The sequence below is a fragment of the Sphingomonas suaedae genome (assembly GCF_007833215.1).
Taxonomy (GTDB): domain Bacteria; phylum Pseudomonadota; class Alphaproteobacteria; order Sphingomonadales; family Sphingomonadaceae; genus Sphingomonas; species Sphingomonas suaedae.
In genome coordinates this window covers 2,473,045-2,530,715 of sequence record NZ_CP042239.1, presented here as the reverse complement: position 1 = coordinate 2,530,715, position 57,671 = coordinate 2,473,045, and the positions used below count along the sequence as shown (strand labels likewise).

General features: G+C 65.4%; 40 protein-coding genes, 1 tRNA gene and 2 pseudogenes (1 of these 43 running past the window's edge). 25 read left to right on the top strand and 18 right to left on the bottom strand.

Annotated features, from left to right (window positions below; translation table 11 throughout):
• Window positions 1-188: 188 nt before the first annotated feature.
• The 10 genes and pseudogenes from FPZ54_RS11990 to mtnP all read left to right on the top strand — a co-directional run bounded on the left by FPZ54_RS11990 (window position 189) and on the right by mtnP (window position 15,670).
• Window positions 189-2,900, top strand: coding sequence for a TonB-dependent receptor (locus tag FPZ54_RS11990; RefSeq protein WP_145847513.1), 2,712 nt, complete (start codon window positions 189-191; stop codon window positions 2,898-2,900).
• Window positions 2,901-2,947: 47 nt separating this feature from the next.
• Window positions 2,948-4,471 carry a tryptophan halogenase family protein gene (locus FPZ54_RS11985; RefSeq protein WP_145847512.1) on the top strand — a complete coding sequence of 508 codons (1,524 nt, stop codon included), beginning with the start codon at window positions 2,948-2,950 and terminating at the stop codon, window positions 4,469-4,471.
• The gene (locus FPZ54_RS11980) at window positions 4,468-6,276 is read left to right on the top strand and encodes an alpha-amylase family glycosyl hydrolase (RefSeq protein WP_145847510.1); all 1,809 of its coding nucleotides are present in this window, start codon (window positions 4,468-4,470) and stop codon (window positions 6,274-6,276) included. Before FPZ54_RS11985 ends, FPZ54_RS11980 begins: the two co-directional genes overlap by 4 nt.
• A 14-nt stretch (window positions 6,277-6,290) precedes the next feature.
• On the top strand, window positions 6,291-7,898 hold the full coding sequence (locus FPZ54_RS11975) for an alpha-amylase family glycosyl hydrolase (RefSeq protein WP_145849780.1): 1,608 nt from the start codon (window positions 6,291-6,293) through the stop codon (window positions 7,896-7,898).
• Between the two features lie 32 nt (window positions 7,899-7,930).
• Window positions 7,931-9,988, top strand: coding sequence for a glycoside hydrolase family 97 protein (locus tag FPZ54_RS11970; protein WP_186456748.1), 2,058 nt, complete (start codon window positions 7,931-7,933; stop codon window positions 9,986-9,988).
• Between the two features lie 89 nt (window positions 9,989-10,077).
• Window positions 10,078-10,545 (top strand): (2Fe-2S)-binding protein, encoded by a 468-nt coding sequence (locus tag FPZ54_RS11965; RefSeq protein ID WP_145847508.1) that lies wholly within the window; start codon window positions 10,078-10,080, stop codon window positions 10,543-10,545.
• Entirely contained in the window at window positions 10,542-12,683 is a 2,142-nt protein-coding gene (locus FPZ54_RS11960) for a xanthine dehydrogenase family protein molybdopterin-binding subunit (RefSeq protein WP_145847506.1), read from the top strand. The genes FPZ54_RS11965 and FPZ54_RS11960 overlap by 4 nt, the downstream gene beginning before the upstream one ends.
• Entirely contained in the window at window positions 12,680-13,306 is a 627-nt protein-coding gene (locus FPZ54_RS11955) for an Isoquinoline 1-oxidoreductase subunit (protein WP_145847503.1), read from the top strand. Before FPZ54_RS11960 ends, FPZ54_RS11955 begins: the two co-directional genes overlap by 4 nt.
• 84 nt (window positions 13,307-13,390) lie before the next feature.
• Window positions 13,391-14,804 (top strand): annotated as a pseudogene (locus FPZ54_RS11950) (amino acid permease).
• The gene (mtnP, locus tag FPZ54_RS11945) at window positions 14,801-15,670 is read left to right on the top strand and encodes an S-methyl-5'-thioadenosine phosphorylase (protein WP_145847501.1); all 870 of its coding nucleotides are present in this window, start codon (window positions 14,801-14,803) and stop codon (window positions 15,668-15,670) included. The pseudogene FPZ54_RS11950 and the gene mtnP overlap by 4 nt, the downstream one beginning before the upstream one ends.
• Before the next feature lie 121 nt (window positions 15,671-15,791).
• On the opposite strand, the gene FPZ54_RS11940 is transcribed toward mtnP, so the two are convergent.
• The 6 genes from FPZ54_RS11940 to FPZ54_RS11915 form a co-directional block, all read right to left on the bottom strand.
• A complete protein-coding gene (locus tag FPZ54_RS11940; protein WP_145847500.1) occupies window positions 15,792-18,347 on the bottom strand; it encodes an HWE histidine kinase domain-containing protein in 2,556 nt (851 codons plus the stop codon).
• Window positions 18,340-18,897 carry a biliverdin-producing heme oxygenase gene (locus tag FPZ54_RS11935; RefSeq protein WP_145847498.1) on the bottom strand — a complete coding sequence of 186 codons (558 nt, stop codon included), beginning with the start codon at window positions 18,895-18,897 and terminating at the stop codon, window positions 18,340-18,342. The genes FPZ54_RS11940 and FPZ54_RS11935 overlap by 8 nt, the downstream gene beginning before the upstream one ends.
• Before the next feature lie 84 nt (window positions 18,898-18,981).
• The gene (locus tag FPZ54_RS11930) at window positions 18,982-20,784 is read right to left on the bottom strand and encodes a diguanylate cyclase (RefSeq protein WP_145847496.1); all 1,803 of its coding nucleotides are present in this window, start codon (window positions 20,782-20,784) and stop codon (window positions 18,982-18,984) included.
• A gap of 33 nt (window positions 20,785-20,817) precedes the next feature.
• On the bottom strand, window positions 20,818-21,012 hold the full coding sequence (locus tag FPZ54_RS11925; protein WP_145847494.1) for a DUF1289 domain-containing protein: 195 nt from the start codon (window positions 21,010-21,012) through the stop codon (window positions 20,818-20,820).
• Between the two features lie 2 nt (window positions 21,013-21,014).
• Window positions 21,015-22,454, bottom strand: a complete 1,440-nt coding sequence (locus FPZ54_RS11920; RefSeq protein ID WP_145847492.1) for a DEAD/DEAH box helicase — start codon at window positions 22,452-22,454, stop codon at window positions 21,015-21,017.
• Between the two features lie 89 nt (window positions 22,455-22,543).
• Window positions 22,544-23,023 carry a hypothetical protein gene (locus tag FPZ54_RS11915; protein ID WP_145847490.1) on the bottom strand — a complete coding sequence of 160 codons (480 nt, stop codon included), beginning with the start codon at window positions 23,021-23,023 and terminating at the stop codon, window positions 22,544-22,546.
• A gap of 78 nt (window positions 23,024-23,101) precedes the next feature.
• On the opposite strand from FPZ54_RS11915, the gene FPZ54_RS11910 reads away from it, so the two are divergent.
• The 3 genes from FPZ54_RS11910 to FPZ54_RS11900 all read left to right on the top strand — a co-directional run bounded on the left by FPZ54_RS11910 (window position 23,102) and on the right by FPZ54_RS11900 (window position 26,713).
• A complete protein-coding gene (locus FPZ54_RS11910) occupies window positions 23,102-24,562 on the top strand; it encodes an FAD-binding oxidoreductase (protein ID WP_145847488.1) in 1,461 nt (486 codons plus the stop codon).
• 31 nt (window positions 24,563-24,593) lie between these two features.
• Complete coding sequence (locus tag FPZ54_RS11905) at window positions 24,594-25,376, top strand: SapC family protein (protein WP_145847487.1); 783 nt, start codon at window positions 24,594-24,596, stop codon at window positions 25,374-25,376.
• Between the two features lie 359 nt (window positions 25,377-25,735).
• On the top strand, window positions 25,736-26,713 hold the full coding sequence (locus FPZ54_RS11900) for a phosphatase PAP2 family protein (protein ID WP_145847485.1): 978 nt from the start codon (window positions 25,736-25,738) through the stop codon (window positions 26,711-26,713).
• A gap of 2 nt (window positions 26,714-26,715) precedes the next feature.
• On the opposite strand, the gene FPZ54_RS11895 is transcribed toward FPZ54_RS11900, so the two are convergent.
• A complete protein-coding gene (locus FPZ54_RS11895) occupies window positions 26,716-27,555 on the bottom strand; it encodes an N-formylglutamate amidohydrolase (protein WP_239019557.1) in 840 nt (279 codons plus the stop codon).
• 149 nt (window positions 27,556-27,704) lie between these two features.
• On the opposite strand from FPZ54_RS11895, the gene cpdR reads away from it, so the two are divergent.
• The 4 genes from cpdR (at window position 27,705) to FPZ54_RS11875 (ending at window position 29,919) form a co-directional block, all read left to right on the top strand.
• Entirely contained in the window at window positions 27,705-28,082 is a 378-nt protein-coding gene (gene cpdR / locus FPZ54_RS11890; RefSeq protein WP_145847484.1) for a cell cycle two-component system response regulator CpdR, read from the top strand.
• Between the two features lie 70 nt (window positions 28,083-28,152).
• Window positions 28,153-28,227: transfer RNA gene (locus FPZ54_RS11885), tRNA-Val, on the top strand.
• 124 nt (window positions 28,228-28,351) lie between these two features.
• Window positions 28,352-29,185 carry a diacylglycerol/lipid kinase family protein gene (locus tag FPZ54_RS11880; RefSeq protein ID WP_145849775.1) on the top strand — a complete coding sequence of 278 codons (834 nt, stop codon included), beginning with the start codon at window positions 28,352-28,354 and terminating at the stop codon, window positions 29,183-29,185.
• Window positions 29,182-29,919, top strand: coding sequence for a metallophosphoesterase family protein (locus FPZ54_RS11875; protein WP_145847482.1), 738 nt, complete (start codon window positions 29,182-29,184; stop codon window positions 29,917-29,919). Before FPZ54_RS11880 ends, FPZ54_RS11875 begins: the two co-directional genes overlap by 4 nt.
• A 2-nt stretch (window positions 29,920-29,921) precedes the next feature.
• On the opposite strand, the gene FPZ54_RS11870 is transcribed toward FPZ54_RS11875, so the two are convergent.
• The 8 genes and pseudogenes from FPZ54_RS11870 to FPZ54_RS11835 all read right to left on the bottom strand — a co-directional run bounded on the left by FPZ54_RS11870 (window position 29,922) and on the right by FPZ54_RS11835 (window position 39,992).
• Window positions 29,922-31,913 (bottom strand): hypothetical protein, encoded by a 1,992-nt coding sequence (locus tag FPZ54_RS11870; protein WP_145847480.1) that lies wholly within the window; start codon window positions 31,911-31,913, stop codon window positions 29,922-29,924.
• Between the two features lie 85 nt (window positions 31,914-31,998).
• Complete coding sequence (locus FPZ54_RS11865; RefSeq protein WP_145847478.1) at window positions 31,999-35,487, bottom strand: autotransporter domain-containing protein; 3,489 nt, start codon at window positions 35,485-35,487, stop codon at window positions 31,999-32,001.
• 204 nt (window positions 35,488-35,691) lie between these two features.
• Complete coding sequence (rpsI, locus tag FPZ54_RS11860) at window positions 35,692-36,225, bottom strand: 30S ribosomal protein S9 (RefSeq protein WP_145847476.1); 534 nt, start codon at window positions 36,223-36,225, stop codon at window positions 35,692-35,694.
• The gene (gene rplM / locus FPZ54_RS11855) at window positions 36,225-36,704 is read right to left on the bottom strand and encodes a 50S ribosomal protein L13 (RefSeq protein ID WP_145847474.1); all 480 of its coding nucleotides are present in this window, start codon (window positions 36,702-36,704) and stop codon (window positions 36,225-36,227) included. The genes rpsI and rplM overlap by 1 nt, the downstream gene beginning before the upstream one ends.
• A gap of 140 nt (window positions 36,705-36,844) precedes the next feature.
• Window positions 36,845-37,792 carry a hypothetical protein gene (locus FPZ54_RS11850; protein ID WP_145847472.1) on the bottom strand — a complete coding sequence of 316 codons (948 nt, stop codon included), beginning with the start codon at window positions 37,790-37,792 and terminating at the stop codon, window positions 36,845-36,847.
• A 1-nt stretch (window position 37,793) separates the two neighbouring features.
• A complete protein-coding gene (locus tag FPZ54_RS11845) occupies window positions 37,794-38,645 on the bottom strand; it encodes a hypothetical protein (RefSeq protein WP_145847470.1) in 852 nt (283 codons plus the stop codon).
• A complete protein-coding gene (gene cutA / locus FPZ54_RS11840) occupies window positions 38,642-38,956 on the bottom strand; it encodes a divalent-cation tolerance protein CutA (RefSeq protein WP_145847469.1) in 315 nt (104 codons plus the stop codon). Before cutA ends, FPZ54_RS11845 begins: the two co-directional genes overlap by 4 nt.
• Window positions 38,953-39,992 (bottom strand): annotated as a pseudogene (locus FPZ54_RS11835) (COX15/CtaA family protein). The gene cutA and the pseudogene FPZ54_RS11835 overlap by 4 nt, the downstream one beginning before the upstream one ends.
• A 131-nt stretch (window positions 39,993-40,123) precedes the next feature.
• Here FPZ54_RS11835 and FPZ54_RS11830 point away from each other — a divergent pair.
• The 7 genes from FPZ54_RS11830 (at window position 40,124) to FPZ54_RS11800 (ending at window position 50,491) form a co-directional block, all read left to right on the top strand.
• Window positions 40,124-40,537, top strand: a complete 414-nt coding sequence (locus tag FPZ54_RS11830) for a MerC domain-containing protein (RefSeq protein WP_145847467.1) — start codon at window positions 40,124-40,126, stop codon at window positions 40,535-40,537.
• 44 nt (window positions 40,538-40,581) lie between these two features.
• On the top strand, window positions 40,582-41,040 hold the full coding sequence (locus FPZ54_RS11825; protein ID WP_145847465.1) for a Fur family transcriptional regulator: 459 nt from the start codon (window positions 40,582-40,584) through the stop codon (window positions 41,038-41,040).
• 128 nt (window positions 41,041-41,168) lie between these two features.
• Window positions 41,169-43,088 (top strand): 1-deoxy-D-xylulose-5-phosphate synthase, encoded by a 1,920-nt coding sequence (gene dxs / locus FPZ54_RS11820; protein WP_145847464.1) that lies wholly within the window; start codon window positions 41,169-41,171, stop codon window positions 43,086-43,088.
• A 326-nt stretch (window positions 43,089-43,414) separates the two neighbouring features.
• Window positions 43,415-45,919, top strand: a complete 2,505-nt coding sequence (locus FPZ54_RS11815) for a TonB-dependent receptor domain-containing protein (protein WP_145847462.1) — start codon at window positions 43,415-43,417, stop codon at window positions 45,917-45,919.
• A gap of 146 nt (window positions 45,920-46,065) precedes the next feature.
• Window positions 46,066-47,808, top strand: coding sequence for a methyl-accepting chemotaxis protein (locus tag FPZ54_RS11810; RefSeq protein ID WP_222428299.1), 1,743 nt, complete (start codon window positions 46,066-46,068; stop codon window positions 47,806-47,808).
• 85 nt (window positions 47,809-47,893) lie between these two features.
• Window positions 47,894-48,934, top strand: a complete 1,041-nt coding sequence (locus tag FPZ54_RS11805; RefSeq protein ID WP_145847460.1) for a DUF2332 domain-containing protein — start codon at window positions 47,894-47,896, stop codon at window positions 48,932-48,934.
• A gap of 147 nt (window positions 48,935-49,081) precedes the next feature.
• Complete coding sequence (locus FPZ54_RS11800; protein ID WP_145847458.1) at window positions 49,082-50,491, top strand: sugar porter family MFS transporter; 1,410 nt, start codon at window positions 49,082-49,084, stop codon at window positions 50,489-50,491.
• 54 nt (window positions 50,492-50,545) lie between these two features.
• Here FPZ54_RS11800 and FPZ54_RS11795 read toward each other — a convergent pair whose 3' ends face one another.
• Window positions 50,546-52,063: a tryptophan halogenase family protein gene (locus FPZ54_RS11795; protein WP_239019556.1), complete on the bottom strand. Its 1,518-nt coding sequence runs from the start codon at window positions 52,061-52,063 to the stop codon at window positions 50,546-50,548.
• A gap of 268 nt (window positions 52,064-52,331) precedes the next feature.
• Here FPZ54_RS11795 and FPZ54_RS11790 point away from each other — a divergent pair, with 268 nt between their 5' ends.
• The gene (locus FPZ54_RS11790) at window positions 52,332-55,607 is read left to right on the top strand and encodes a TonB-dependent receptor (RefSeq protein WP_186456747.1); all 3,276 of its coding nucleotides are present in this window, start codon (window positions 52,332-52,334) and stop codon (window positions 55,605-55,607) included.
• Window positions 55,608-55,785: 178 nt separating this feature from the next.
• Here FPZ54_RS11790 and FPZ54_RS11785 read toward each other — a convergent pair whose 3' ends face one another.
• Window positions 55,786-56,934 carry an endo-1,4-beta-xylanase gene (locus tag FPZ54_RS11785; RefSeq protein WP_145847451.1) on the bottom strand — a complete coding sequence of 383 codons (1,149 nt, stop codon included), beginning with the start codon at window positions 56,932-56,934 and terminating at the stop codon, window positions 55,786-55,788.
• A 16-nt stretch (window positions 56,935-56,950) separates the two neighbouring features.
• A protein-coding gene (gene manD / locus FPZ54_RS11780) for a D-mannonate dehydratase ManD (protein ID WP_145847450.1) crosses the window boundary here: on the bottom strand, window positions 56,951-57,671 show its 3' portion. Its footprint extends 491 nt past the window's final position; the window shows 721 of its 1,212 coding nt (coding positions 492-1,212); its start codon lies off the right edge, out of view — the gene reads right to left on this strand; its stop codon occupies window positions 56,951-56,953.

Here is a 57,671-nt window from a genome sequence, read left to right as displayed (position 1 = left end):
TTGACGCCCGTGACGTTGAGCGCCTTTCCGCACGGCGTCAATGTTGCGCAGCGGCCACGCAGCATGGTTCGCACGGCTGAATACGTATGCCACGTACTGGCGCCCGGCGGCAGTTGCGCGGACAAGGCTTTCCAACGCGCTCAACGGCGCGGCCCGGCCTGTCGGAGGCCGGTTTAGGGGAGGAATTCATGCGTCAGCTAGCTGGCGGCCGCGCGGCCGCTCGACTTTCCATCGGTACCAGCGGGGGCGCCATCGCCGCCGCGCTGATCGTCGCGGGGCTTTCCGCACCCGCTTATGCGCAGGATGCGGCACCGGCCGAGCCTGCGGGCGAGGAAATCGTCGTCACCGGTTTCCGCGCGGCGCTCGAAAGCGCGGTCTCTACCAAGAAGGATTCGGAGCAGATCGTCGAGTCGGTCTCCGCCGAGGATATCGGCAAGCTGCCCGACGCATCGATCGCCGAATCGATCGCGCGCCTGCCTGGCCTGACGTCGCAGCGCATTTCGGGCCGCAGCTCGTTCATCTCGATTCGTGGCTTCGGCCCCGATTTCTCGTCGACCCTGCTCAACGGGCGCCCGCAGACCTCGACCAACGACAATCGCGGGATCGAGTTCGATCAATATCCTTCCGAAGTCGTCAGCGCGGTCAACGTCTACAAGACGCCGAACGCCTCGCTGACCAGCCAGGGTCTGGTCGGCACGGTCGATATCCGCACGATCCGGCCGCTGGAATATGGCAAGGAAGTCTTCGCGGTCGGCGCGCGCGGCATCTATACCGATATGGGCAAGCTCAACAGCGGGTCAAAGGAATGGGGCTATCGCCTCAACGCGACCTATGTCGGGCGGTTCATGGACGACCGGCTGGGTGTCGCGCTCGCCGCTGCCTATGTCGACGAGCCCTATCAGATCGAGGAGTTCGAGGCCTGGGGCTATGCGACCGACCCCAGCGGCGACAATGTCGTCGGCGGCGTGAAGCCGTTCGTCACGACCTCACAGCTCAAGCGGCTGGGTATTTCGGGGACGATCCAGGCCGATTTCGGCAGCAACTGGATGCTGACGCTCGACGGTTTCTACTCGAATTTCGACGATACCCAGATCAAGCGGGGCATCGAACTGCCGCTGGCTTGGAGCGGCGCGGTGCTGTCGCCGACCGGCCGGGAAGTGCAGGACGGGGTGATCACCGCCGGCACCTTCTCGAACGTCGAAGGCGTCGTGAACAACCACAACTACCTGCGCCAGGCCGATCTCTATTCGGGTGGTATCAACCTCAACCACAAGGGCGATGACGGCTGGAACGTCAATTTCGACTTTGGCTGGTCGCGCACCGACCGGCGCGAACTGATCCTCGAATCGAACGCGGGCACCGGCCCCGGCGGCGGCGTCGGCGCGACCGATACGCTGAGCTTCCGTACCACGCCGCAGGGCACCTATTTCACCTCGCACGTGCTCGATTACAGCGACCCGAACCTGATCGTGCTGACCGATCCGCTCGGCTGGGGCGGCGGTGCGCCGGGCGGACGCCAGCATGGCTATTATAACGACCGCATCGTCGACGATGAGCTGTTCAGCTACCTCGCGGAGATCGAGAAGGAGTTCGACGGCGGCTTCATCAAGAGCGTGAAGCTGGGCGCCAACTATGTGGATCGCGAGAAGTCGCTGGTTCCCGACGAATATTATCTCCAGCTCGCGGGCGGCGCGCTTCAGGCGCAGGTCCCCGCCGAATATCGGCTTGAGCCGACCAATCTCGACTATCTCGGCCTCGGCCCGATGCTGAGCTACAACCCGCTCGATCTGCTCAATGGCGGCGTTTACACCCGCGTGGCCAACACGGGCCAGGACGTGCTGTTCAAGAGCTTCAGCGTCGAGGAAGAGGTACTGAGCGCCTACGCCATGGCCAACATCTCCGCCGAGTTCGGCGGGGCGCGGCTGACCGGCAATTTCGGCGTGCTGGCGCAGAGCACCAACCAGAATTCGACCGGCTATATCATGACCCCGACGGGACCGCAGCTGCGCACGCTGGGCGACGATTATTGGGACGTGCTTCCCAGCCTCAGCCTGTCGCTGCGCTTCGACAGCGATTTCGTGATCCGCTTCGGTGCGGCGCGCGAGATCCAGCGGCCCCGGCTCGACGACATGCGCGTCAACATCTCCTATGGTCCGAACCTGGCCGAGGGGATCGTGACCGGCAGCGGCGGCAACCCGTCGTTGCGCCCCTATCGGGCGACCGCGTTCGACCTGACGTTCGAGAAATATTTCGGACGCAGCGGCTATGTCGCGCTGCAGCTGTTCCACAAGACGCTCGACAACTACATTTACACCGCCGAACGGCCGTTCGACTATTCGAGCTATCCGGTCATCCAGCCGACCCCGCCGGTCGATACGATGGGGCGCATCTCGCAGCCGTTCAACGGCGAGGGCGGCAAGATCTACGGTGCGGAATTCGCCGGGACCGTGCCGTTCGAGACCTTCACCTCGGCACTGTCCGGCTTCGGCGTCACCGGCGGCGTTTCGTACACCAAGTCCGAGATCAGCCCCGAGCCGGGCCAGCCGCCGGAGAACATCCCGGGCTATTCGGACTGGGTCGCCAACGGCACCGCCTATTTCGAGAAATGGGGCTTCAACGTTCGCGGCAGTGTGCGGTATCGCTCGACCTTCCTGGGTGAATTCTCTGGCCTCGGCGCGGTGCGTCAGCGCCGCCGTGCGCTGGACGAGACGATCATCGACGCGCAGATCGGCTATGACTTCCAGCCGGGCAGCGCGCTCGAGGGCCTGTCGCTGTTCCTCCAGGGCTCGAACCTGACCGACGAGCCGTTCGTCGCGATCAATCCGGGTCGTCCGCTTGAGGTGATGAACCATCAGCGCTTCGGTCGCCGGTTCCAGGCGGGCTTCACCTTCAAATTCTGATCCGTGTATCCCCCGGCGGTGCAGCCGCCGGGGGGAAAGGCGAACCGATGTCTGAACGATTGCGCAGCATCGTCGTCGCGGGCGGCGGGACCGCCGGCTGGATGACCGCAGCGGCGCTGGCGCGCTTCTGTGGAAAAGGTTGGCGGATCACCTTGGTCGAATCCGAGGAGATCGGGACCGTCGGGGTGGGCGAAGCCACCATCCCGATGATCCGCAATTTCAACCAGGCGCTCGGCATCGACGAGGCCGAGTTCCTGCGCGCGACGCAGGGGACCTACAAGCTTGGCATCGAATTCGCCGGATGGGGCGGTTTCGACGATTGCTATATGCACGCCTTCGGACTGGTCGGGCGCGGGCTGGGACTGTTGCCGTTCCACCATTATTGGTTGCGCGCACGCGCCGCGGGCCGCGCCGCGCCGCTTGGGCAGTATGTGCTCAACCATGTCGCAGCCTATGGCAACCGCTTCGCGCATGTTCAGCGCGCGGCGGACAGCGTGATGCCGCCGATGCCCTATGCCTTTCATTTCGATGCGGGCCTCTATGCCGCTTATCTGCGAAGCTATGCGCAGGCGCGTGGCGCGGGGCGGGTCGAGGGCCGCATCGTCGATGTCGAGCGGGATGGCGAGAGTGGCGACGTTGCCGCGCTGACGCTGGCGGGGGGCGAGCGGATCGCGGGCGATCTGTTCGTCGATTGCTCGGGCTTTCGCGGGCTGCTGATCGAGGGCGCGCTGGCGACGGGGTACGAGGACTGGAGCCACTGGCTGCCGTGCGACCGGGCGGTCGCGGTGCCCTGTGCCGGGACCAGTCCCTGGACGCCCTACACCCGCGCCACCGCGCTCAAGACCGGATGGCAATGGCGCATTCCGCTCCAGCACCGCACCGGTAACGGCCATGTCTTTTCCTCCGCGCATATCAGCGAGGATGAGGCGACCGCGACCCTGCTCGCCAATCTCGATGGCGCGGCGCTTGCCGAACCGCGGATGCTGCGCTTCACCACAGGCAAGCGGAAGCGGGTTTGGAACCGTAATGTCGTCGCGATCGGCCTGTCGGCCGGGTTCATCGAACCGCTGGAGTCGACCAGCATTCACCTCATCCAGACCGGCATCAACCGGCTGCTCGATTTCCTCCCCAACGGACCGGTGGCGGATGCCGATCGCGACGCGTTCAACCGGATGGCGGATTTCGAGATCGATCGCATTCGCGACTTCGTGATTCTTCACTATGCCGCGAACGGGCGCAGCGGAGAGCCCTTCTGGGATATGCTGCGCAACATGCCGCTGCCCGAGCTGCTGGCAAACCGCATCGCGATGTTCCGCGCCAATGGCCGGATCGTGCGCGAGCATGACGAGCTGTTCGATGTTGCGGGTTGGGTACAGGTGATGGTGGGTCAGAATATCCTGCCGCAACGCTGGCACCCGCTCGCCGATCAGCTCGACGACGCGCAGCTCGACCAGTTTCTCACCACCGTGGCCACCGCCTTTTCCCGCGATGCGGAGCGGATGCCCGACCATCAATCCTATCTCGCGCGCTTTGCCGCGACCCCTCAACCCCAGGAAGTGACCCGCGTATGAAGCTGCTCCCGCTGATCCTCGCCATCGCGATCGCCAGCCCCGCGCTGTCCCAGACCGCGCCCGCGCTGCGCGAACGGACGGCCGAGCAGGAAATACTCTATTTCATGCTCCCCGACCGGTTCGAAAATGGCGATCCGACGAACGATCGTGGCGGGATCGCGGGCGACCGGCTGACTCACGGATTCGACCCGACGCACAAGGGATTCTTCCATGGCGGCGACCTGAAGGGGCTGATCGCGCGGCTCGACTATATCCAGGGGCTGGGCGCGACCGCGATCTGGCTGGGGCCGATCTACAAGAACAAGCCGGTGCAGGGCGGTCCGGGGCAGGAGAGCGCGGGCTATCACGGCTATTGGATCACCGACTTCACCCGGGTGGATCCGCATTTCGGCACCAATGCCGAGATGAAGGCGTTCGTCGACGCGGCGCACGCGCGCGGGATCAAGGTCTATCTCGACATCATCACCAACCACACCGCCGATGTGATCCAGTATCGCGAATGCCCAAAGAGCGCCTGCGAATACCGCAGCCGCGCCGATTATCCGTATCAGCGTCGCGGCGGGGTCAAGGGCGCGGCGATCAATCCCGGCTTTATGGGCGATTCTGTCCAGACGGCGGAGAATTTCGCGAAACTGACCGACCCCGATTACGCTTACACCCCGTTCGTCCCCGAGGCGGAAAAAGCGGTGAAGGTGCCCGCCTGGCTCAACGATCCGATCTTCTACCATAATCGCGGCAACACGACCTTCCGCAACGAAAGCTCGACGATGGGCGATTTCGTCGGACTCGACGATCTGATGACCGAGAATCCGCGCGTGGTTCAGGGATTCATCGATATCTACGGCGGCTGGATCGACCAGTTCGGCATCGACGGGTTCCGCATCGATACCGCACGGCATGTGAACCCCGAATTCTGGCAGGTGTTCGCCAAGGCGATGCAGGAGCGCGCCGCGGCGAAGGGTATCCCGAACTTCCATATCTTCGGCGAGGTCGCGAATGAGGGCGATGCAGGCGACCTCGCGCTGCACACCCGCGTCCACCAGTTGCCCAGCGTGCTCGATTTCGGCTTCCGCGCTGCGGTGCAGGCGACGGTTGCTGGAACCAAGGGCACCGACACGCTTGCGGCGCTGTTTGATCGCGATGCGCTGTACGAGGGCGGGGCAGCGACCGCGCTCAAGCTGCCGACCTTCATCTCCAACCACGATCATGGTCGCTTCTCGACCGATGTGCGCAAGGCGTTTCCCGATGCGGACGATGCCGAGCTGCTGGCGCGTGTGAAGCTCGGTCATGCGATGCTGATGCTGCTGCGCGGCGTGCCGACCGTCTATTCGGGTGACGAACAGGGGTTCATCGGCGACGGCAACGACCAGGACGCGCGCGAGGACATGTTCGCGAGCAAGGTCGCAGTGTATAACGACAACAGGCTGATCGGCACGGCGAAGACGACCGCCGAGGCCAATTTCGACCGCGATCACCCGCTTTATGCCGAGATCGCGAAGCTGTCGGCGGCGCGCCGTGCGAGTCCTGCGCTGAGCCACGGGCGACAACTGACGCGCAATTATGACGAGGTCCCGGGGCTATTCGCGGTGTCGCGCTTCGATCCGCAGACCGGGGCGGAAGTCGTGGTCGCGTTCAACACCAGTGCCAAGCCGATCACCCGGCAGGTCGAGGTTGGCGTCGGATCGACCCGCTTCACATCCATCATCGGCAGTTGCGCCGCCACCCCCGCCGCGCCCGGAAGCCTGACCGTGACCTTGCCCGCCTTTGGCTATATCGCCTGCGCCGCGTCGGGAGAAGGCAATTGAGTCAGCTTGCCGCGATGACAGTGACCGATGCCGACAATGACTGGTGGCGCGGCGCGGTGATCTACCAGATCTATCCGCGCAGCTTCGCCGATTCGAATGGCGACGGGATCGGCGACCTTCCCGGCGTGACCGCGCATCTCGATCATGTCGCGGCGCTTGGCGCCGATGCGATCTGGCTGTCGCCCTTCTTCACCTCGCCGATGCGCGACTTTGGCTATGACATTGCCGACTATTGCGGAGTCGATCCGATCTTCGGCACACTGGCCGATTTCGACGCGCTGATCGCCCGCGCCCATGCGCTGGGACTTAAGGTCATTATCGACCAGGTCTATTCGCATACCTCCGACCAGCATGTCTGGTTCCAGGAAAGCCGTTCCAGCCGCGACAATGCCAGGGCCGACTGGTATGTCTGGGCCGATGCCAGGGCAGACGGAACGCCGCCCAATAACTGGCAATCGGTGTTCGGCGGGCCGGCCTGGACCTGGGACGCGCGGCGCGGCCAATATTATATGCACAATTTCCTGAGCGCGCAGCCGGACCTCAATCTGCACAACCGTGCGGTACAGGACGCGGCGCTGGCAGCGGCGCAATTTTGGCTGGAGCGCGGCGTCGATGGCTTTCGCGTCGATGCGATCAACTTCGCGATGCATGATCCGCAATTGCGCGACAATCCGCCTGCGCCCGATGACGGTCGCCCCCGGACCCGGCCGTTCGATTTCCAGCAGCATCTCTACAATCAGAGCCATCCCGATATCGTCCGCTTCCTGGAACGCCACCGCGCGCTGACCGACGCGCATGGCGGCGCGTTCACCGTCGCCGAGGTGGGCGGCCCGACCCCTCAGGCTGAGATGCACGCCTTCACCGCAGGGAGTACGCGGCTCAACAGCGCCTATGGCTTCGACTTCCTCTACGCCCCCGCGCTGACCCCGGCGCTGGTCAAACAGGCGGTCGAGACCTGGCCAGACGCGCCGGGCACGGGCTGGCCAAGCTGGGCATTCGAGAATCACGACGCGCCGCGGGCGGTGTCGCGTTGGGTGGATCCTGACCATCGCGACGCCTTTGCGGCGATGAAGATGCTGCTGCTGCTGTGCCTGCGCGGCAATGCGATCCTGTTTCAGGGCGAGGAACTGGGGCTGACTCAGGTCGATATCCCGTTCGACCAATTGCAGGACCCCGAGGCGATCGCCAACTGGCCGCTGACGCTGAGCCGCGACGGCGTGCGCACGCCGATGCCGTGGCAGGCGGATGCGCCCAATCTGGGATTCGGCGAGGGGAAGCCGTGGCTCCCGGTCGGCGCGGACCATGAGGCGATGGCGGTGGATCGCCAGACGCGCGACAATGGCTCGCTGCTCAACCTGACGCGCGGGCTGATCGCGATGCGCGCGGCAAGTCCCGCCTTGCGGCAGGGCGCGATGCAGGTGATCGAGGCGGGCGACGCGTTGCTGGTCTTCACCCGCAGCCATCGCGGCCAGCGGCTGATGTGCGCGTTCAATCTGGGCAAGGAGACGCTGGCATGGCATCCAGCGGGTCCGGATCGCATCCGGGTGCTGGCGGCCGTCAACGGTGCGCAGCCGGGCACCCTGCCCCCCTATTCGGGGATGGTCCTCGAAACGATTGGATGACGCGCATGAGGCGCCAACGACAGGAGAGTAAGATGCGTGGATTATTGGCTCTGACAGCGTTGACGCTCGCAGGCGCGGCCCCGGCATTCGCGCAGGACGTGGCGCAGGGAACGGCACAGCGCGACGGCGGCATCTCCGCCGTCTCGCCCGACGGGGCGTTACGGGTCACCGTGACGGTGGATGGCGACGGGCGGCCGCATTATGCGGTGACGCGAAAGGGCCAGCCGCTGGTGCAGCCTTCGCGGCTCGGCTTCCTGCTGACCGACGCGCCGAAGCTGGAACGCAATTTCGCGATCGACAGTCACACGGTTTCGAGCGCCGACACGACATGGGAACAGCCCTGGGGCGAGTGGCAGAGCGTGCGCGACCGGCACACCGAACTGCGCGTGCGGCTCAAGGAGACTACCGCGCTGGCGCGGGTGATGGACGTCGTCTTCCGCGTCTTCGATGACGGGTTCGGCTTCCGCTATGAATTTCCGGGACAGGACAATCTCAAGACGCTCAACATCGCGGACGAACTGACCGAGTTCGCGCTGGCGAGCGACGGCACAGCCTGGTGGACCCCGGCGGGCGAATGGAACCGCTACGAATATCTCTACAACAAGACGCCGGTGAGTGCGGTGACTCAGGCGCATACGCCGGTGACGATGAAGCTGGCCGATGGCACCCATCTGGCGTTCCACGAAGCGGCTCTGGTCGATTTCGCCGGCATGTGGCTGCGCCGGGTCGAGGGGACACGGTTCCGTGCAACACTCTCGCCCGCATCGGGGTCGGCCCGGGTCACCCGCGACGCACCCTTTACCACGCCTTGGCGCACTGTCCGCGTCGCCGACACGGCGCCGCAGCTCTACATGTCGCAGCTTGAGCTGAACCTCAACGAACCCAACAGACTGGGCGATGTCAGCTGGTTCACGCCAAGCAAATATGTCGGCGTGTGGTGGGAGATGCATCTCGACAAGGCGACCTGGGCGAGCGGCGACAAGCTCGGTGCCAAGACCGCGAATGTGAAGCGCTATATCGATTTCGCGGCGAAGAACGGCTTCCGGGGTGTGCTGGTCGAGGGTTGGAATGTCGGCTGGGACGGTGGCTGGTTCGACAATGGCGACGCCTTTGATTTCGACAAGCCGGTCGCCCAGTTCGATATGGCGGCGCTGTCCGCCTATGCAAAGAAAAAGGGCGTTCACCTCATCGGCCATCACGAGACCGCCGGCGGCGCGAGTCAGTATGAGGCGCAGCTCGACGATGCCTATCGCTTTGCCGCGGCGAACGGGATCGAGGTGGTAAAGACCGGCTATGTCACCGATGCCGGACAGGTCGACCGCGACTGGCCGGACGGCAAGCGCACCCAGGAATGGCACGACGGCCAGTTCATGGCGCGCCATCATCTCAAGGTCGTAGAGACCGCAGCGAAGTACAGGATCGCAGTCAATCCGCACGAACCGATCAAGGATACGGGGCTGCGCCGCACCTATCCCAACTGGGTCAGCCGCGAGGGCGCGCGCGGCCAGGAGTATAACGCTTGGGGCGTTCCGAAGAACGGCCCGGACCATGAGGCCAACCTGTTCTTCACCCGGATGCTGGCCGGGCCGTTCGACTTCACGCCGGGGGTGCTGAGCCTTGAGGGCAAGAATGGCGAGCCGATCGAGTCGACGCTGGCAAAGCAGCTCGCGCAGTACATCGTCCTTTATTCGCCGATCCAGATGGCGGCCGACCTGCCCGAAAATTACGCGAAATATCCCGGTGCCTTTCAGTTCATCAAGGATGTCGCGGTCGACTGGACCGACACGCGCGTGCTGAACGGCGAGGTCGGCGAGTATGTCACCGTGGTACGCAAGGCGAAGGGGACGGGCGAGTGGTTCCTTGGCGCGGTGACCGACGGGACCGCGCGAACGACGCAGGTGAAACTCGACTTCCTTGAGCCGGGCAAGCGTTATGAGGCGCAAATTTATCGCGATGGCGAGGGGGCGGACTATCGCACCGACAAGCGCCACGCGATCGTGATCGAGAGGAAGGCGGTGACGGCCGACGACACATTGTCGATCTGGATGGGTCCGGGCGGCGGCGCCGCGGTGCGCTTCGTCGCGCGGTGATGCGAACGTTTCGCAGGTGAGCGATTTGCACTAGAGGAACCTTTGGGGGCGGTCTAGCCTCTGTCGAGGACAGAAGGAGGCCGCCCCTCATGGCCACGACATTCGACCTCAACGGAAAATCCGCGACCTTCGATGGCGACCCTGAAACGCCCCTGCTGTGGGTTTTGCGCGACCATCTTGGGCTGACAGGCACCAAATATGGCTGCGGCGTTGCGCAATGCGGGGCGTGCACCGTACACCTCGATGGCAAGAACCGGCGGTCGTGCGTCACCCCGGTCGGCATGGTCGCGGGCAAGCACGTGACGACGATCGAGGGCGCGAGCGGAAAGGTCGCCGATGCGGTGAAGGCCGCCTGGGTCCAGATCGACGTGCCGCAATGCGGTTTCTGTCAGTCGGGGCAGGTGATGTCGGCGATCGGCCTGCTCACCGCCAAGCCCAAGCCGACCGACGCCGATATCGATGCGGCAATGGCGGGGAACATCTGCCGCTGCGCCACCTATGTCCGCATCCGGCAGGCGATCAAGGATGCTGCGGGTGTGAAGGGAGAGCGGGCATGAACGCCGTCGCAAACCGCCGCGCGTTCCTGACGGGGGGTGCCGCGCTCACCATCGGGTTCACGCTGTCGGTCAAGGGTGCCCGCGCGACAACCACACCCTTGCTCATGCCCAACGCCTTTGTCCGGATTCATGGCGATGATGGTTCGGTCGTGGTCATCGCAAAACATGTCGAGTTCGGGCAAGGGCCGGCGACGGGCGTCGCGACGATCATCGCGGATGAACTGGACGCGGCCTGGGACCAGGTGCGCGTGGTGTTCGCCCCGGCCAATGACACGCTCTACAAGAACCTCGCCTTCGGCACGATGGGCGTCGGCGGATCGACCGCGATGCGCGAAAGCTGGGACCAGATGCGCATGGCCGGCGCGGCGGCGCGTGCGATGCTGGTCGAGGCGGCGGCAAAGCGCTGGGGCGTCGAGCCGGGCGCGATCACCATCGCGCAAGGCATGGTCAGCGCCGGTAGCCGCAAGGCGAGCTTTGGCGAACTGGTGGAGGATGCGGCGAAGCTGCCGGTGCCGCAAAAGCCGGTGCCCAAGACCCCGGACCGCTATGTCTATATCGGCAAGCATGTGTCGAAGGTCGACAGCAAGGCCAAGACCGACGGGTCGGCGCTGTTCACGCAGGACGTTCGCCTGCCCGGCATGGTTCATGCCGCCGTGCGCCGCCCGCCGGCATTCGGCGCGACGGTCAAGAAGGTCGAGGACGGCGCGGCACGCGCGATCCCCGGCGTGCTCGACGTCAAGCCGATCCCGAGCGGGGTGGCGGTCTATGCCCGCGACACCTGGACCGCGCAGCGCGGCGCTGCCGCCCTTGAGGTCGACTGGGATATGGCGAAGGCGGAAACGCGATCGTCGGACCAGATGCTCGCCGAATATAGCGCGGCGGCACGCACGCCGGGCAAACAGGTCGAAGCGACGGGCGATGCCGCTGCTGCGCTCGCCCGCGCCGCCAAGGCGATCGATGCGACCTATTATTTCCCGTTCCTCGCGCACGCCCCGATGGAAACGATGGACTATGTCATCGAAAAGAAGGGCGAGGGGATCGCGGTTCATGCCGGTAGCCAGTTCCAGGTCGGCGAGATGCGCGCCATCTGTGGCGTTGCCGGGGTTCCGTTCGATAAGAGCGCGCTGGTCCAGCATTATGCCGGGGGCAGCTTCGGTCGCCGTGCAACCCCGGTGATGTTCGACGGCACCGAAGCCGCAGCCTGCGCCCGCGCCTATGGCTTTGCCGCGCCGGTCAAGGTGGTGGCGAGCCGTGAGAATGATCTGACCGGCGGATTCTATCGCCCGATGACGGTGCATCGCGTGCGCGCAGGGATCGACGCCAGCGGCGCGATCAGCGGATGGGATCAGGTCTGCGCCGCCAAGTCGATCATGAAGGACACGCCGTTCGAGGCGATGGGCATTCGCGACGGCATCGACGGAAACATGATCGAGGGTGCGAACGACAGCAACCAGTACAGGATCGGCGATTTCCGGCTGGGCCAGCATCTGATGCAGGGCGGCGTGCCGGTGCTGTGGTGGCGGTCGGTGGGCCACACCCACACCGCCTTCGTCAAGGAAACGATGATCGACGAACTGCTCGAACTGGGCGGCAAGGATCTGGTCGCGGGGCGGATGGAACTGCTCAAGCACGACCGCGCCAAGGCGGTGCTGGCCAAGGTTGCGGCGATGGCGGCGTTCGGCAAGCCGGCGAAGAAGGGCCGGGCCAAAGGCATTGCGGTACATGAGAGCTTCGACAGCTTCGTCGCGCAGGTCGCCGAAGTGTCCAAGGGGGCGGACGGCCTGCCCAAGGTGCACAAGGTCTGGTGCGCGGTCGATTGCGGGATCGCGATCAACCCCGATATCATCCGCGCGCAGATGGAGGGCGGCATCGGCTATGGCCTGGGCCATGCGCTCTATGCCGAACTGACCCTGGGCGCGGGCGGCGTGGTGCAGCAGAGTAATTTCGACAGCTATCGATCGTTGCGCATCGGCGAGATGCCCGATGTCGAGGTGGCGATCTTGCCCTCGACCGAAAAGCCGAGCGGGGTGGGCGAACCGGGCGTGCCCCCGATCGCGCCTGCCGTCGCCAATGCCTGGCGCAAGCTGACCGGCAAGGCGGTCCGCCGCCTCCCCTTCGCGCATGGAGACAATGCATGAGCGTGCAACGCTATGGCCTGATCGCGCTCGGCCTGGCCGCCGTCGCGCTGCCCGTCGCCGTAGTAGCATCGGGCCAGTCGGCGGCGCCGGTCGGGCTGAAGCCGGTCGCGGCGTTCGCGACCATTTCGGACCCGGCGGCGCGGTCCGCAGCGATCTTTACCGAGATGGGCAAGGTGCTGACCCATCCGCGCTGCATCAACTGCCATCCGCGCACCGACAGCCCGTTGCAGGGGGACGACATGCGCTTCCACATGCCACCGGTCGAACGCGGACCGAAGGGCGAGGGCGTGGCGGGGATGGAATGCTCCACCTGTCACGGGCCGCGCAACGTGACCTTTGCCGATGGCAAGGGCAGCATTCCAGGCCATCCGCTGTGGCATCTCGCGCCTGCGTCGATGGCGTGGGAGGGCAAGACGCTGCGCGAGATTTGCGAACAGCTCAAGGACCGCAAGCGCAACGGCGGCAAGACGCTGGCGCAGATCCACGAGCATAATGCGAGCGATACGCTGGTCGGCTGGGGCTGGAACCCGGGGCCGGGCCGCACGCCTGCGCCGGGGACCCAGGCACAGTTCGGGGCGCTGACCAAGGCGTGGATCGACAGCGGAGCGAAATGCCCGGCCTGACCGGTTCGGGCAGGCGCGAAGCATGACCCGTTGACGCGCCGCGCGTCTCGTCGCACCCCTTGGTGAACAGGCAAGGGGGACTTTATGGCCAACGGATTGTTTCGGACGCGCGCGGTCAAGGATGCGGCGGATCATGCGCCCGAGCATCGGCTGGCGGCGACGCTCAGCTGGCCTCACCTGATCGCGCTCGGCGTCGGGGCGATCGTCGGCACCGGCATCCTGACGCTGATCGGCGTGGGTGCGGGCAAGGCGGGGCCGGCGGTGATCCTGTCGTTCGTGATCGCGGGTGGCATCTGCGCCTGTGCCGCGCTGGCCTATGCCGAGATGTCGACGATGATGCCCGCATCGGGCAGCGCCTATACCTATAGCTATGCGGTGCTGGGGGGAGATTATCGCCTGGGCAGTCGGATGGTCGCTGATCCTCGAATATTCGCTTGTCGTCAGCGCGGTGGCGGTCGGCTGGTCGGGCTATGCCGCGCCGCTGCTTCAGGCATGGGCGGCAATGCCGATGGAGCTGATGCAGGGGCCACACGCCGGCGGGATCGTCAACATCCCCGCCATCGCGATCATCGCGCTGGTGGCGGCGCTGCTGTCGTTCGGCACGCGCGAGAGCGCCACGCTCAATGCGGGGCTGGTGATCGTCAAGATCGTCGCGCTGGCAGTGTTCGTCGCGGTGGCTCTGCCCTATCTCGACACCGCCAATTTCGAGCCCTTCGCACCCTTTGGCTTCGCCAAGACGGTGTCTCCCGATGGCGTGGAACGCGGCGTGATGGCGGCGGCCGCCATCATCTTCTTCGCCTTTTACGGATTCGACGCGATCTCGACCGCGGCGGAGGAGACCAAGAATCCGGGCCGCGATCTCGCCATCGGCATCGTCGGGTCGATGATTGCCTGCGTCGCTATCTACATGCTCGTTGCGGTCGCGGCGGTGGGAGCCGTGTCCTATACGACCTTCGCCAACAGCCCCGAACCGCTGGCGCTGATCCTGCGCGAACTGGGCCAGCCGGGGTTCGCCACCTTCCTCGCGGTATCGGCGGTGATCGCGCTGCCCACCGTGCTGCTCGGCTTTCTGTTCGGGCAGAGCCGCATCTTCTTCACCATGGCGCGCGACGGGATGCTTCCCATCGCGCTCGCCAAGGTTTCGAAGCGGGGCGCGCCGGTTCGGATCACCATCTTCACCGCGACCATCGTCGCGATCATCGCCGGGCTGCTGCCGATCGACGAGATCGCGGCGCTCGCCAATGCCGGGACGCTGGTGGCGTTCGCGGCGGTCGCGATCTGCATGATGGTGTTGCGTCGCCGCGCGCCCGACGCGCCGCGCATGTTCCGCACGCCGCTTTGGTGGCTGGTCGGCGCGATCGCGGTGGTCGGTTGCCTCTATCTGTTCATCAGCCTGCCCGCCAAGACCCAGCTCTATTTCCTGATCTGGAACATTCTCGGTCTCGTCATCTACTTTGCCTATGCCCGGCCGAAGGTGAGCAGACAGGGCGTGGCATGAGCGGTTGGCATATCGGGATCATCGGCGGGTCGGGGCTCTACGATGTCGCGGGGATCGAGGACGGCGCCTGGGTCGAGGTGGATTCGCCCTGGGGCGAGCCGTCGGACGCGATCTTCACCGGGCGGCTGGGCGATGTGGGGGTGTCGTTTCTGCCGCGCCACGGACGGGGCCACCGGATCAGCCCATCCGGACTGAACAGTCGCGCCAATGTGGATTGCCTAAAACGGCTGGGCGTTACCGATATCCTGTCGGTTTCGTCGGTCGGCGGGCTGACCGAGGAGCGCGCGCCCGGCACCTTCACGATCGTCGACCAGTTTATCGACCGTACCAAAGGCCGCCCGTCGAGCTTCTTCGGCAGCGGCATGGTCGCGCATGTCTCGATGGCCGATCCGGTCTGTCCCCGGCTATCGGCCTATGTCGGCGAGGCGGCGGAAGCTGCGGGCGCGCGGGTGCATCGCGCGGGGACCTGCCTGGTGATGGAAGGTCCGCAATTCTCGACGCGCGCGGAAAGCCATCTCTACCGCAGCTGGGGCTGTCACGTCATCGGCATGACCGCGATGCCGGAGGCCAAGCTGGCGCGGGAAGCCGAGCTGCCCTTTGCGATGGTCGGCATGGTCACCGACTATGATTGCTGGCGCGAAGAGGAAGCTGCCGTCGATGTCGCGCAGGTGATCGCGCAACTGTCGAGCAACGCGGCAACGGCGCGGGCGATGGTGCTGAACCTGCTTCGCGCGCTGCCCGCCGAGCGCGCGGCGTCGCCGATCGACACCTGCCTCGATACCGCGCTCATCACCGCGCCGCATGTCCGCGATCCGGAAGTGCTCGCAAGGCTCGATGCCGTCGCCGGGCGGGTGCTGCGGGGTTAGCGAGTAGCTTTCAGTTAGGCGGCATCGGCCCGCTCCCCCAACCGGCCACCCATAGAATACCCTGTCGTTGGGTGGCCGGGTGGGGAGCGGGCCGGTGCCGCTTCAGCGAAGCTGAAACCAACTAATCGAGCATCTCCGCCAGCGCGCGCGCGATATTTTCGATCGTATAGGGTTTCTGCACCACGTTTCGCCCGCGATGCTGATCCGGGAACTGCGCCTGCTCGCCATAGCCGGTCGCGAACATGAAGGGGATGTCGCGCTCCTGCAACGCATCGGCGATCGCGAAGCTGGTCGTGCTCCCCAGGTTGATGTCGAGGATCGCGACGGTCGGCGGACCGGCGGCGATCAGGTCCAGCGCGGAATCCACCGATGCTGCGGTGATGACCTCCGATGCGCCGAGCCGCGTCGCGATATCCTCCGCATCCAGCGCGATGATGAGACTGTCCTCGACCAGCAATACCCGCTGCCCGGCGAGCAGATCGGCCGGGGGCTCCTCGCGATGGCCGTGCGCGGTGCGGGGAAAGCGGATTGCGGGTGCGCCGCCCGCGCGCGGCTTCGACACATGCCGCGCCGGGATGCAGAAATCCGCCTCGAACCCAGCCTCGGCGTAGCGCATCTCGGCGCTGCCCCCCAGGTCGTAGGGGACGGAGCGTTCAATGATCGTCGTCCCGAACCCCTTGCGCGACGGCATCGTTACCGGCGGGCCGCCCTGTTCGCGCCACCGCAGCAGCAGATCGCCCTTTTCGATGCATTCCCAGCTCAGCGTGACCGTTCCGCCCTCTGCGGATAGCGCGCCATATTTGTTCGAATTGGTGACCAGTTCATGCACCACCAGCGCCAGCGTGGAAAACGCCTGCGGATTGAGCATCACCGGCTCGCCCTCGCTCAGGATCCGGTCTTCCGCTTCGACAAAGGCTGCGGCTTCGGCATCGATCAGCGCCTGAAGCGGAGCGGGTCCCCAATGATCTTCGGTGATCTGGTTGTGCGCGCGGGCGAGTGCATGGATACGCCCGTCGATCACCTTGACGAATCCGCGCACCGCATCGTCATCGGGCTGCGCCTGGCGGATCAGGCCGCGGATCAGGCCCAGGATGTTGCGCACGCGATGGTTGAGTTCGGCGATCAGCAGTTCCTGGCGCGCGCCTGCGCGCTGGCGCTCGGCTGAGGCTTCGTCGGCGAGCCGCAGCACTACCTCGATCAGCGTCGCGCGCAGCGTTTCGGCAACGCGCAGCTCGGACGCGGTGAAGGGGCGGGACCGGCCGCGCACCAGTTCCTTCCATTCGTCGAAGCTGGCGCGCGGGGTAAGGCGGGGACCGTTGGGGCCATATTCGACCGGCTTGTGCGGATCGCCCGCCCAGCGGATCGATCGTACCAGCTCGCTGCGGAACAGCACGACATAATCGCGCGGGGAGCGCGAGATGGGGATTGCGAGCAGCCCCGCCGCCGAGCCGGCGAATGCCTCTGCGCCAGTGACCAGCGAACCGATATGGTCGGTGGCGAACACCTTGCCCGCAGCGGTCGCGTTGAGCGCGCGGACGATCCGGCGAAAGTCATCGGTCGGGGGCGTGACACCGGAAAAGGCGTAGCTGCCACCGAGCCATACCCCCACGCCGTCGGCGGGGATCGCGTTGGTCAGGATATCCGCCAGCCAGTCCGGATCGCGCAGCAGCGTATCGTCCGAAGCAACGGCGCCCAGCAGCTGATCGGAAATATCCCGCGCGCGGCGTTCGAACTCGACGGTCTGCTGCCGCTCGCGGCTTTCGAGCCGCATCGAGAACATCTGCGCGAACAGCTCGGAGATCGAGCGGCGCTCGAAACTGGGATGGCGGGGGGAATAATGGTGGCAGGCGAACAGGCCCCATAATTTGCCATCGACCAGGATCGAAATCGACATGGACGCCTCGACCCCCATATTCTTGAGATATTCGATATGGATCGGCGATACCGACCGCAGCAGCGAGAGCGACAGGTCGAGCGGCTCGCCCAGCTCGTCCAGTTCGGGAAGCACGGGCACCGGCTTCGCGTTCACATCGGCGATCACGCGCAGCAGGTTGCGGGTGTAGAGGACGCGCGCCTGCACCGGGATGTCGCTGGCGGGATAGTGAAGGCCCTGAAACCGGCCGATGCCCGGCTTGCACGCTTCGGCGACCACTTCGCCCGACCCGTCGGCGGCAAAGCGATAGACCATCACCCGGTCATAACCGGTCAGCGCCTTGACCTGCCGTGCGCCCTCGCGAAAGAAGGACGTGGTATCGCCGCATTGGTCGAGCCGCGCCACCATCGATCGGACCATGCTGGTGACATCGCCGACTTCGCCGGTCGAACGTTCGCCTTCGATCACGATCTGCCCGCCCGACATATGGATGGCGAGATCGAACCGGTCGGTGCCTGGAACAAGGTCCACGCCGAACAACCGCTCGACCGCGTCAGATCCGCGCAGCATCGCGCTACGGTTGCGCAGTTCGTGCATCGCATCGGAGGGCAACAGGTCCGCCAGCGGCTGGCCGATCAGCCGCCCCGGTTCCATATGCAGATAGTCCTGAAGATTGGCGGAGGTCCGCGCGACGATCCAGTCGGCGGTCAGCGCGATCAGGAAGCCGATCGGCTGGATCGCGCCGAGGATATGGATGGGTTCACGATCGCAATTGGTGAGATCGACCGGATTGGGATCATTCAACGTCGTTCGTCCTTTTCTGTCGCTCTGCGCTGTTCGCGAACAGGGCGAAAACCTCTTTGGCGGCGTCTACCGCAGCGTCGCGCTGCATCGGCGTCACCAGATGCTCGTCGAGCAACCCGATCAGCGTGCGCCAGCGCTGCGGTGCGGGGGTTGAACGGATGAACCGGCCGGGCAGGTCCGGCGGCACCGATCGCGCCAGCATCGCCCCGCCCAGCCGCGACCCTTCGAGGACATAGATCGCGCCGAGCGCGCGCTCCGCCGCCCCGATCTCCAGCAACGCGGGATCGGGCTCGGGTTCGCCCAGATCGCTCAAATCCTCCCGCAACAGGTCCGCTCGCCGCCGTGTCGGCCAGTCGGGCAGGATGGCGGCGGGATCGAACCGGTCGATCGCGGCCTCGACCGCCAGGAACGGGTCGGCCTGGGCGCGCAAAAAGGCCCGATAGCCAGCGCGGCTTCGAAGGTCGAAGGTCGAATAAGCCTGGTCGACGCGGTCATGGTCGGATGCAGTCTGGCGGCGCAATGCCTGCCGGGCCGAAGAGGGGGCGATCATCGCGCAAGACCTTGGCCGACCGCGACCTTGTGGACAAGTGATTGTTTCTCATCCGAAATATATTTCCGGCTCCGCCAGCGATCGTCAGCCTTCGGCTTCGCGACCCAGGGCGACCTCGATTCGGTCCCGCCCCTGTTCCTTGGCGCGCAGCAACGCCGCGTCCGCGGTCACGATGAGCCGGCCGGGCGGGCAATGATCGGGGGTCGCGGCGATCCCGATCGACGCGGTGATGGATCCGAGAGCTACCCCGCCATGGCTCAGCCGGAGCGCGGCGATCCGCCTGCGGATCTCTGCCGCCCGTTCCATCGCCCGCGCGACCGGCATCGGAAGCAGGACGGTGAACTCCTCGCCGCCATAGCGATAGGCATCGCCCGCGCCGCGGGTGCAGTCGGCGAGGGTTTCGCCCACCGCGCGCAGCACCGCATCGCCCGCGTCATGGCCATGGCAGTCGTTGAACCGCTTGAAATGATCGACATCGATCATCAGGCAGCTCATCGGCTGCTTCGCCGCGTCCGGATCGCTCCGTAACTGTTCCAGTCGCTCCTCAAGCTGGCGCCGGTTCGCAAGACCGGTGAGCGCGTCCACCATCGCCAGCGCGCGAAGCCTCTCGCGCAGACGCAGATTGGCGAGCGCGAGACCGATATTCTCGGCAAGCATGTAGAGATAGGATTCGGGGGCGGGCGCCCCTTCCCCGCCGCCGTCCGTGCGCGGCTCGAAATAGAGCAGACCCAATATCTCGCTATGGGCGGTAAGCGGCAGGCACAATGTGTCGGGCGTTGCGTCGGGTGCGGCGTCAAGGTGCGCGCAGGGGACGTCGATCGCATGGCCCGCAGGGCGGTGCGGCTGGCCGCGGCGCAGCGCCCAGCAGGCGGAAGGCGGAAACCGGTCCCGCGACCCGGCGGGCGCGAGCCAGTCGCAGCCCGTGCGAAGCTCCCCCGAATCGCTTTCCAGCAGATAGAGGCGGCCCGCAAGACGCGGTGCGATCTCCGGCGCGAACCGCCGAGTGATGTCCAGCAGGCAGGCGAGCGTGTCGCATCCCTGCATCCGCCGGGTCATGCGGGCGAGCAAATCGCGCGCCGCAAGGTCGCGGTCGCGCTCGGCCTCCAGCCGCTGCCGCTCCAGGCCGTTCTCCCGGAAGATGTTGATCGCTTGGGCCATGTCGCCGATCTCGTCGATCTGGTCGATTTGCGGCGGGACGGCGGAGAAATCCTGGGCGGCGAGGCGGCCGACGACATCGCTGAGGCGCACGACAGGGCGCAACACGCGCCGCTTGAAGATGAAGTAGAGCACGGCGAGGAACAGCAGTGCAGTGATGCCGATCATGACTTCCGATACGGCGCGCCATAGCCGCGCGACCCGGGTCGCAGCCTCGATCTCATAGGCGGTGCGCGTATCGAGCTGGGCCTGGAACCGCTCGACCAGCGACTGGGCGCGGTCGAGCTCGCGTTCATGCTCGGCACCGAACAGGATCGCGCGGGCGGCGGGGATGTCGCCACGATCATGGGCCGCGAATGCGGCGCGCTGCGCGTCGCGCAGCGCATCGGCCCAACGGATCGCTTCGCGCACCGTCCCCAGTTCCGCCGGCGTCGCACCGGCCTCCGCCAAGGGCCGAGCTCGCGTTTCGAGCGAGGCGAGCGCCTTCTCCCCATGTTTATAGAGAATGCGATAGGTCGGGTCGCCGGTCATCACGAACTGCCGCGCATGATCGGTGAGGTAGAAAAGCTCGCGCCTCAGCTCGGTTGCGGCAAGCTGGAGCACATGACGCTGGGCGACCGCGGCGCGCTCCTGTTCGTGTGCGCTCGATGCCAGCAACATCGTGCTGCCCGACACCAGGGTCAGCAGGACGGTGGCGCCATAGGCCCAGTTGGTGATCGTCGCGAGCCGCATGGGCGCATTATAGCGCGGTGGGATGACCGGAGGTTAACCGCCCGCGATTCGTGCCAGAATCGCACGGCGCCGGTCGTCGCTCGCGATCGACCAGTCCGCGATCTCCTCCAGCGTGCGACGGCACCCTTGGCACACATCGTCCTGGCCGATGCGACAGACACCGATACAGGGACTCGCCACCGCCGGAATCGGGGTGAAGTCGAGGAAATCGTCCTCGTCTTCGGCCATGGTCAGGCGGGAATGGTGAAGTTCAGGAAGTCGGGGATGGGGCCGTTCCAGCCGCCATCATCCTTGCCGTCGGGGCCATCGTCCTGTCCCTCGAACCGGCGGTCGCGCCGGGCGGGGCGTTCGTCGCGGCGATCGGCCCGCTTTTCATTTGTCCGGTCTTCGCGGAGGCGCCGGTCTTCGCGGGAGCGATCATCGCGCGACGATGCGGGACGCGGCTTTTCTTCGCGCGGAGCCTCGGCGGCCGGGGCAGGCTTTTCGGCGCGCGGCTTGCGGGCGCCCCCCTTTTTCTCGGCGGGGGCGGAGTCGCCCGGCTCCTCGACCGGCACTTCGCCGACGCGCTCGATCTTCTGACCCTGCAGCTTCTCGATATTCTCGATCGCCTCGGCATCGGCCGATGTCACCAGCGTATAGGCGGTGCCGGTCGCCCCTGCGCGGCCGGTGCGGCCGATGCGGTGGACATAATCGTCGGGATGCCAGGGCGCATCGAAGTTGAAGACGTGGCTCACGCCCTTGATGTCCAGCCCGCGCGCGGCGACGTCCGACGCGACCAGAATGTTGACGTCGCCCGCCTTGAACCGGTCGAGTTCGGCGATGCGCGACGACTGGTCCATGTCGCCATGGATCTCCGCCGAGCGGAAGCCGTGCTTCTTGAGGCTCTTGTTGAGCTCGCGCACGGTCGTCTTGCGGTTGCAGAAGATGATCGCGGTGCGGACATCCTCGGCATGGAGCAGGCGGCGCAACAGGTCGCGCTTGGCGAACGCGCTCGACGGCGCCGTGACGAGCCGCTGGGTGATGTTGCTGTTGGTCGATGCCGGGCGCGCCACCTCGATCGTCTTCGGGTTCGACAGGAATTTGTCGGCCAGCTTCTTGATCGGCGGCGGCATCGTCGCGGAGAAGAGCAGGGTCTGTCGGTTGGCGGGCAGCTTGGTGCAGATATGTTCGATATCGGGGATGAACCCCATGTCGAGCATCCGGTCCGCCTCGTCGATCACCAGCAGATTGCAGCCGGTGAGCAGGATTTTGCCGCGCTCGAACAGGTCCATCAGCCGACCGGGCGTCGCGATCAGGACGTCGACGCCCTTTTCGAGCGCCTTGACCTGGTCGCCCATCTGCACGCCGCCGATCAGCAGCGCCATGCTGAGCTTGTGATTCTTGCCGTATTTCTCGAAATTCTCGGCAACCTGCGCCGCCAGCTCGCGCGTCGGCTCGAGGATCAGGCTGCGCGGCATCCGCGCGCGGCTCCGCCCCTCGGAGAGGATGTCGATCATCGGCAGCACGAAGCTGGCGGTCTTGCCGGTGCCGGTCTGGGCGATGCCGATCAGATCGCGCATCATCAGGACCGAGGGGATGGCCTGCTTCTGGATCGGAGTCGGATCGGTATAGCCCGCCGCCTCGACGGTCTTCAGCAATTCGTCAGAGAGGCCGAGTTCGGCAAAGCTCATTCAGATGTCCGGAAAAGCGGGGCGCACCCCTGTAAGTAAACTCACCGGCGCTTTGGGGAAATGGCGCGAAAAGTCAAGGTAAACGCGGATCAGCGCCCCGGAATCAGTGCGCGGAACGCCTTGATCCGGCATTCGCCCCCGGCACGCGAGCGGAACGAGTCGCGCTTGGCGCAGACTTTCCCGTCCTTGTTCGGCTTGACGTAAAAGCCGGAATAAAAATCGAGCGCGGGGCATTCATTGCCCAGTTTGGCGCGCACCCGGCGTCCGCCGGACAAGACCAGATCGACGCTGTCCGTGCGGATGATCGCCGCGCCCGACAGCGAGTCGGTCCGGACGCAATCGTCGGTGCTCTTCTCCACCCAGTCGATCGGTGGCAGCGGCGCGGTCATCGGTGCGGACATGCGCCGGACCGGATCGGGGCGGGGGACGCGGATCACAATATGCTGCTGGATCCGCACCTGCGCGATGCGGGTCGGCCCACGCGGTGCCGACGCGCGAGCCTTGCCGTCGCCCGGCACACCGGGGGGCAGCAACAGCGCGGCAGTGGCGGCTAGCAACAAGTTCACCATGACACTCTGCCTCATAAAGGTGAGGGTTGAACAGTGGATGAATTGCCGGACGCTGTCTCGTCATGATAGCGGCACCGCATGACTGCAACGCCTTCCCCGGATGCCATCCATTCCTTTGCCCGGGCGGCGCACGCCCGGTTCGGGCCGAAGGTCGCGGTGACCGACGCCGATGCGATCGCCCCATGGCTGACCGATTGGCGCGGGCGGTATCAGGGCGCGGCATCGCTGCTGCTTCAGCCCGGCACGACGGCGGAGGTTGCGGAACTGGTTGCGCTGGCCGCTGCATTGCGCGTGCCGCTGGTGCCGCAGGGGGGCAACACATCGATGGTCGGCGGCGCGACTCCGCCTGCGGATGGAAGTGCGGCGATCCTGTCGCTGCGGCGAATGAACCGGGTGCGGCGGATCGATCCCGATGCGGGCATCGCGGTTGCCGAGGCGGGGGTGATCCTGTCCGATCTGCACGATACCGCGCTGGCGCAGGGCCGTCGCTTTCCGTTGACGCTGGGCGCGAAGGGCAGCGCGACGCTGGGCGGGCTCGTTTCGACCAATGCGGGCGGGACGCAGGTGCTGCGCTTCGGCACGATGCGCGGGCTCGTACTGGGGCTGGAAGCGGTGCTGCCCGATGGCAGCGTCCATGACGGGCTTGCCCCGCTCAAGAAGGACAATCGCGGCTATGACCTCAACCAGCTGCTGATCGGGGCGGAGGGGACGCTCGGCATCGTCACCGCCGCGACGCTGGGGCTGGTTGCGGCGTTGCACAGCCGGGCGGTCGCCTGGGCCGGGGTCGAATCGCCCCATGCCGCGCTTGCGCTGTTGCGCCTGTTCGAGGCGGCGACCGACCGGTTGGAGAGTTTCGAGATCGTCCCGGCCCATTCGCTGGGGCTGGTGCTGGATCATATTCCCGACACGCGCGCGCCCCTGTCGGCGCCGCATCCCTGGCATGTCCTGATCGAGATGGGGGCGAGCGATGCGGAGCAGGAGCCGCCCGCTGCCCTGATCGAGCGACTGCTTGCCACCGGTCTTGAGCGCGGCCTCGTACGCGACGCGACGATCGCGGCGAGCGAGGCGCAGGCCGAAGCCTTCTGGAAACTGCGCGATTCGATTTCCGAAGCGGAGCGAGCGAGCGGCCCGGCGCTCCAGCACGACATCTCGGTCCCGGTCGCGGCGATGCCGGACTTCATGATCGAGGGCGCGCGCGCGGTCGAGGCTGCGTTTCCGGGCACCAGTGCGGGCGCTTTCGGCCACCTCGGCGACGGTAATGTCCATTTCCATGTCCGCGCACCCGCCGGAGCAGATCGCGATTGGGCGAAGACGCAGTCGGCGATCATCAGCCCGTTCGTCCATGATCTGGTCGTCGCGGCTGGGGGATCGATCTCCGCCGAGCACGGCATCGGCCAGATGAAGCGCGACGAACTGGCCCGGCTTTCCTCCCCCGCGCGGCTGCACGCACTGGCCGCGATCAAACAGGGGCTCGATCCGGACAATCTGTTCAATCCGGGGAAACTCGTTACCCTTGCGCCAAGGCGCGCGGGCCAATAGACCGCGCACACCAAAATCCCAGGAGAATTTCATGGCCAGCGCGCCGCAAGCACAGGGTCTTCCGCTCTTCTACAACGACCTCCAGCCGCTTTCGAGCGATCTGCATGGCAATTACCGCGTCCGTGTCGCTGAAACCGCGCCGTTCCTGGCGCGCACCCATGCGGTGCCGGTGACCGTCGAGGAGTTCCCGCTGATTCAGCGCCATATGCCGATCGTGTTCTCGGCGGGCGACGAGCCGGTGCCGCTTGCGCTGATGGGCCTGAATGAGGGCACTAATGTCTTCTTCGACGCCGACGGCAAGCTGCGCGGGACCGACCCGATCTATGTGCCGGCCTATGTCCGCCGCTATCCCTATCTGCTCGCGCGGCTACGCCCCGACTCGGAAGAATTGTCGCTCTGCTTCGATCCGACATCGGATACGATCGGCGCGTTCGATGAAGGCGACGCGCTGTTCGCCGATGGCAAGCCGACCGAACTGGTTCAGCAGATCCTGAAGTTCAACGAGGAGTTCGAGATTGCGGGCCAGAAGACCGGCGCGTTCCTCAAGGAGCTGTCGGAGATGAACCTGCTGATGGACGGCGAGGTCTCGATCCAGCCGGACGGCGCGGCCCAGCCCTATATCTATCGCGGCTTCCGCATGGTCGACGAAGCGAAGCTCAACGAGCTGCGCGGGGACCAGCTGCGCAAGATGCAGCAGAGCGGCATGTTGCCGCTGGTCTATGCTCATCTCTTCTCGCTGGGGCTGGTGCGTGAGATTTTCGCGCGCCAGATGCAGCAGGGCAATGTGGCGCCCCAGCCTGCTCCGGCAGCCTGATCCTTTCGATCCCCGGGGCGGCAGGCGCAACCCCGGGGTCTGATACGGTCCGGTCCCGGCTCGCGGATCGATAAATTAGCGGCGTCCCGCTCCGTTCGTCGCATTTCGGATTGTGGCCTTGAAGCCACGGTCAAGCATTACTATACTGTTTTCAGCGCGGTTTCGTGTCCCCCCTTTCGCGGACCCGCGTGACACGCCCCCCGGGCGTGTCTCCTCCCTGAACCTTGGCCGCCCGGTGGCAACACCGGGCGGTTTTTTGTGTTCCGATTGCGTGCCGCATCGATCTGACCATCGATTTGCGACGAAGCGTCCACCTTTTGTAACCTTTTCCCGTTCAGAGTGGTGTTCATGCGTGGGGCATGTTTCCGTTGACACTCTGGCTTGCCGTCTATGGGGCGACGCTTGCCGTGGTCGCGTCTCTCGCGACGTCGCAGGTCGGCGCGCTGCCCCTTCATGGACCGCTGTTCGCGACGACGTCGGTGCTGATCGCGCTCCTGTTTCTCGTCCGTGGGGGGCTCTGGTTCTGGCGCGTACGGCCGGAAAGCCCGATTGGGGCCGCACGCGATCATGCCGCGACTTGGGCGCCATGGATCCTCTTGCGGTTCGCGCTGTTCCAGAGCTCGACGCTGTTCTTCATCTGGCTCGCCCCAATCAAGAGCGCGATTCCCGATGCGGCCGGCTATTGGGCCGACGCGCCCCTGATCACGATCGAACGGGCAGTGTTCGGCACCGATCCGTGGCGGTTGCTCCACGCGCTGCCCGACTGGATCACACCGACGATCGATCTGATCTACGCATCGTGGATCGTCGTGATCGTCGGGGTGTCCATGGCGGTCGCCGTGTTCGGGTCGGCGGCGCTGGTCGGTCGCTATTTCCTGTCCTGGGCGATGGCGTGGGTCGTGCTCGGGATCGGCATCGCTTATGCCTTGCCGTCGGCGGGCCCGATCTTCGGTCCCCATCTCGGCTTCGGCTTCGACGATCTCCACCACGCGCTCAAAGGGACCGTCGCATACCGATTCCACGAGATGCTGTGGGCGATGCAGACCGCGCGAAGCGGCGATCTGGGCGGCGGCATCTCCGCCATGCCCTCAATGCACTGTGCGCTTACCTCGGTTTTCGTGGCGGCGGCCTGGAAAACGCGCTGGCGCTATCTGGTCATGGCCTACGCGGCTGCCATCTGGTTCGGGTCGGTCTATCTTGGCTGGCATTATGCGCTGGACGGGGTGGTAAGCGCCCTCGTCGTCGCGATGCTATGGCGGGTTGCGCAGCGGCTCGCCGATGCCCGATGGCCGCGCCTGTCACCGATCCGTCGACGCGCCGTCTCTGCCCAAGCCTGATCCTATTGCGCCGCATCGGCAAGCGGCAGCGCCTCGTCGGACACGGCGTCGATGATCCGGCGCAGCAGCGCGGCGGCCGCGTCCAGGCCGGGACCGGGTCGGTCGCGGCGGCGGTCGAGATACAGGGTCCGATCGACCTCGATCTGGATCGCATGAATGTTTGCCGCCGGATCGCCATGGCGGTCGAGGATATGGCCGCCAGCATAGGGTGTGTTGACCGCGCTGCGGATGCGGGCGGCATGGGTCACGCCCTCGATCCGCGCGACGAAGCGCGCGGCGCTGGACCGGCCGAACCGATCGCCGATCACCATCCGCGCGCCGCCCGGTGCAAGCGGGGGCATCGAATGGATGTCGAGCAATATCGCGACTCCGAATCGGGCGCGCGCGGCGACAAGCGCGGCGGCGATCGCGGCGTGGTAGGGGCGGTGATCCTGTTCGATCCGCGCGCGCACCTCTTCGGCAGCGAAGCGGCGGCGCCACAGATCCACGCCCCCCGCGCGGCGCGGCACCAGGCCCAGCCCGCTGCGCAGTTTCAGCGACTGGGCGCTTTCCGGCATCGCCTGCGCCCCCTCGTCGATGCGCGGATCGCGCTCATGCTCCGCGCGGTTGAGATCGATCCAGGCGCGCGGACGGGTGGCGACGAACAGCGTTTCGATCCCGCGCGCCGCCAGCGCCAGCGTGTCGGCATGGCGATCCTCCAGCGCGACCAGGCTGGTCGGTGGCACCTTGAGCGCGGCGCGCAGCGGCAGCGGATAGTCGCGCCCGGCATGGGGGACGGACAGTACCACCGGCGAGACGGGCGTGGCGGGACCGTGAAGGTCGAAGGGCGGCGGCGTGCGCACGCTGTTCAGCTTATGCGCGACAACCCCGCGCGGCAACGGGCCGTGCGATGGGATCGTCGTGTCGCAATGGCTGGAAAATCTTAAGCCCTTTGCGCATAATGTCCGCTTCCGCGAGCGGGCGCGGTGCCGAAATCGCGGGCGAGGGGCGAATGACCAGAATCTTGTTGGCCGAAGACGATCAGGTGATGCGCGAATATCTTACGCGCGCGCTGGAGAAGTCCGGCTATTCGGTCGTCGCGGTCGATCGCGGAACCGCGGCGCTCCCCCTGATCGAGGCCGAGCGTTTCGACCTGCTGCTCAGCGATATCGTGATGCCGGAGATGGACGGCATCGAACTCGCCCAGCGCGCGAGCGAGATCGCGCCGGACATGCGGATCATGTTCATCACCGGATTCGCCGCCGTCACGCTGAAGGCGGGCAAACAGGTGCCGCAGGCACGGGTGTTGTCAAAGCCCTTTCACCTGCGCGATCTGGTGCTGGAAGTGGACCGGTTGTTCGAGATGGAGCAGGTCCCCAGCCGGAACTGAAATCGGGCGCTTGCAAGCCGGGACCGCCCCCGCTAAAGCGCCGCTTCCCGAGATTCGCCGCAAGGCGAGTGGGCGTGTAGCTCAGTGGTAGAGCACTGTGTTGACATCGCAGGGGTCGCAAGTTCAATCCTTGCCACGCCCACCATGATAAAGCCCGTCAGGTCGACGACCTGGCGGGCTTTTTCCTGCCGCGGAAACAGTCGGAAATGCAAGCGGCGACACACCCGCCGATATCGGGCGCTTTTTCCGAGTCCATGCGTTGGGCGGGCATGGAACGACTATGGTTCATCACCAACCCGGACTCAGGATCGGCGACACAGGCCAAATGCGACGCGCTGGAGGCGGTGTTCGCCGAACGCGGCCTGCATCTGGCTGGGCGCACTGCTTTCCCGAACGAGCCAATTCCCAAAGCAGATGCGCTCGACGCCGCGGATGTCGATACCGTGGTGCTGTTTGCCGGGGACGGCACGATCAACGCTGCCCTTTGCGCGCTGGCGGACTGGGAGGGTGCCTTCCTGATCCTGCCAGGCGGCACGATGAATCTGCTCGCCAAGGCATTGCATGACGATGCTGATCCTGCTGCGATCGTCCATGCAGCGCATCAAGCGTCGCGGCGGGTTGCGATGAACTTTGTCGAGGCAGGACCGCATCGCGCCTTTGTCGGCTTGATTCTCGGCCCTGCGGCGCATTGGGGGCGCGCGCGGGAGGCTGCACGCGCGGGGCGCGTCGCGCGGACCTGGAACGCGATCCGCAATGCGTGGCGACGTAGCTTCGGGCGGGGGATCGGCGTGCGTGGCGTCGCCGAAATGCGCGATCGGTATCAGGCGGTGTTCGTCGCACCCGCGCCCGACGGGTTGCGGGTCGATGCGATCGACGCGCGCGACTGGTCGGCGATCGCCGAACTTGGCTGGAACTGGCTGACGGGCGACTGGATCGCGGCGCGCGCCGTCACCCATCGTCATGCGTCGCGGCTTGAGCCGGTCGGCACGCGGCCCGTGCTCGCGCTGTTCGACGGCGAACCGGTAACGCTGGAGTCCGGTGTGGCGATTACCGGCGGAACCACCGCGCCCGTTTTTCTCGCGACCCGGAGCGACGCGGCATGAATCGGCTTTTTCATGTCAGCGACATTCATTTCGGGGCGGAGGACCGTGCGGCCCTCGACTGGTTTGCCGGCCGGGTGGCACAGGAGCGCCCCGACGCGGTGATCGTGACTGGCGATCTGACGATGCGCGCGCGTGCGACCGAGTTCGCCGCAGCGCAGGAATGGCTAGAAGCGCTCGGGCGTCCCGTAACGGTGGAAGTGGGCAATCACGACCTGCCCTATTTCAATCCCTGGGCACGCTTCGTGACTCCCTATCGGCGCTTCCGCGCACTGGAGCGAATGATCGAGCGTCCGCTCGACCTTCCCGGCATTTCCGTCGTACCGCTCAAGACCACCGCGCGGTTCCAGATGCGGCTCAACTGGTCGAAGGGCAATGTCACCCGGCGCGCACTGTCGGCCACGCTGGCCAAGGTCGATGCCACGCCGGACGGACATAAGGTGCTGATCGCCTGTCATCATCCGCTCGTCGATACCGGCACGCGAAGCACGTCCCGGACGCGGGGCGGCCGCCGTGCGCTTGAGGCGCTGGCCTCTGCCGGTGCACATGCGGTGCTGACCGGCCATGTCCATGACCCGTTCGATGTGGCACATCCGACCGGTGCGGGGCCGGTCCGGCTGATCGGTGCGGGGACGCTTTCCGAACGGGTGCGCGACACCCGCCCTTCGTTCAACGAAGTGCAGATATCAGAAGGGGAGTTACACGTTGACGTCCATCATATGGGCCTCTCCGGCTGACTTCAGCTCCCAGGCATCCAGCGTTCGGGTAGGATCGGGGTCGGGCCGCCATCCCCCTCGTCGGGCATTTTCCAGCGGATCGCCATTGTCATCGCGCGACAGGCGACCGCCTGGTCATCGGTCTTGGCAGGGAAATAGCTAATCCCGCCCGTGCGCTTGGCTATGATGGGGTCGAACAGGATGGGCGGCGTCGCGACGATCGCGCGCGGCTTGAGGGGGCGGCCCCCGGCGTCCAGGTCGAACTCGAGCGTTGTGCGACCCGTAAGTTCCGCCAGCGTACCTTCCGGAGGATAGTCGTCCGCCGTTATGTCGTTGCCCCGCAGCCGCGGAAGCGTCGGCTGAAGCGCGCACAGGTCGCGCGGCAGTCCCGTCTCGCGCACCCGGGCGTCAACCGGGCCGTCCGGTGCCGAGCGCGCGGCGGAGACGCGCGCGACGCGCAGCGCGGTAATACGGCGATCATCGGAGGGGAGGGTCTTCAGGCCGCGCGCGATCAGCTCCGCGCGCATGGTGTCGATCTGCGCAGGATCGGCGCCCTCCACCGATCCGGTCAGATTGGCATAGGCGATAGGAAATTCGACGGCCGCGACAAAGGCGCGAAAACCGTCCCTCATGATCTTTGCCGATGCTTCCCGCGACGGCGCATTCACGGCGCGCGCGAAAACCGCCAGGAAATGGTGATCGGGCGGGAGGAACCCACCGGTGTCGCCCGCAGCCGCGAGCACCCGCCCAAGTCGGCCATCAAGCTCGATGAGGCGAGCGGGCGGAATGTCGCCAGCTGTCATCAGCCGGGCCTGCGTAAGCTGGATCAGACGCAGCAATGGTCCGAACAGAATGGGATTGTCGGACCCGAACCGCGCACTCAGGTCATCGACCGAACGCGAGGCGGCATTCAGCTGTTCCTCTGTCGTCCCGATAGCGCTGAGGCGCGGGAACAATCCCCGGCTTGCCATGAACACCGCCGCCGGATCGCGCTCGAGCGTCCGCGACAGCGTGTCTGATGCGACGCTGGCGCGGCAACGCAAGCGGGAGAGCGTCGCGGCGCTGTTCAAACTGCTGCTGTCCAGGACCTGATTGGCGTTCACCCCGGCCAGGAAATGCCTGACGATCGACGGGCGGCTAGCGGCAATCGCGGAAATGCGCGTACCCCCACCCTCGCTGTCGCGATGAAGGGCGACGGTGAGTTGATCCTCAGGCGTGACGGCTTCGCCACAGGCGGGAAGCATCGCGCCTAGCTTGTTCGAGATCGCGCTTACATCGGGTTCGGCGCGTGCCGCACTGGCCATCATCGCAATTGCGGCGGTGCGATTGCCTGCCCGTTCCTCGATCATCGCCATCATCGCAGCGGCACGCGCCGGCGCCGAGGCTGCCAGCGGTGCGTCGATCGCGCGCGCCCAGGCGTGTCTGACCTTTGCGGCGGCATCCGGAGCATTGGTCAGCAGGGCGGTACGGGCATCCAGCAGTGCCCAATCCGATTCGCTGTCCGAATCCGCATTGCGCAGGGTGGTGGCGCCGACAAGGGCCTTCGCCGCTGCAGACGGGTCGAGGATCAGCAAGGCGTCGATCATCATCCGCGTGGCGCGCGCACGTCGGCGCGGTTCGCTGGTGATGCGCAACGCCGCCTCCACCAATGGGATCGCGACCTCGCCCTGGCCGAGCATCAGCAAGGCATGGGCGCGATCGAGGTCGAGCGCCACGCGTTCCTCGTCCTTCAACGCGGGGTCGGCAGCGGCCTCAAGCCAGGGGAGTGCGGCTTGCGGTTGGCCGGCGATCAGCAGAAATCGGCCGATGCGATGGCTCAGGTATCCGTCTGGCTTCGGTTTTCCGTCGCCGGGAACACGGGCGGCGATCAGGACGTCGAGATATTCTGACGCGTGAATCAAATCCCGCGCTTCCAACGCCATTTCGAATGCCCGCTCCTGCGCCGCAGTCTGCGCGGAAACGGGCAATGTACCTGCGGCTGTCAGTGCCAGAACCGCCGCCAGCATGATGCGCATGACCGATATCCCCCGATTGCCAAAATGAAAGGGCCAACCCCGGCGGGGTGGCCCTTTCAGTCGTCCTGGTCTTCCGCTGTGGCGATCAGAAGCGGAAGGTGACCGATCCGCGATAGGTCTGTGCCGACAGATCATCGCGCGCGATCGTCGTGTCCGCCGAGACCGACAGATCGACCGCCCCCGTGCGGAAGGTCAGGCCACCCGACACTTCGGCCCAGTCCTTGTCCTGGCCGTTGAGCGCAAAGGCGACGCCATTGCCGAGGCCGCCGACCAGGTTCGCGTTCACGCTTGCCGCGCGATCGTTGAACTCATGAACATAGGTCGCAGTCACGAATGGCCGGACGGTTGCGGAGCGACCGGCAAAGGTGACGCCGGCGCGGCCCTGATAGCTGTTGAAGCTCTCGCGCTGATAGTCGAGCGCCATCGGGCCGCCCTCCTCCAGCGCGCTGCCGAAGCCGATATGGGTGACGCGACCGGCGATGCGCGGGGCGACTTCGAACGAGTCGTTGCCGAGATCGAAACCGACACCGACTTCGCCGCCGACGATCAGCGCACTGTCCTTGGCACGCAGCGTATAGCCTGTGCCGAGGAACGACACCGTCCGTTCGGTCGTGGCGCCGAGTGCGCCAGCGGTGACCTGCGCATCCAGTGTCGCGCCGCCGGCGTTCAGCTTGCCATAAAGGGTTCCCTGAAGCGCCTCGCCCTTCGCCGTCTGGCCGGGGAAGGAGGCGGTGCCGTCGGTGTCGGTATAGGTCAGCGCGAAACCGATCATCGCGCTGTCGCTCAGCGCCGTCTCGATGCCGCCGCCTACATACCAGCCGTCATACTGGTCGCGCCCGCCCATGCCGGTCATCGCACGACCGTCGCCGGTCAGATAGCCGCCCGAAACAAATGCGCTCATCGTTTCGGGCAAAGCGCCTTCCTGAACCTGCATCGGCGCCGCCATATCGGTGCGGACCGGGTTCGATCCCATCGGGTTGAGGTTGAGCGCGGCCACCTGCACCGGCTGGCCGTACCGGGCGAGCGTGCCACCCAGATTGGCGGGATCGAGGCCGTTCATGCGGTTGCGGATGAAGGTCGAGTTCGCATCCGTGCTGACGATGCCGAGCGTCAGTGCGGTCGTCTCGCTCGCCGGGGCGAGGCTGCCGAGCGTGCCGACAATCGTCGACGCATCCTGAAGATCGAGCGGCCCGTAGAAGCCGTCATAATTGCCCGCCTGGCTCCGGTTGGCATCGAGCAGCTGCGCATAGGCGAAGGCGACCGGGTTCGACGACGGGACGACATCGGTATAGTCGCCCGCGACGATGGTCAGCTCGACCGCCGTGTCGGAATAGCTGAGCGTCGGGGTCAGGATCGCGCTGATCGCCGATGGATCCGCGAAGGCTCCCGTCACGCCGCCCTCGGCGGTCAGGATGGTATAGGTCTGTTCGGCGCGCAGCGCGTTGGTGAACCGGACCGACAGGCCGCCCCCGACGTTCGCGATGCCATTTTCCCCATTGACCTGCTTTACCGCGATCAGGTCCGACGTGCCGTTCGCCAGATTGACGATGTAGCTGGTGCCGGAAGCCAGGATCAGATTGCCGTTGAACGTCAGCGTGCCGACGGTCGTGGCGGTTCCCGGCGCGATCACGCCTGCCACGCTGGTCGTGTACGGCGCATTGATCTGGCCGGTGCCGGACAGGCCGCCCGCCATGATGAGGAAATCGCTCGGCGCGCTGAGGACACCGTCCACGTTGAGCGTGCCGATCATCTGGGTCACGTCCATCAGCGACGTGAGCGAGCCGGTCGAGGTGATGTTCAGCCCCGCCTGCACCCCGGCAAGGGTGAACCGGTCGACCACGACGGCGGTGTCGAGCGTGGTCGTTCCCGCCGCCGCCAGTGTGACGTCGAAATAGCGCGGGAGGACGCCATTGACGCGATCGCCGTCGCTGTTGTTCGGAACGAAGTCGGTCGCACCGGGCAGGCCGTTATCGATCGTCGCGGCTGGGATCGGCTCGGCGGCCGCCTGCGCCTCGGGCTGGGTGGGATCGACAAAGCCGGTCGCTGCGCCGCTGGCGAGGGTGCCCACCGCTGCGGTATCCGCGGAGTTGCTGGCGTTGCCCGCCCCGGCCGTGCCGATAGGCCGGAAATCCAGCGTGTAGGTGTCGGTGGCGTAATTATAGCATTCGCTGACACCGCCCGATTCGAAACAGGCCTCGCCGAACTTCCCGTCCGTCCCGGTATTCTGTTCGCCGGTCATCCCCGGAACGCCGTTGATCAGCTCTCCATTGGGGCCGATGATCTGGTAGTTGGGATCGACGGTGGAGACCCAATTGGCCGAGTCATTCCAGTTGCGGTCGCCCGCGATGTTGGTGACGTAGCGATAGGGATTGTTGGCCGCGATCCAGTCCCAATACAGGTAGAGCGGCTGATAGAAGCTGGCGGTGCCATAGCCATTGGCGGGCGCGCCGTTGAAGAAGCGGGTATAGCCGCCGGACAATACCCCGATCACCACCTGGCGCGCGAACGTGTTGTCGAGGATCAGCGGGCCGCCCGAATCGCCGCTGGCGGTGATGCCTTCGTTCGGGGTGGGATTGTCGCGCCAGGCGTTGAAATCGCGCGGGTCCGCCGTTCCGGTGCCGCGACGCGGATCGTCGAAATCGATCCAGTAGAGATTCTGCGGCAGGCCCGAGGCACCGCCGAAAATGAAGCTCTCGAAATCGTCGATCGAAGCGAGCGCGCCCAGCATGTTCTCCGCCGCGCGGCGCCGATAGTCGGTGCCGATCGACCCGGTATCGCCGGTGCCGTTGCGGCCATAGCCGGTGATGTCGACATGATAGCCGGTGCCATTGGCCCCGCCCTGGGTGACGGGGAGGGGCGAGAACAGCAGAGCCCAGGTCGGAATCCCCTCGGCCGGCGTGTCGAGCGAGGCGAGCGCGACGTCGCCATAGAGGAAGCTCGCTGCGTCGGGTTCGAGCGAGAGCGGGTTATAGGCGACGGCGTTGGCGTTGTAGAATGCCTGCGCGGTGTTGGTCTGGAACTGTCCCGCGCCGCCCGGACCGCCGAGCAGCCAGCGGACCAGTTCGTCGGTTTCACCCGGCGCATTGGCGCGGGTATTGGCCTCAAACCCGAAACCAATCGCGATGCCGCCCGAATTGGCGCCATAGTCGCTCGCCGCATTGCCGTTGACGCAGTGCGCCGCGAAGATGACCGTGCGCGGATTGATCAGCGTGCCGGTACACAGGCCGATAAAACCGCCGCCCTGATCGACGATCATCTGGCCGACGCCGGTGATGTTCACCGGGTCCCGCGCGGTCGTCGGGGTGCCGGGATAGCCGATCACGATCTGGGGATCGACCCGTTCGACCTTGATGGTCTGTGCCGCAGGCTGAGCGATGATGTGTTCGCCCGGCTGGATGCCGATCGTCGCGCCACCCGACTGTGCCTCACGCAGCGCTTCTTCCGAATCGAGCAGCGTAAGCCTCTGGATCGGGAGGTCGCCCTCTGCACCAAAGGCGGGCGCGGTGATCGCGCACAGGCCGAATCCGGCTGCCGACAACAGCAGCGACGTGCGCGTCTTGCGAGCAAAGTTCATGATTCCCCCATCTTTTTCGCGCGCCCGGACGGCCGCAGCTTCGATGGGAGGGCAGGCTATGCCACTGACAGCGCCCGTCAATAGCGGAAGCTACTGAACGGATGAAAATAGTTTCAGTTGTGATGTATCGATGCAACAGCTTGGGCCGAAACGAAAAAGGGCGACCCGAGGGCCGCCCTTCTCGTATCGCCGAAGCGAAACCGATCAGCGCTTCGAGAACTGGAAGCTGCGGCGAGCCTTCGCCTTGCCGTACTTCTTGCGCTCGACGGCGCGCGGATCGCGGGTCAGGAACCCGGCCGCCTTGACCGGCGCGCGCAGCACCGGCTCGTACTTGGTCAGCGCCTGGGCGATGCCGTGCTTGACCGCGCCGGCCTGGCCCGAAAGCCCGCCGCCCTTGACGGTGCAGACGACGTCATACTGGCCATCGCGCTCGGCAACGCCGAACGGCTGGTTGATGACGAGACGCAGTGTCGGACGCGCGAAATAGGTTTCCTGATCGCGACCATTGATCGTGATCTTGCCCGAACCGGGCTTCAGCCAGACGCGCGCCACGGCGTCCTTGCGGCGACCGGTCGCATAGGCGCGGCCGAACTTGTCGAGCTCCTGCTGACGCAGCGGCATGGTCGAGACGGCGGGGGCCTGGGCTACGGTTTCGGTGCCCGCTTCGCCTGCGGGGGCCTCGGCGGCACCGGCGGCGACTGCACCGAGATCGGAAAGGGACTGGCGATTGTCGGACATTATGCGCCCACCTTGTTCTTGCGGCTCATGGCCGCGATATCCAGGACTTGCGGGTTCTGCGCCTCGTGCGGATGCTCGGCGCCCTTGTAGATGCGCAGGTTGCGCATCTGCTGGCGGCCCAGCGGGCCGCGCGGGATCATGCGCTCGACCGCCTTTTCCAGAACGCGCTCGGGGAAACGACCCTCGAGCACCTTCTGCGCGGTGACTTCCTTGATGCCGCCTGCATAGCCGGTGTGCTTGTAATACACCTTGTCGGCCAGTTTCTTGCCGGTGAAGCGAACCTTGTCCGCGTTGATGACGATGACATTGTCACCGCAATCGACATGCGGGGTGAAGCTCGTCTTGTGCTTGCCGCGCAGGACGTTGGCGATGACGACCGCAGCGCGACCGACGACCAGACCGTCGGCATCGACGATATGCCACTTCTTTTCCACCTCGGCCGGCTTTGCCGACTTGGTGGTCTTCATGAGCGCCTTCATGGGGCCTGACCTCTTGGGTTAAAATGAATGACGCCGCCCATGACCTGCTGGCCGGGACGGCGCGAACGGCGAGCAACTGGCGAAAATAGACTCCAAAGTCAAGCAAATGCGCGGGTTACTCGGCGGGTATTCTGATACCTTCAACGCGTCTGCCACTCGATCAAGACTCGTTCTCCGTCCTTTCCGTCGGCCGCGACACTGACTTCAAGCCGCCGGGGAAGCCCAGTTGCGAGATCGAGCATCGCGGTTGTTCTTTGTACTGCTGTCATCTGATCGAGCTGGGCCATCGACTGCGAAAATCGCGCTTTTGCCGCCGGATCCCCGTTTTCGACCATGGTGCGTATCGGTGCGATAGCGGCACGCAGGGCGGACCCGTCGAATTCGGAGCGAATCATAATCCGGGCCACGCCGGACTGTACCGAAGCAAGCGTAATGGTCGTCCGGCGCTCGATCTCGGTCCCCAGTAGCGGAATTTCGATCATCTCGGCGCCGCTCACCGCTTCGCCCAGCGTCAGGGCATAGCCGCCCCAGCCAAAAATCGGCGCCAGGTTCTTCAGGATGACCGACGCGCCACCGCGTGCATCCAGCCGTGCGAACATTGCCCGGACAGCCCCGAGCACCGCGTCCGCTTTCTGCGCATCGGCGCCGCTGTCCGCCAGGATCAACGGGCGGCTGTCTTCGACGCTTTTCAGAAGCTGGGTCCGGCGCTCCTCCCAATCACGCACGCCCGCCAGGCTGCCCTCATCGTCCAGATCGAACGCGAGCGGCGTGCCCGTGAACGGACGGATCATGGGAATCAAGAGGGGATGCTTCATCGCGGCAGGGAGCGAGGCCGCGTCCATCCGCCAATGCGCGACATATCCCTCGTCCGTGCGCTCGAACCGCACCTCCTCGATCCAGCTCTGGGTCTGATTCCGTTTTGTGACGGTCAGGCGGAACCGCTGCGGGGAATCGACCGGCGGCGCGAAACGCGTCTCGACCCGCTGCACTTCGACCGGCTGCGCAGCTTGCGGTCCGGGTGGATGGGCCTCTATCGGCGCGGGCGTCGCCAGGCAGGCGGCAAGCAGGACGATCCAGCGCGTTCGCATCTCAGTCTCCATCATTGGATGTGTCGGACAAGCCGAGCAGCCGGGTCACGCTCGTCCGTTCCGAGGCGATTGCGCCATCGGGCGCCAATGTCTGAACATGCTCGCGGCTTTCGATCACCAGGCCGCTATCGGGGTCGATCCGGCGAAGCGTCTCATAGGTGATGGTTGCGGTGGTTTCGCCCTCCGGGGCGGTGACGGCGATGCGGCCGGTCGCACTGACGCGTACCTCCACGCCCGCGCGGCCCGCGCGCACCGTGCGCAGCCCATCCAGCTCGGCCCTGCCATAGATCGACGCGGCGGGAACGCGCACCGCCCGGGGCGCGGTGGCGGCGGCCCGGCCTTCGGCGACGAGGTCCGGTGCGATCAGCGGCGCGACCAGCGAGGCGAGCATCGCACGGCGCCGCTCGGGGGGTTGATCGCGCAGCGCCGCGACGATCGCGCGGACACGCGTCGCCCCGACCCGATTCTCCGGACCGTCGCCCTTCGGCGCCAGTTTGGCCATCCCGTCCAGAATCGCCTGCCAGACGATCATCTCGTCTTCGATCTGCGTCACCTTGCCCAGGCGGTCGAGTCGCAGGGTGACCGTGCGCCCGGCCAGACTGGCAAAGCCGGCGCGAAACAATCCCGCAGGGTCGTGCGCATCCTCTGCCGCACCTGCAGCGGTCATCGTCACCGCGACGCGATAGCCATCCGGGAGCGCCGCGAATCGCAGCGTGCGGGTCGATTCGAAGCGCCGGGTAACGCCGCTTTCGGTGCGTTCGGCGATGGTGGTCGCCTCGATCGTCCGATCGATCGGCGGCGCGAACAGCGATGCGGACGCCTGTGCGGTTGCGACGATCAGCGCGGCGATCATCTGGTTTCGCGTCGTACCCAGTCCAGAACCGCATCGCCCGCCGCAACCGGCCAGATTTCGATCACCGGCAGGTCATAGCTGTGGAACGCCGCGATTCGGTCGGCCAGTTCGCGGGCGAGTTCGGGGGTGGTCTTGAAGAGCGCACGATGCTCCGCTCCCTCCGCCACCGCGCCCTGCCAGCGATAGATGGAGGTGCAGGGGCCGATCAGATTGACGCAAGCGGCAAGACGCTCGTCGACCATTGCCCTCCCGATCCGTTCGGCTTCCTCCGCATCGGCAAAGGTCGCGTGGATCAGCGCAATATCGCTCATCCGCGAAAGCCTCGCGGCCGCCGCCCCACGACATGCATTCCCCAGACGGTGGCGACTACCAGCAGCGCGCCGACGAACTGGTGCAGCACGCCCAGCGCGATATCGACCCCCGTCATCACCGTCGCGATGCCGAGCAGGATCTGGATCCCGAACGCGCTGTGGATCGCGACCGATGCTGCGCGACTGCCTGCGGCGCGCGCACGCCGGGCGAGCAGGATCAGCGCCGCCACCGCGACCCAGGCCCACCAGCGATGCACCCAGTGGATCATCGCCGGGTCGTTGATCAGGGCGTCGAAAAAGGGCCTCACCGCCAGCACCTCGGACGGAAAGACCTTGCCGTTCATCAGCGGCCATTCATTGGTGACCAGTCCCGCATTGAGTCCGGCGGTGAACGCGCCGAACAGCAGCTGCACGAACAGGATCAGCGCGGTCGCGAAGCCGAGTCCGGTCAGCCGTGCGGGCCGCGACCCGGCGTCGCGCGCCAGCCCCCGCAGGTCCAGGATTGTCCAGGTCAGCATCCCGAGGATGAACAGGGCGAGCAACAGATGCGCGGCGAGCCGGAAATGGCTGACATCGGTACGCTCGGCGAGGCCCGACTCACCATCCACCAGCCGATCACCCCCTGAAGCCCGCCCAGCACGAGCAGGACGAGCAACCGCCAGCCATAGCCGGGCGGAATCGCGCGGCGCCAGGCGAACCACACCAGCGGCGCGGCGAAGGCGAAGCCGATGATCCGTCCCAGCAGCCGGTGGATATATTCCCAGAAATAGATGAACTTGAACGCCGCCAGGCTCATCCCCTGATTGATCTGCTGATATTCGGGAATCTGCTTGTACTTGGCGAATTCGGCCTGCCACGCCGCGTCGGAGAGCGGGGGCAGAATGCCGGTCACCAACTTCCATTCGGTGATCGACAGCCCCGATTCGGTGAGGCGCGTAATGCCCCCCACGACCACGATCAGAACGATCAGCGCTGCGACGATGGTCAGCCAGTTGGCGATCGCGCGCGGGCGGACAGGATGGGTGAAGACAGACACGCGGACGATGTATTCGCCGAAGCCGATAAATGCCAGCGCCGCGCGCTGGAGGCACAGCTGGAGGCGCAAATGCTCGGTCTGTGCGCCGATGTTATGTTGTAACTTTTCTGGACCCCCTCTATATCGCGCGCATGGACCAGGTCCTCGCCTCGCGATTCCCGCCCTTCCGAATTGGGGCGCCCCGATTCTGGGAACAGGTCGATCTGCGCTTGGATCGCGTTGCGATCGCCGTGTCGAGTCTGTGCCTGGCGCATTGCCTGGCCACGACGGTGCTGCTTGCGCTCGCCTCCGCGGCGGGCGCGTTGATGCACCCGCTGATCCATGAGGTTGGGCTGGTCCTGGCGATTCTGTTCGGCGTCGTCGCGCTCGGTCGCGGGATCCTGAAGCACGGCTATATGATGCCGGCTGCGGTCGGCGCATTCGGCCTTGGCATGATGGCGGGCGCATTGACGCTGCCGCATGGCGGGCAGGAAATCATGTGGACGGTGATCGGCGTCGCGATCCTCGCGCTCGGCCATGACCTCAATCGCCGCGCGACCTGCTGAGTCCGCCGCTTGCCGCTGACTGCGGTCGGCCCTACATCTGTCACATGCACGCGCACGACCATCATGAGCATCATGGCGCCGATCTGACCGCCGCCGCCCAGACGACGCTGGAAAAGGCCGGCGAGCAATGGACGGCGATGCGCGCGTCGATCTTCGAGGTGCTTGCCGGGTTCGACAAGCCCGCCTCCGCCTATGACATTGCCGAAGCGGTGTCCAAGCGTGAGGGGCGGCGCGTCGCGGCCAACAGCGTCTATCGTATCCTCGACCTGTTCGTGACCGCGAATCTCGCGCGCCGGGTCGAAAGCGCGAATGCCTATGTCGCCAACGCGCATCCCGATTGCCTGCACGACTGCATCTTTCTGGTCTGCGATTCGTGCGGAAATACGACGCATATCGACGATGATTCGATCACCCGCACCGTCCGCTCCGCCGCCAAGGGCGCGGGCTTCTCGCCCGTCCGCCCGGTGATCGAAGTGCGCGGCAAGTGCGCGGACTGCGATTGAACCGATTCGGTGTTTCGCTGAAGCAGAAAGCGACATTTCAGAGCGTCCTCAGCTTTTGCTCATGACCGCCCGGGGTGCCCGGTGTCAGGCGTTGGACAGGTTCAACGCGCTGGAGTAAATGCGGTCAAATGTCCGAACTTCCCAAGACGCCGCTGCTCGATACCGTCGATACGCCGCACGATCTCCGCAAGCTCAAGCCGTCCGAGCTCCGTCAGCTGGCCGATGAGCTGCGCGCCGAGACAATCAGCGCGGTCGGCACCACCGGCGGGCATCTCGGCTCCGGCCTTGGCGTCGTCGAACTGACCGTCGCGATCCATTATGTGTTCGACACGCCCGCAGACCGACTGGTCTGGGACGTCGGCCATCAATGCTATCCGCACAAGATCCTGACCGGGCGGCGCGACCGGATCCGCACCCTGCGGCAGGGCGGGGGCCTTAGCGGCTTCACCAAGCGTAGCGAGAGCGAATATGACCCGTTCGGCGCGGCGCACAGCTCGACCTCCATCTCGGCTGCGCTCGGCTTTGCGGTCGCCAACAAGCTGGCGGGAACCCCTGGGCGCGGCATCGCGGTGATCGGCGACGGCGCGATGAGCGCCGGCATGGCCTATGAGGCGATGAACAATGCCGAACAGGCGGGCAACCGGCTGATCGTCATCCTCAACGACAATGACATGTCGATCGCGCCGCCGGTGGGCGGGCTGTCCTCCTATCTGGCGCGGATCGTTTCCAGCCGCGAATTCCTGTCGGTGCGCGATGTGCTGAAGCGGCTGGCGCGAAAACTGCCCGGGCCGCTGCACAAGGCGGCGCGCAAGACCGACGAATATGCGCGCGGTCTGGCGATGGGCGGTACCCTGTTCGAGGAGCTGGGCTTTTACTATGTCGGGCCGATCGACGGTCACGATATGGACCAGCTGGTGCCGGTGCTGGAAAATGTCCGCGATGCGGCGGAAGGGCCGTGCCTGATCCATGTCGTGACGCAAAAGGGCAAGGGCTATGCCCCGGCCGAAAACAGCGCCGACAAATATCATGGCGTGCAGAAGTTCGACGTCATCACCGGCGCCCAGGCCAAGGCGCCTCCCGGCCCGCCTTCTTACCAGAATGTGTTCGGCGAGACGCTGGCGAAGCTGGCCGAGAGCGATGAGCGTATCTGCGCGATTACCGCGGCGATGCCCGGCGGCACCGGCGTCGACAAGTTCGCCAAAGCGCATCCGGATCGTGCATTTGATGTCGGCATTGCCGAACAACATGCCGTGACCTTCGCTGCGGGTCTTGCGGCGCAGGGGATGCGGCCCTTTTGCGCGATTTATTCCACCTTCCTCCAGCGCGCCTATGACCAGGTAGTGCATGACGTCGCAATCCAGAACCTGCCCGTCCGTTTCGCGATCGACCGCGCCGGACTCGTCGGCGCCGACGGCGCGACCCATGCCGGCAGTTTCGACGTCACCTATCTGGCGACGCTCCCCAATTTCGTGGTGATGGCGCCCGCCGACGAGGCGGAGCTCGTCCATATGACCAAGACCGCGGTCGAACATGACAGCGGCCCGATCGCGATCCGCTATCCGCGCGGCAACGGCACAGGCGTCGCGCTGCCCACCGATCCGCACGTTCTGGAGATCGGCAAGGGGCGGGTGGTGCGCGAAGGTAAGACGGTCGCGATCCTCTCGCTCGGCACCCGCCTCGGCGAAGCGCTCAAGGCTGCCGATGCGCTGGAGGCGAAGGGACTGTCGACCACCGTCGCCGATCTGCGCTTTGCCAAACCGCTCGACGAGGCGATGATCCGCCGCCTGCTCGCGACGCATGAGGTCGCCGTGACGATCGAGGAGAATGCGGTCGGCGGGCTCGGCGCGCATGTCCTGACGCTGGCGAGCGACGCGGGGCTGATCGATGCGGGGCTGAAGCTGCGCACGATGCGCCTGCCCGACCGATTCCAGGATCAGGACAGGCCCGAGGCCCAATATGACGAGGCGGGGCTCAACGCGCCGCACATCGTCGATACGGTGCTGAAAGCGCTGCGCTGGAACGAGAGCGAGGTCGGCGCCACCGCCTGACGCGATGGCGGTGCCTGCAAAGACAAGCCGGGCCAGAAACAAGACTCGATCAAATTATCGCGCGAACTGACTGACGCTGCAGCGCGTGTCTGCAGCGATTCCCAGGTTGCGACCTTGTTCTCCAGGTCCCGAAATCCGCAATTCGACATCATCGATTGTCGCGACGCGCTGCTCTACGTCCAAAGATTCGCGCCCCTCGAAAACCGGACGCCGGACTCCCGCCTATCATAGTTGCGACGCTTCAGCCGCTTCCTGCGGCAAAGGCGCGAACACGCAAATGCCCGGCACCGGCCGGGCCTGAGTCTTCAAGGGTGGGCACGCAACGTATGAATAAGCATCTTCTTCTCCTCGCCGCCGCGCCGTTTGCGCTGATCGCGCCGACAGCCGCTGCCAAGAGCGCGATCGCTGACGCCGAGGCCACGCCGACATCTGCCGAACCGGGTGCGTCGAAGGAGCCAGAACGGGAGGTCTTCACGACCGGCGTCGCCAAGGGCCGCGACCCGCTCGACAGTGCGACGTCGACCAGCGTTCTCAAGGCGAGCGAAATCGAGAAGCTCGGCGCGCGGAGCCTCGCCGAAGTGCTGCGCAACATCCCGGGCATTCGCACCGAAAGTTCGACCGGCGATGGCAACTCCAACTATACGATTCGCGGCCTTCCGCTCGCCTCGGGCGGGTCGAAGTACATGCAGATCGAGGAAGACGGCCTGCCCGTCCTCGAATTCAGCGATATCTTCAATGTCGCTTCGGACATCTTCATCCGCTACGACTTCAACGTCGCGCAGGTCGAGGCCATTCGTGGCGGTTCGGCGTCGACCTTCGTGTCCAACTCGCCGGGCGGCGTCATCAACCTGATCTCCAAGACCGGCGATACCGAGGGCGGCGCGATCGCGTTCACCACCGGCATCGGCTATGATTCCAACCGTCTCGATTTCGACTATGGCATGAAGCTCAGCGATACGCTGCGTATGCATATCGGCGGCTTCTACCGCGTGGGCGAAGGGCCGCGCGAGGTCGGCTTCACCGCGTACAAGGGCGGCCAGCTCAAGTTCAATGTCACCAAGGACTTCGCCGGCGGCTATGTGCGCCTGCACGGCAAGTGGCTCGACGACCGCTCGCCGCAATATGTGACCGTTCCGGTCAAGATCAGCGGCACCAACGACAACCCCGAATATTCGTCCTTCGCCAATTTCGACGTGCGGCGCGATTCGATGCTGTCGAGCAATATCACCAGCCTGGTGACCCTTGACGGCAACAACAATCCCACGGCCTACAGCACCAGCGAGGGTATGCACGCCAAGGTCAAGTCGATCGGCCTGGAATCGCAGTTCGATCTGGCCGGCTGGACGATTACCGAGCGGTTCCGCTATTCGGCGATCTCCGGCAGCACGCTGCGCAATCAGATCTTCTCGCTCTTCTCGGGCGCGGCGCTTCCCACCGCTGCGGGCGGTGCCGGCGGCACGCTGAGCTATGCCAATGGCCCCAATGCGGGTCAGGTGATCGCCAACCCGGCGACCCTCAATGGCAATGGCATCGTCGGCAACATGCTGCTGATCCGGGTCAACGCCAATGCGCTCGACAATGTCAGCAACGACCTGCGCGCCACCCGCGTATGGAATGTCGGCGGGGGCAAGCTGACCACGACCGCAGGCGTGTACAAGTCGCTCCAGACGATCGACACGACCTGGCTCTACACCAACACCTATCAGGATGCGCTGGGCGGTGGCCAGTCGTCGCTGCTCAATGCCGCCAATGCGGCGGGCACGCCGATTACGCAGGACGGCTATGTCGCGTTCGATCTCAATGTCGGCGGGATCCCGGGACAATATCGTCGCGCCTTCGACGTCGACTACAACGTTACGGCACCCTATGGCTCGCTCAACTTCCATGTCGGCCCGGTCGCGATCGGCGGCAGCGTGCGCTATGACATCGGGAAGGTGCGCGGTCGCCTCTTCGGCAGCGATCTGGGCGGTGGCCGTGTCGGCACCACGTCGTTTGACTTCAACAGTGACGGCGTCATCTCCGCAGCCGAAGCCCGCACCGGCACCGTGCCGCTGTCGCGGCCGGCCCCGGTCAATTACGACTATGACTATGTGAGCTATTCGACCGGCATCAACTGGCGCATTTCCGAGCCGCTCGCGGTCTTCGCCCGCTACAGCAAGGGTGCGCGCGCCGGCGCCGACAAGATCCTGTTTACGCCGTCGGTCAGTTCGGTCGATGGCAGCCTGGTCGAGCCGGGCGCGGCCTATGACACCGTCACCCAGGTGGAGGGCGGCTTCAAATATCGCGCACCGAACGCCACGCTCAACGTCACCGGTTTCCTCGCCGACACCACCGACCGCAACATCCAGGGCGGTACCGGCCTCGAGATCCTGCGCGATTATCGGGCCTATGGTGCCGAGGTCGAGGCAAGCTATCGCACTGGTCCGTTCAGCGTCACGGGCGGCCTGACCTATACCAGCGCGGAGATTCGGTCGGACAGCCGCGTTCCGGCGATCAACGGCAATACGCCGCGCCACCAGCCGGACTTCATCTTTCAGCTGACCCCGCAATATGATTCCGAACTGGCGACGGCAGGGTTTAACGTCGTGGGTACCACCAGCAGCTACGCCCAGGATAGCAACGGGCTGAAGATGCCGGGCTTTACGGTGGTCAACGCATTCCTCCAGGTCCGCCCGGTCGATCGGGTCCAGCTGATGCTGAACGTGAACAACCTGTTCGACACGATCGGCTTCTACGACATCGCGCAGAACGCCGTTCCGGCCGATGGCCTGGGCTGGGGGCGTGCGATCAATGGTCGCACCGTTTCGACATCGCTGCGCTTCGACTTCTGATGGGTTGGGGTCGGCGCGCCTCGCGTGCCGGCCCCCCCCCCTGGGTTCCCTGGAGTTCGGATGGTCCTATGAATGTGCTGAAATCGCTGAAAATCCCACGAAAGTTGGGCCTGTCCTTCCTGGTCATCTGCGCGTCGGCCGCTGCCATGATGGCGGTCTTTTTTACCAACATCTCGATGATCCGCGAAACGACTGCGCTCAACAACGCCGCTCAGGGCCGCTATGCCAAGGCGCTGGCGCTGGAAACCGCGCTGCTGCGCCAGAACAGCCAGATGCGCGGCTATCTGGTCACCGGCGACAAATCCTATCTCAAATCCTATGAAGAAGGGCGTGTCGATTACGACAAGACTTCGGTCGAGCTCGAGACCGAGCTGACCGATTCCAAGTTGCGCGATGCGGTGCAGCTGTCGCGCAAGGAAACGCTCGCCTGGCGCGAAAATTGGGGTGACCGGCTGATCCGACGGGTCGATCGCGGCGATCTCACCGGTGCCCAGGCCGAGGTTCAGCAGGCGGGCAAGGCTGTGCTGGTGAGCGCAGCCGTGCTGCCGCTGCGCGACGTGCGTGACGCCCAGTTGGCGTTGATCGAGAAGGGCTCGGCGACGCAGGAAAGCGCGATCGACACCGCGACGACGGTCCTGATCGTCGGCGGGATCGCGCTGATCGGTATCGCCATCACGCTCGCCTGGCTGCTCAGCCGCGCGATCGCCAGCCCAATCGCCAGCCTCACCCGCACGATGAGCGACCTCGCCTCGGGCCGCAACGGCGTCGATGTCGATGGCACGGATCGGGCCGACGAGTTGGGCGACATGGCGCGCGCCGTGCTCGTCTTCCGCGATGCCGCAGTCGCCAAACAAGCCGCAGAAGCGGCGGCGGCCAAGGCAGAAGCCGAACAGAAAATGGTCGTCGAGACCGTCTCGTCGCATCTGTCCGAACTGGCGGGAGGCAATCTCACCGCAGAGATCACGCGGGAATTCCCCGCCGATTATGCTGCGGTAAAGGCGAATTTCAACGCCGCGGTCACCAGCCTGCGCGGCCTGATCGCATCGGTGATGGAGGCCACTGTGTCGATCCATACGGGATCGGGCCGTATCGCCGAAACGTCGGAGGATCTCGCCCGCCGGACCGAGGCGAATGCCGCGAGCCTGGAGCAGACATCGGCCGCGATCGTTCAGATGGACCAGCGGCTCAAGACCACCGCCGCCGCTGCGGGCGAGACCGTCGAGCGTGCCAATGGCGCGATCGGCACGGTCGCCAACGGCCGCTCGGTCGCTGAGGAAGCGGTGTCGGCCATGGGTCGCGTCGCCGACAGCGCCAAGGGCATCGACAGCGTGATCGAGGGCCTCGACAAGATCGCGTTCCAGACGCGCGTCCTTGCGATGAACGCGGCGGTTGAAGCCGGGCGTGCAGGCGAAGCGGGTCGCGGGTTCGCGGTTGTCGCCGACCTCGTCTCCGCGCTAGCGATGCGTGCCGAGGAGGAGGCGGGCCGCGCGCGCGACCAGTTGACCGCGACCCAGACCGATATCGTCGCTGCGGTCGAGATGGTGCAGAAGGTCGATAGCGCGCTCGTCGAGATTTCGAGCGATGTCGGTGAGGTTCATTCGCTGCTCGACCGGATCGCGCAGGACAATCAGGCCCAGTCCTTCGCCATCACCGAAGTGAGTTCCGCGATCGGCACGATGGACCAGACGACGCGCCAGACCAGCGCGATGGTCGAGGAAAGCTCGGCGGCTGCGCGCAATCTGGCGAACGAGGTGACCTATCTGGCCGATCAGGCGGGGCAGTTTACCGTCGGCTCGGATGCCGCCGGGGCGACCCGTCGCAGTCCGGTCCATGCGATGCAGGATCGCGTCGCGCAATCGCTGTCCGCCGACATGTGGGACGCGGCGTGAAGGAGGAGGCCGCAGCGCACGCTGCGGCCTTTGCGCGATGGATTTGCGTGACGCAGGACCGTGCGCCGACGGTGGGGGTGATTGAATGAACATGATGGCGCAGGTCGGGACTCGCGGAGAGTTGCGGCGCCAGTCCCGCATTGCGCGCGCGCTCGGTTCGCCCTTTGTGGCCGCGGTGCTGGAGGCGGGGGACCGGCAGCTTCACCATGCGCCGCAAACCTGCCGCCTGATCGAGGGTTGGCCCGACGATCCTTCTGCGGCGGCGCTTGCAATGCGGTTCAACGCGGCGCTGCACGCGCTTGCGCGCCGGGGCGATGTCCCGGCGCTGAGCGCGCTCTATCAGCGCGCGCAGGGCGATTTTGACGCGGTGCTCGCGCAGACTCTGGCGGCGCAGGACGGGTTCATCGTACGCTGGATGCAAACGCCGACCCAGACCAACGAGGTGGCACGCGCCGCGGCCTTTGCCGCCGCGCTGATTGTGCTGCGCCGTGAAACCGGCATGGCTGCCGAATTGCTCGAAATCGGGTCGAGCTGCGGGCTCAACCTCAACCTTGCGCGCTATGCCTATGATCTGGGCGGCACCCCGGCGGGGGACTGGGATTCGCCCGTGCGAATCCGTCCCGAATGGCGCGGCAGGGCGCCGCACATCGCACCGGTCGAGGTCGTCGGGGCGCGTGGCGTCGATCTCAATCCGCTCGAAGCTGGGGATGCCCGTGCGCGCGCGCGCCTGATTGCGTTCGTCTGGGCGGATCAGCCGCGCCGGATCGAGCGGCTGAAGGCGGCGCTTCGGCTGGCCCGCGCCTACCCTCCGCGGGTGGATCGTGCCGATGCGACCTTGTGGCTGCCGGAGCGGCTTGCCGAACCGCAAGCAGCGGGAGTGTGTCGCGTGGTTTTCCATTCGATGGTGCTGCAATATCTCGGCGCTGTAAATCGCCAGGCCGTGGTTGATGCGATCGACTCGGCCGGGGCGCGTGCGACCGCCGACCGTCCGCTGGCGCGAATCAGCTTTGAGTGGACCCCGGCGCGTGACGAAGTGCAGCTTGTATTGACCCGCTGGCCGGCGGGCGAACGGCGCGTGCTCGCCATATGCCACCCCTATGGCGACTGGATCGACTGGCGCGCTTGAAGGCGCTTCTGATTGTGCGCAATATGTCGCGGCGCAATCCGCACGCGGCACACATCACAGCCCCTTGCGCGCGGCGCGAATCCCGGCATAGTTAGCGCTAACATCAAGCGCGGCGCCAAGCCGTGTGCCAGGAAAAGGAGAGGGGCTTTGACCAAAACCACGGCGGCGCAGGCCAATATGGGCCTGATTACCGCGATCGTCGCAGTGGCCACGATCGGCGGGCTGTTGTTCGGCTATGACAGCGGCGCGGTGAACGGCACGCAGGAGGGGCTCAAGACCGCCTATACGCTCGACGAGGCGGGGCTTGGCTTCACCGTCGGGTCGTTGCTGATCGGCTGCACCCTGGGCGCCTTTCTCGCCGGGCGGCTCGCCGACCTCATGGGGCGGCGTAACGTGATGATGCTGGCGGCAGTGCTGTTCCTGATCGGCGCGCTGATCCAGGGCTTTGCACCTTCCCAGCCGATCTTCGTGATCGCGCGCATCATGGGCGGTATGGCGGTCGGCGCGGCGAGCGTCCTTTCGCCCGCCTACATCTCCGAAGTCGCGCCCGCCAATATCCGCGGCCGGATGACCACGGTACAGCAGATCATGATCATCACCGGCCTCACCGCCGCGTTCGTCGTCAATTACTATCTGGCGCAGAGCGCGGGCAGCTCGACCAGCGGCTTCTGGCTCGGGCTCGAGGCGTGGCGCTGGATGTATCTGATGCAGGCGATCCCCGCAGCGGTGTTCCTCGTCGCGCTGATCTTCATTCCGGAAAGCCCGCGCTATCTGGTGTCGAAAAAGCGTGAGGACGAGGCGATGAAGGTGCTCACCAGCCTGTTCGGCGCCGATACCGCCACGCGCAAGCTGGTCGAGATCCGCGAGAGCTTCTCCGCCGATCACCGCCCGCGCCTGTCCGACCTGATCGATCCTGCCAAGGGCGGGGTGCGCGGCATCGTGTGGGCGGGCCTGTTGCTCGCGGTGTTCCAGCAGCTCGTCGGGATCAATGTGATCTTCTATTATGGCGCGACATTGTGGCAGCTCGCCGGGTTCACCGAGAATGATGCGCTGTTGATCAATATCGGATCGGGCGTGGTGTCGATCGCCGCATGTTTCGTCACCGTGCTGCTGGTCGACAAGATCGGGCGCAAGCCGCTGCTGATGGCGGGTTCGCTCGGCATGGCGGCGACCTTGTTCACGATGGTCTATGCGTTCAGCCAAGGCTCGCTCGACGCCGATGGCCAGCTCGTCCTGTCGTCGCAGATGGGGATGCTCGCGGTGATCGCGGCGAACCTCTATGTCATTTTCTTCAACGTCAGCTGGGGCCCGGTGATGTGGGTGATGCTCGGCGAGATGTTCCCCAACCAGATCCGCGGATCGGCGCTTGCCGTGGCGGGCTTCGCACAATGGGGATCCAACTATCTGATCGCGCAGACCTTCCCGATCATGGCCGCGGGTCTGGGTCTCACGATCACCTACAGCTTCTATGCGGTATGTGCGGCGATCAGCTTCTTCCTCGTCCGCGCCTTCATCAAGGAAACCGCGGGACGCGAGCTGGAGGAAATGGAAGGCTGAACCCCAATTCCGAAAAAGGGGGTGGGGCGGGGGTAATCCCCGCCCCTTTTTGTATCAGGCTGCGGCGCAATTCTGTCGGATATAGTCGGCATGGTCGGGCATGTAGTCGACCGATGCGCGAACCGCGCCCGCGATATGCGCCAGGCGGTCCCGCGTTTCGGCGAGCGACAACAGTTCGGCCACCGGATCGTGCCGCGCCCAACGCATCCCCTGGCCCACCATCACCGCAAACCAGCTGGTGTCGTTGAACAATTCCTCATGCTCGCGAAAACAGCGGCCCGAGGTGGCGAACACGCGCATCTTTTCGGCCAGCCGCTCGGGAATCTCCATCGTCCGGCAATAGTCCCAAAAGGGCGAATCGGTGCGATCGGTGAGATGATAGTGGAGGATCAGGAAGTCGCGGATCAACTCGCTCTCCTCGATCATCAACCGGTTGTAGCGGGCGCGATCCGCTTCCGCGAAGCTGCTGTCCGGGAAATTCGAAAGCAGGCGCGCAATGCCGGTCTGGATCATCCAGATGCTGGTCGATTCGAGCGGCTCCATGAAGCCAGACGATAAGCCGATCGACACGCAATTCGCCTCCCAGAACCGCTGGCGATGTCCGGTGGTGAAGCGCAGGAAACGGGGATCGGCCAGCGCCTCTCCATCGAGATTGGCGAGCAAGGTGGCCGCCGCCTCATCGTCGCTGATATAGTCGCTGCAATAGACCATGCCGTTTCCCGTCCGGTGCTGAAGCGGAATGCGCCACTGCCATCCGGCGCGGTGCGCGGTCGAGCGGGTATAGGGAGTGAGTGGGCCGGGGGCTGATGCGCATGGCACTGCGACCGCGCGGTTGCAGGGCAGGTGCGCCGACCAGTCGATATAGGGAACGCCGAGCGTCTTGCCGATCAGCAGCCCGATGAATCCCGAGCAATCGACGAACAATTCGCCCTCGATACGCTGCCCCGAGTCGAGCGCGACCGCGTCGATATGGCCGCTCTCGCCGTTACGCTCGACATCGACGATGCGCCCCTCGACCCGATTGACGCCCATCGCTTCAGCGATCTCGCGCAGATAGAGGGCATAGAGGCCCGCATCGAAATGATAGGCATAGGCGATACTCGACAGTGGCGAGTTGCCGGCGTCGATCGGCGGCATGAAGCGATTGGCACGCGCCGCGCTCGCCATCAGCGAAAAGGTATCGACATCGCCGAACTCGGGGGCGAATTGCGGATCGCCCGCCAGCCGCTGCCAATAGGCGTGAAAGGAGACGCCCTCCATATCGATCCCATATTTGCCGAACGGGTGGAAATAGCGTCGGCCCAGCCCGCCCCAGTCGACAAACTCTATGCCCAGCTTGAAACTGCCCTTGGTGCGACGGAGAAAGTCGTTTTCGTCGATGCCGAGCAGCCGATTGAATGTGCCGATCTGGGGGATCGTCGCCTCGCCGACGCCCACTGTTCCGATCGCATCCGATTCGACCAGCGTGATCGTGGCATAGTCGCGCCCCAGCACTCGAGCCAGAGCCGCGGCGGTCATCCACCCCGCTGTTCCGCCGCCTGCGATCACGATCGATCGAACCCGTTCCGCCACGCGCCTCTCCCCCTCTTCATGTTGCAGCAGCATTCATGCAACATCTGCGTCATTTTCTTTCTGGTAGCGCACAACATCTCTTGCCGAAAGCTGCGCATTCGCTTAAGACGATGAAATGTTAGCGCTACCTTGAGGGCGCAACAGGGCAGAAGGGCCAAAAGGCTCTCGAAACGAGGAGGGGTGGATGTCGATTTGGCGGAATCGTGCGCGCGCGGAGGGCCGGTATGGTCGCGCGACTTGGGGAATCGGTGTTTCGACGGCGGCGCTGATGACAGCGTTCGCACTGCCGTCGGCGGCATATGCGCAGACGGCACCTGCGGACGAGGCGCAGGATGCGCCGACCGATCCGGACACCGTTGTCGTTACGGGTTTTCGTGAATCGTTGCAGAGCGCGCAGCAGCGCAAGCGTACCTCCGACACGATTGTCGATTCGGTCACGGCCGAGGATATCGGTGCGCTGCCCGACCGATCGGTGACCGAGACGCTTCAGCGTATTCCGGGCATTTCGATCAATCGCTTCGCAGCGGGCATCGATCCCGATCACTTCTCGGTCGAGGGGTCAGGCGTCGTGGTGCGCGGCCTTACCTATGTTCGCTCGGAATTTAACGGGCGTGAAGCGTTCACAGCGAACAATGGCCGCGCATTGAGCTTCGCCGATGTCCCGTCCGAACTGCTCGGCGGCGTCGATGTGTTCAAAAGCCCGTCGGCCGACCGCGTCGAGGGCGGCATCGCCGGCGTCGTCAATCTGCGTACCCGGCTTCCCTTCGACAAGAAGGGCTTCGTGATGGCGGGTTCGCTCGAGCTCAACTATTCGGATTTCATCCAGAAGACGTCGCCAACCGCAGCGTTTGTGGTCAGCAATACCTGGGATACCGGGATCGGCGAGATCGGCCTGCTCGGTAGCGCCTCCTATTCGCAGCTCTTCTCGCGTGCGGATCGCTTCCAGGTTTCCAGCTTCCGCGTTCGCCCGATCTATTCTGACGGCAGCCGCACCGACGTGGTGCCGTTCGGAACCGCGACTCAGACGGGTAGCGGGCTGTTCCCGCGCGGCGCGGTGATCGGCACGCAGGAGTTCGAGCGTCGGCGCTTCGGCTATGCCGCCGCTGCCCAGTGGCGCAGCAACGATCGCCGTGCAGAGGCGACCTTCCAGTTCCTGCGCTCCGACGCGCGACAGGCATGGACCGAGCACACGATCGAGATCGCAACCGATAACGTCGAGTCCAACGGCGACTCGCGTGCCCGCGACGGCACGTCGATCCTCTTCGACTCCTCGGGTCTGTTCGAAAGCGGGGTCATCACGGGACCGACCGGCTGGCGCGACGATCAGAACACTGCGGGCAATATCCGCACGCCGGCATTCGGGCTTCAGTCGAACAATATCCGTCGCGATCACAATGAGCGCGCGGTGACCGACGATTATTCGTTCAACTTCCGCTATCAGGTCTCCGACAATTTCAGCATCAGCGCGGACTATCAGCATGTCGATTCGTTCGTCGACATCATGGATAACGGCCTCTGGACCTCGTCCTATCAGGATGTCGCGATCGGTCTGAACGGGAGTGCGTTCCCCACGGTGGAATTCCGCGCGCCGCAAAGCTGCCCCACTCTGCCCTGCACCGGCACGCCGGGAGGCTCGGCGGACTATCCGTCCTATTATACCGGCTCGCATCAGAGTTTCGCGGATCCGTACAACAGCTTCTATCGCTCGGCGATGGACCATATCGAGGCGAGCACCGGCAATTCCGATGCCTTCCGTCTCGACGCCGAACTGTCTTTTCCCGACGACGGCTTTTTCAAGTCGGTCCGCGTCGGTGGGCGCTATGCCGATCGCGATCAGGTCGCTCGCTTCTCGACCTATAATTGGGGTCGTCTGAGCGAGCAGTGGGGCAATGGCGGGCCGGTGTGGCTGGACGATCCGGTCGACGGCGTTCAGGGCGGCAGCGGCGGCGCACCGCTCCAGGGCTATCAGCAATTCTGCTTCAGCGATTTCTTCCGCAATTCGGTGGGCAATCCGATGAACGGCCAGTGTCGGCCGTTCTACAACAGCAACACCGCGACCTATTACCAAGCCTATATCGACTATGCGAACCGCATAAACCGGGAGTGGGAACCCACCACGACCGGTCCGAATGGCGAGATCATCAATGGTGGCTGGCGTTCGCTGGCGGATCGTCCCAACGCGCTTCCGGGCCAGCCGTTCACGGCGGGCGAAATCAACCCGCAGCGTGAGCAGAACAAGGCGGCGTATCTGATGCTGCGCTTCGGCAGCGAATTCGATAGCGGGATGAAGCTCAGCGGCAATGTCGGGGTGCGCTACACCACGACCAACCGCAAGTCGGAAGGCTTTGTCGAATTCCCGTTCCCGACCGATCTGCCGACCGACGCCACCTGCCAGGAATCGATCAACAATGTGCTGTCGGGCGCGGGTGCTACGGTCAATGCGCTGTGCGCGCTGTCGCCGGCTCAGCTGACCCAGATCACCAATTATCTGAACGGCGCGATCGTTCCGAACAATTTCGATCTGGACTATGACTATTGGCTGCCGAGCCTTAACCTGAAACTCGAAGTCGGTGGCGGTCTTCAGTTCCGTGCCGCCTATTCGAAGGGCGTAGCGCCGCCCGCGCTCGGCCTGGTGCGCAACTATTTCCCGGTAGGCGTGACCGCGCGGCCGCAGGTCGACGCAAATGGCAACCAGATTCCGGTTGTCGTCACGCCGGTCGCGCCGGGAACGGGCTCGTTCGGGTCGGATGGTGTGATTGCTCCCGGACAGGTTTCGATCCAGGGCACCTTCAACGCGGGCAATCCCGAACTGCTCCCGACAGAGGCCGACAGCTTCGATCTCACCGCGGAATGGTATTTCTCGCGGGTCGGTCAGCTGACGGCATCGTTCTTCTACAAGGAACTGCACAATGTGCTGACCAACAGCACCGTGCGTCGCACCTTCACCAACAATGGCGAAACCTTCGAAGCCGTCGTGACGACGCCGATCAACTCGCCGGACGTCGGCAAGATCAAGGGCTTCGAGATCGCCTATCAGCAGGTGTTCGACTTCCTGCCAGGCCCGCTTAAGGGGCTCGGCCTGCAGGCGAACTACACCTATGTGTCGAGCGACGGCGTGCCGCAGAGCACCTTGTCCGAGACCGATCCCGATGTGGCAGCGGGGCGCCAGCCGACGATCACGGGGGCGAACTTCCCGCTTCAGGGGCTGTCGGAGCACCAGTTCAACATCACTCCGTTCATCGATATCGGGCCAGTCTCGGCGCGTGCATCCTATAGCTGGCGCTCACAATATCTGCTGACGCTGCGCGATGTGATCACGCCGTTCGATCCGATCTTCCAGGAGGATTACGGCCAGCTCGATGCATCGATCACCGTGTCGATCACGCCGCAGCTCAAGCTCGGGATCCAGGGCGTGAACCTCACCAACTCGGTGACGAAGACGAGCGCGGCGGTGACCGACCAGAATGGCGACATCCGGCTCGTCCCGCGCGGCTGGTACATGAACGACCGCCGCATCACCGGCATGATCCGCTTCAACTTCTAATCACGAGTCTTCCCAACCTCCCGGCCGTCGCCTTCCCAGGCGGCGGCCTTTTCTTTTGGGGGGAGGAGGGGCGCGGTGTGGGCGTATATCGTCCGACGCGCGACGGGGCGAACGCGCGGGTCAACCGGCGTGCGGAAGGATGGCGATCAATGCGGAAGCCAGGCCTTGGCCCCCGTCGTTATGAGGCTGCCGGCGCGGCCGCTGCGAACAGCCGGATCAATTCGTCCCGCATCGGCTTGGGTCGAAACGCACTGTCGTAAGGACAGCAGCGCAGCGGCAGTCCGTCCTTGCGCGGCGAAAATCCCTGCAGCCAGCTATATTTGTCGACCATACCCCAGGCGAGCACGTCGCGCAGCTGGGGATAGGACAGCATCAGCTCCATATAGGCGCGCAGATAGGCGACGACCCCCGCATCACGCACCGCCGGATCGCCCGGCAGCGCATTGTCCTTCACGTCCAGCTCGGTAATCATCAGCTTGTAGCCCATGCCGACGGCCTCATCGATAAAGGCGCGCCATTCGCGCTCCTGCCGCGGGCCAAGACCGGTCCTGGGGTCGAGCGTGAACATCTCGATATGGCTCTGGATGCCAAGCGTATCGACCGGCACGCCGCGCTTGCGGAAGCCTTCGAGCAGCTTGAGCACGCCGGCGCGGTGTTTCTCGTTGCCCGGCTCCCAGCTCATATAGTCGTTATAGACCAGCTCGGCGTCGGGCGCCTGCGCGCGGGCGATGTGGAAGGCGAAGTCGAGCGCGGGTTCGACTCCGCCGAACGCCTTGGATAGCGAGGTTTCGACGAGGCCCGACGTCTCCGGATCGACCGCCTCGTTCACCACGTCCCAGCTGGTGATCGTTTCCTTGTACCGCCCCATCACGGTGCGGACATGCTCACCCAGCAGCTTCTCCGCCGCCGCTTTCGGCGAGGTGCCGAAATCGTGATTGTTGAGCCACGCCGGAAACCATTTCGGTCGATGCCAGAGCAGGGTGTGACCGCGCACGCCGATCCCCTTGCCGCGCGCCCATGTGACCATCGCGTCGAGCCGGTCGAACCGATATTCGGTCGCCGAGGGCCGGATCGACTGCCATTTCATCTCATTCTCGGGCACGATCAGCCCGCATTCGCGCGCAACGATTTCTGCATAGGCGGGGTTGTTGAACGACCCCGCATCCGCGCCTGGCGGCGCCCAGGCGACCGCACTGCCAAAACGGCGCCCGCTGGCCAGCGCCGCCGCCTGAATCGTCGCGGGCTTGTTCCGCGCGCGGGCAGGAAGCGCGGCGACGAGGGGCAGGGCGGCAAGCCCGGACAGGGTCTGGCGGCGGGTCGGGGTCATCGAGGGGCTCCTTGGCTTACCAGTCGTGCATCGTGCCGTCCTCGCGCCGGTTCACCGGCAGATAGGCACGTTTGTAGGGGAAGGTGGCGGCCAGGCTCTCGTCGAGCTCGACCCCCAGACCAGGAGCGTCGCCGGGATGCATCATCCCGTCGACGAAGCTGTAGCCGTGCGGGAACACCGCATCGGTCTCGTCAGTGTGGCGCATATATTCCTGCACCCCGAAATTGGGCACCGACAGGCCGAAGTGCAGCGCGGCGGCCATACACACCGGCGACAGGTCGGTCGCGCCGTGACAGCCGGTGCGGACATTGTGCAGATCGGCGAACGCAGCGATCCGGCGCAGATGGGTGATGCCGCCGGCGTGGACCACGGTCGCGCGGATATAGTCGATCAGCTGCTCCTCGATCAGCCCCTTGCAATCCCAGATCGAATTGAACACCTCCCCCACCGCGAGCGGCGTCGTGCTGTGCTGGCGGATCAGTCGGAAATTCGCCTGATTTTCGGCCGGGGTCGAATCCTCGATCCAGAACGGGCGATAGGGCTCGAGATCCTTGCCCAGCCGCGCCGCCTCGATCGGGGTCAGCCGGTGGTGGACGTCGTGCAGCAGGTGCACATCCCAGCCGAGCGCTTCGCGCGCCGCAGCGAAGAGCGGCGGGACCGAGCGGAGGTATTTCTCGCTCGACCAGACATTCTCGGTCGGCAGATCGGCATCAGCGGGTTCGTAGAAATAGCGGTCC

Excerpts from the sequence above, each read along its gene's own strand:
- FPZ54_RS11985 (WP_145847512.1), top strand. The coding sequence starts at position 2,948 with ATGTCTGAACGATTGCGCAGCATCGTCGTCGCGGGCGGCGGGACCGCC.
- FPZ54_RS11865 (WP_145847478.1), bottom strand. The coding sequence starts at position 35,487 with ATGAACTTTGCTCGCAAGACGCGCACGTCGCTGCTGTTGTCGGCAGCC.
- FPZ54_RS11930 (WP_145847496.1), bottom strand. The coding sequence starts at position 20,784 with ATGCGGCTCGCGACGATCACCAACTGGGCCTATGGCGCCACCGTCCTG.
- FPZ54_RS11965 (WP_145847508.1), top strand. The coding sequence starts at position 10,078 with ATGGCCACGACATTCGACCTCAACGGAAAATCCGCGACCTTCGATGGC.
- FPZ54_RS11980 (WP_145847510.1), top strand. The coding sequence starts at position 4,468 with ATGAAGCTGCTCCCGCTGATCCTCGCCATCGCGATCGCCAGCCCCGCG.
- FPZ54_RS11970 (WP_186456748.1), top strand. The coding sequence starts at position 7,931 with ATGCGTGGATTATTGGCTCTGACAGCGTTGACGCTCGCAGGCGCGGCC.
- cutA (WP_145847469.1), bottom strand. The coding sequence starts at position 38,956 with ATGAGCGATATTGCGCTGATCCACGCGACCTTTGCCGATGCGGAGGAA.
- dxs (WP_145847464.1), top strand. The coding sequence starts at position 41,169 with ATGTCCGAACTTCCCAAGACGCCGCTGCTCGATACCGTCGATACGCCG.
- FPZ54_RS11990 (WP_145847513.1), top strand. The coding sequence starts at position 189 with ATGCGTCAGCTAGCTGGCGGCCGCGCGGCCGCTCGACTTTCCATCGGT.
- FPZ54_RS11960 (WP_145847506.1), top strand. The coding sequence starts at position 10,542 with ATGAACGCCGTCGCAAACCGCCGCGCGTTCCTGACGGGGGGTGCCGCG.
- FPZ54_RS11880 (WP_145849775.1), top strand. The coding sequence starts at position 28,352 with ATGGAACGACTATGGTTCATCACCAACCCGGACTCAGGATCGGCGACA.
- FPZ54_RS11815 (WP_145847462.1), top strand. The coding sequence starts at position 43,415 with ATGAATAAGCATCTTCTTCTCCTCGCCGCCGCGCCGTTTGCGCTGATC.
- FPZ54_RS11910 (WP_145847488.1), top strand. The coding sequence starts at position 23,102 with ATGACTGCAACGCCTTCCCCGGATGCCATCCATTCCTTTGCCCGGGCG.
- FPZ54_RS11870 (WP_145847480.1), bottom strand. The coding sequence starts at position 31,913 with ATGCGCATCATGCTGGCGGCGGTTCTGGCACTGACAGCCGCAGGTACA.
- FPZ54_RS11825 (WP_145847465.1), top strand. The coding sequence starts at position 40,582 with ATGCACGCGCACGACCATCATGAGCATCATGGCGCCGATCTGACCGCC.
- FPZ54_RS11875 (WP_145847482.1), top strand. The coding sequence starts at position 29,182 with ATGAATCGGCTTTTTCATGTCAGCGACATTCATTTCGGGGCGGAGGAC.
- FPZ54_RS11805 (WP_145847460.1), top strand. The coding sequence starts at position 47,894 with ATGAACATGATGGCGCAGGTCGGGACTCGCGGAGAGTTGCGGCGCCAG.
- FPZ54_RS11925 (WP_145847494.1), bottom strand. The coding sequence starts at position 21,012 with ATGGCCGAAGACGAGGACGATTTCCTCGACTTCACCCCGATTCCGGCG.
- FPZ54_RS11955 (WP_145847503.1), top strand. The coding sequence starts at position 12,680 with ATGAGCGTGCAACGCTATGGCCTGATCGCGCTCGGCCTGGCCGCCGTC.
- FPZ54_RS11845 (WP_145847470.1), bottom strand. The coding sequence starts at position 38,645 with ATGATCGCCGCGCTGATCGTCGCAACCGCACAGGCGTCCGCATCGCTG.
- cpdR (WP_145847484.1), top strand. The coding sequence starts at position 27,705 with ATGACCAGAATCTTGTTGGCCGAAGACGATCAGGTGATGCGCGAATAT.
- FPZ54_RS11810 (WP_222428299.1), top strand. The coding sequence starts at position 46,066 with ATGATGGCGGTCTTTTTTACCAACATCTCGATGATCCGCGAAACGACT.
- FPZ54_RS11790 (WP_186456747.1), top strand. The coding sequence starts at position 52,332 with ATGACAGCGTTCGCACTGCCGTCGGCGGCATATGCGCAGACGGCACCT.
- FPZ54_RS11920 (WP_145847492.1), bottom strand. The coding sequence starts at position 22,454 with ATGAGCTTTGCCGAACTCGGCCTCTCTGACGAATTGCTGAAGACCGTC.
- FPZ54_RS11935 (WP_145847498.1), bottom strand. The coding sequence starts at position 18,897 with ATGATCGCCCCCTCTTCGGCCCGGCAGGCATTGCGCCGCCAGACTGCA.
- mtnP (WP_145847501.1), top strand. The coding sequence starts at position 14,801 with ATGAGCGGTTGGCATATCGGGATCATCGGCGGGTCGGGGCTCTACGAT.
- FPZ54_RS11975 (WP_145849780.1), top strand. The coding sequence starts at position 6,291 with ATGACAGTGACCGATGCCGACAATGACTGGTGGCGCGGCGCGGTGATC.
- rplM (WP_145847474.1), bottom strand. The coding sequence starts at position 36,704 with ATGAAGGCGCTCATGAAGACCACCAAGTCGGCAAAGCCGGCCGAGGTG.
- FPZ54_RS11915 (WP_145847490.1), bottom strand. The coding sequence starts at position 23,023 with ATGGTGAACTTGTTGCTAGCCGCCACTGCCGCGCTGTTGCTGCCCCCC.
- rpsI (WP_145847476.1), bottom strand. The coding sequence starts at position 36,225 with ATGTCCGACAATCGCCAGTCCCTTTCCGATCTCGGTGCAGTCGCCGCC.
- FPZ54_RS11850 (WP_145847472.1), bottom strand. The coding sequence starts at position 37,792 with ATGCGAACGCGCTGGATCGTCCTGCTTGCCGCCTGCCTGGCGACGCCC.
- FPZ54_RS11905 (WP_145847487.1), top strand. The coding sequence starts at position 24,594 with ATGGCCAGCGCGCCGCAAGCACAGGGTCTTCCGCTCTTCTACAACGAC.
- FPZ54_RS11900 (WP_145847485.1), top strand. The coding sequence starts at position 25,736 with ATGTTTCCGTTGACACTCTGGCTTGCCGTCTATGGGGCGACGCTTGCC.
- FPZ54_RS11830 (WP_145847467.1), top strand. The coding sequence starts at position 40,124 with ATGGACCAGGTCCTCGCCTCGCGATTCCCGCCCTTCCGAATTGGGGCG.
- FPZ54_RS11785 (WP_145847451.1), bottom strand. The coding sequence starts at position 56,934 with ATGACCCCGACCCGCCGCCAGACCCTGTCCGGGCTTGCCGCCCTGCCC.